Source organism: Aeromicrobium wangtongii (assembly GCF_024584515.1).
Classification (GTDB): Bacteria; Actinomycetota; Actinomycetes; order Propionibacteriales; family Nocardioidaceae; genus Aeromicrobium; species Aeromicrobium wangtongii.
The window spans coordinates 112,314-169,784 of sequence record NZ_CP102173.1; the positions used below are offsets into that span (position 1 = coordinate 112,314).

A 57,471-nucleotide genomic window follows, 5' to 3' on the forward strand; every position below is an offset into this window, starting at 1 on the left:
GTGTGCCGACTCCGGTTCTTCACACGGGAGTAGGCCCGGGAAACATTAGGGTTTACAACTACGAGATAGTCGTCGCCGCTGCGCTCGCGGTCGGCTGGAAGCGGTCGCCGCGCCTAGCTGAACCTGCCTTCTGGCCGTTTCTCGTCGTTCTGGCCTTTCTCGCGATCACGGTTTGGGATAGATCCCCGCTCGTAACCGCGGGCGTTCTTCATTTCGCCTTTGCTTGCCTTGCGTACACCGTGGGACGACGCATGGCGCGGAAAGAGCTGCGAACGGATGAAACCCGACTTCTCCTCAGGGGTATAGCGGCGATCCTCGTGTTCGAATTGTTGGCGGGCGGGCTGGCGCTATACGGATTTCAGCTTCCTCTGGTTGGCGAGTCCGATAATCAAGCAGTAGTAGGAAGGCTCGCAGGCACGACCTCCCATCCAAACACCCTCGGGAAGTACGTAGCGCTGATAAGTGTTCTCGCGTTACCCCTTACCAGGTCGCTCGACAGAGAGACCCGACGGATTGCGTGGTGTGTCCTGGTCATGGCGTTGGTAGTGGCGGCTTTAACTGGCGGCCGGGCGGTGCTGGTGGGACTAGGCCTCGCGCTCGTTCTATGGACGCTTCTATACCGAAGCGCCGGCGCTCCAGAGATGCCCCGTCTGGTCAAGTTGGTACTACTCGGAGCCATGGTGGCGCCGTTTGCCGCCGCCACCCTTGGCCGGTTTGGTGAAGACCCAGAGGGCGGCTCGAGACCGCTCCTGCTCGAGGTGTTCTGGGAAAACATAGGAGCGTTTCTCGTATGGGGAGCCGGGCCAAACACTTACGTCGAGACTCTGAGCAATTTCAGCGTGATCACGGCCGTGCGGCAACTCCCGGTCCATAACGCGGTGCTGCTGTCGCTGGCCGAGTTCGGTGTAGTCTGCTGGGCTCTATTCTGGATGCCGATCCTCGCCGTCTACCTGCGCGCGGTGATGAGGGTTACCACGGGCCGTGGAGACGGCTCCGGTCACGCCTTGGCCCTCGCGGCGAGCTTTCCCATGATACTGCTGCTCACTCTTACGGGATGGGGAATGGTCGCTGGCCCGGGACTTACAATGTGGCTGCTAATTCTCGGGTTTATGAGCGAGAAGGGTCGAGTGGGTGATGCGCATCTGGACGCGCCAGGGCTGCCCCTCGCCGAGCGCTCGCAACGCGATAGTGACCTCCAGTTTGACGAATCCGAACGACCTACCTAGGAGCCCCATTGTTGAGAGAGAAGGGTGTGCGGCGGCTTTACTTCCGTGCGCTTACAGAACTTCAATCCCCAGCCTATTCTGCCTACTTGCGTTTACGGGGGTTCGAAATCGGTCCCGATTGCAGGTTTCAAGGCCTGCCGTACGTCTTGGGATCTGAAGGCGGACTGATTAGCTTGGGCTCGCGTGTCTCAGTGGTGTCGACCGCTGCGGGAGCACCCCTTTCAGTTCCTTGCCGGAGCGCGTTCAGGCTTATGGCGCCTGGGGCGCGGATCGTCGTCGGTGAGGACTCGGGAGTCACCGGAACGGTGATTAGTAGCCGTATGGCCGTGGAGATCGGTGCGCGCGTTCTCGTCGGATCGGGCTGCATGATTTCCGACAGTGACTGGCACCCGCTTGATAGGATCCCTCGACGATACGCCCCGGCCCCTAGCCCGGTGGAATCCGACACAATCAGGATTGCTGACGACGTCTTCCTTGGCGCCAGGAGCATTATCCTGAAAGGCGTGACGATCGGCGAGGGTACGGTTGTTGGCAGCGGGAGCGTCGTCACGAGATCATTGCCGCCGCACGTGGTCGCCGCCGGCTCTCCGGCGCGGGTCGTGCGGGAACTACGAGTCTGATATGCACATCGCTGTAGTTGGGCCAGTCAACGTCGCGAGTTTGGCACCGCTGCTGAGCGGCGAGGACCGTCGACTGGCTCTGGCACAGCCCTCGGACAACGGCTCCGCTCCCGGCCGCATCGTAACTGCCCTACATGAGCGGGGCCACGAGGTCTCCGTGGTGACCCATCGTCGAGGCCTCGAGCCACTCGTACTGAATGGCGACCGTTTGTCGGTGCATCGTGTAGCGTCCCGCTCTAACAGGGCTGCTCAAATCGGTTCGCGTTGGGCAAGTGAACGCTCCGCAATGGCCGAGAAAATCGTCCAACTGTCCCCGGACGTGACGCATTCACAATGGACTTATGAGGCCGCACTGGCTTGCTTGGATTCCGGGCTGCCTCACGTCGCGACTGTGCGTGACGCACCATTGACGGTGATCCGTTTCGATCCGCGTCCCACGCGTGTCGTTCGCGCAAGCATGGCTTACGAGTTTCGGTTGCGGTCCAGGAACTCGCTACTGACTGCCCCCTCGCCCTATATGGCTCGGATGTGGCGGAGGCAGATGCTTGATGCTCGGCAGGTAGCGGTTGTGCCGAACCCTGTCCCGAATATTCTCCATGGACCATTCGAACGGAAGTCTGACTTTCCGTTGCTAGTCGAGGTTGCTGACGAGGGGCGTCGGAAGAACGTGAGAGGCCTTCTCGCGGCCTTTGTGTTGGTACGTGCGCAACTACCGACTGCGCAGCTGGTACTCATTGGTGACGGGTTGGACATTTCCGGCGAGACCCAACGCTGGGCGGCTGCGCAGGGACTCGCTAGTGGGGTGCAGTTTCTGGGTAAGGTCCCAAGCGATGAAGTGCACCAGTGGCTGGCGCGGGCATGGCTGCATGTCCACGCAGCTTTCGAAGAGTCGTTCGGAAACACCTTGGTGGAGGCGTTCGCTTGCGGCACCGCGGTGCTGGGCGGCCATCGGAGCGCTGCGGTGCCATGGGTCCTCGCCGACGGGGAGGCGGGAGTGCTCGCAAACGTCGCGAGCCCACAGGATCTTGCCTCTGCGATCGTCCGTGTAGTTCAAGATAGAGAGCTCCTACGCCGGTTAGGAATGGCGGGGCGACTGCGGGCAGAAAACGAGTTCAGCCCTAGTTCCGTCGCTGCTAAGTACGAGAGCGTCTACAGGTCTGCGTTGGAACAGAAACGCAGTTGAGGCTTGGGTTTGGCGCAGATCAATGCACCTCTAACCAGCACAGATAAGGCATCCAGCCATGGACCCGTCCTGTGCGTAGCAGGTGCGAAACTTAGTAGGCACCGCTCGTCTTCAGGACGGCACTCAGTGTTCGCCAGAGAATCACGACGTCGGCTGTTAGCGACCAGTTCTCCACGTAATAAGTGTCGAGTCTGATCGAGTCTTCCCAAGACAGGTCCGATCTGCCCGAAACCTGCCAGAGTCCCGTCATGCCGGGTCGAACAGCAAGTCGCCGCAGGGCTCGATCATCGTAAAGCTCGACCTCAGCCGCCACCTGAGGCCGGGGGCCGACGACGCTCATGTCGCCGCGAAGCACATTAAGCAGCTGGGGTAGCTCATCGATTGAATACCGGCGCAGAAAGGCACCCACCTTCGTGATGCGCGGGTCGTTCTTCACTTTGAACAGTGGGGTATCCGACGTGCCTTGGGCCGCAATTAGTTTCGCAAGTTCGTCGTCTGCGCCGACGCGCATCGAGCGGAACTTGAGCATGTCGAAAGGCTCGCCGTGAAGGCCGATCCGCCGCTGACGGTAGAAGATGGGCCCCTCGCTGGTGAATTTGACCGCCGCAGCCGCCGCAAGAAGGAGGGGCGAGAATGCCAAGACTGCGAAGAACGCAAAGGTGCGGTCAAACGCCGCTTTCGGCCACTCGCCGGCTTCGGCATATTGCGGTTCTTCGAGGTGGATGAGCGGCATGCCTTCAACGGCTCGAACGTGGATTCGGGAGCCGGAGAAGTCCATCACGTTGGGTGACACCATGAGATCGATGTCCACGCCTTCGAGTTGCCAGGTGAGGTCCCGCAAGCCGTGATGTCCCAGGTGATGGGTGTCGCTGACGATAACTGTGTCCGCTTCAGCAATCTGGAGCGCATCGAACAGGTTGCGGTCATTGCCCAGCACCGGAATGAACTGGTTTGGGACGTCGAGCCACTCATTGTGGTTGGTCTCGGCGTCAGGCACCCACACACCCGTGACACGTAAACCCGAGGCGCGGTGACGGTTGAACCACAGCGCCATCTCCTGACCGGAGCGTGTGCCGCCGACGACGAGGACGTTTGAAAGATGTTGCCCTTGGCGCCGGTGGTGGCGTATCCACATTCGCCATCCCTTGCGGCCGATAAGAAGACCAGCCAGGCCGAGAGGAAACGCAATCGCGAGATAGCCGCGCGACATGTCCCACTTGAACATCAACGAAAGAATCGCGACCCACCCGAACATCAGGAAGGTGGCGCGCGCTACGCGGCGGTATTCATCGGGACCGTGGCCGATGATCCGTATGTCGCGAGTCTGCAGGAAATGCAATGTCGCCCACCAGGAGGCGACGATGACAACTCCGAGAGCACTGTAAGACAAATCAAAGGGGCCTTTGGCGAGCGCGTCCGTATCGATGCCGAAGTGCCAAATCTGTGCAAACCCCGTTGTCGCGGCGAGCACCAAGAGATCGGTGATCAGCAGCCCACGGCGATACCGGGCCTGATTGGCCCGACGGCCGATCGTGTGGGCTTCGTTGGCGGGTCGAACGCCGACGTCTGGCTCCTGGATCTGATCCACCGTGCTGGTCTCCTTCGGTGGTCGATCGCGGTCCGTAAAGTAAGAAATGACGGCACCCCCCGGGCCTAGCCAGATCAACCGGCCCTTGCAATCTTATGTCCGGCAGCGGTCGGCGCGGTCGTTATTTTTCGGTTTGTGAGACAGGGGGACAGGTTCAGTTCACAATGCATTTGTGTGCTGCGCGTTGTATTACCGTGAATTGCGGCACTAGTTACCACCCCCGCCGCCAAACCGTGACTTAGGTCACAATTCGCCGCTGAAAACGTTTGATTGCGTTGGTCGCGCGACCTTAAGGCGCTGGTACGTGGTTGAGCGGCCTCGAAGCGTGTTGAACGAGCCCGCGACGGCGACTCGGTGTGCCGTTCTGCTGATTGCCGGGAGGCGGTCTCGACCCACGCAATAGGCTGGGGCCGTGACCACCAAGATCGCTGTTGTCGGGCTCGGGTACGTCGGGCTGTCCATTGCCGTGCTGCTGTCGCAGCACAACGACGTCGTCGGGCTCGAGATCGATGCTGAGAAGCTTCGCCTGCTCGAAGCCGGCCAGAGTCCCATCCAGGATGTCGAGATCGAGAAGTTCTTGGCCCGTGGAGACCTGCGGCTGAGCTTCACCGACGACCCGGCGACCGCGTACGCCGACGCCGAGTACGTTGTCATCGCGACGCCGACGGACTACGACGCGGAGACCAACTACTTCAACACCCGCACGGTCGAGAGCGTCATCGGCGACGTCGCGAAGATGGCGCCGGATGCGACCATGGTCATCAAGTCGACCATCCCGGTCGGGTACGTCCTGGACGTGCGCAAGCGGCTCGGCACTGAGAACGTCATCTTCTCGCCGGAGTTCCTGCGCGAGGGCAAGGCGCTCTACGACAACCTGCACCCGTCCCGCATTGTCGTGGGCGAGCAGAGCGACCGTGCGCAGCGCTTCGCCGACCTGCTCATGGAGGGTGCGGTCACCAAGGACTGCCCGGTGCTGCTGACCGAGCCCACCGAGGCCGAGGCAATCAAGCTGTTCGCCAACACCTACCTGGCCATGCGCGTGGCGTACTTCAACGAGCTCGACTCCTTCGCCATCAGCCACGGCCTGTCGACCCGCCAGATCATCGACGGGGTCGGCCTCGACCCGCGTATCGGCACCCACTACAACAACCCGTCCTTCGGCTACGGCGGCTACTGCCTGCCCAAGGACACCAAGCAGCTGTTGGCCAACTACCAAGACGTCCCGCAGGTGCTGATCAGCGCGATCGTGGACGCCAACCGCACCCGCAAGGACTTCATCGCCGAGGACATCCTCCGACGTGGCCCGAAGGTCGTTGGCATCCACCGGCTGATCATGAAGTCAGGCTCGGACAACTTCCGCGCCAGCAGCGTCCAGGGCATCATGAAGCGGCTCAAGGCCAAGGGCGTCGAGGTCGTCCTCTACGAGCCTGAGCTGGACGAGGACGAGTTCTTCCACTCCAAGGTCATCCGCGACCTCGACGAGTTCAAGAAGATGTCCGACGTGATCGTCGCCAACCGCCTGGTCGACGAGCTCGAGGACGTGCGCGACCGCGTCTACACGCGCGACCTGTTCGGCTCCGACTAGGGCTCAACTGTGCTGGGGTCGGTGCGGGCACGCTGACCCGTACTTCATCCTGCACCGCAGCCGCCGGCGGACGCGTCTAAGCGAGCGCGTGATCGGCATGGTTCGCACGGGTGGGTTGGGCGCTGGGCTCATCGGGCTGGGCCAGGTCGGCGGGAGGCTTCGCCGCGAGGGAGCGGCGGTGTGAGCGCTCGTCGATGATGAACATGACGATGACGCTGGTTCCGCTCAATCCCCAGATCGCGGCGACCACTAAGAGGAGTTTGGTCATGCCGCCGACGTTAGGTCAGCTTTGGTGCCCCGTAGGTAAATTGCGTGTTGCAACTGTCCCGATAACGGCCTGAAATTGCAGGGACGTTCGTCCGGGCCGCAGGTCCGGGACGCGGCAGTTCAAGCGAGCGCGTGAGGCCCGCGCGCCGGGTGCCCGGCGTGCGGTTGCGGCGGGACGGAGCGGCGGTGCGCTCGCTCGTCGATGGCGAACATGACGATGACGATGGCGCCGCTGACTCCCCAGAGCGCGGCGAGCATGAACAGGAGCTCCCTCATGTCGCTGACGTTAAACGTCGGCGATGACACTCACGTGAACTCACTGTTGCGCTCGCGGCAACGACGAGCGGGTCAGCGAGACATCCGCCTGGTCGCTGAGCTCAGCGGTGCGCGGGGCGGTGAGGGCAGGCCGTGCCGTACTTCAGCTTGCAGCGGATGCGACGCTGAATCTGCTTAAGCGTGTGCATGCGCGCGCTGCCGTGAGGGCGACGCGCGCGGGGCGCGGGCGCCGGCCATGGCGGGTACCGCGACGGGAGCCGGCTTGGGTGCGGGGGACTGGCGGCGGTGGGCACGCTCGTCGAGCGTGAACATGACGGTGACAGCGGCGCCACTGACGCCCCAGACGGCCGCTACGGCCCACAAGATCTCATTCATCGCGTATATGATTTTAGGTTCAACAACATGCCCGGCGGAATGGTCCGGCCGGGCTAGATTCCGTGGGCTGACGGACTAGTCAGGTGGGTCAGCGGTTCTTGACCGCTGTCAGCCGTCCGGGCCCGCGGCCCTCCGAGTCCTTGCTGGGGGTGGCCTGCTCGGGGCTCGGCTTCATGTTGAACGCTGCCCTGATCTCGGCCTGTGCGTCCTCGAGCTCCTTGATGAGGCGCGCCTTGTCTCCCTCGAATGACATGGTCGAAGCATAGTTCGAAACAGGGCCTCCGGGCCATCGGACCGGGCGGGTCGTCGCCAGTGGCCGGGATTTCACCTGTCATTACAGTGCGCGGCGAGGCCAGGGAGGGCAGGATGCGGGGATGCGCGTCCACCACCTGAGCTGCGGAACCTTCGCGCCACCGCTGATGCCCCCGGTCGTCTGCCACGTCCTGCTGTGCGAGGCCGGTGACGGGCTCGTGCTGGTCGACACCGGACTGGGGCTGCACGACTACGCCGAGCCGAAGCGGCGGATGGGCCCGACCCGTCACCTGCTCAGGCCTGTCTCGGACGGCTCGTCGACCGCGCTGCGACAGATCGAGGCGCTCGGACACACGGCCGCGGACGTCACGCACATCGTGCTGACCCACCTGGACTTCGACCACATCGGCGGGCTGTCGGACTTTCCGCACGCGACGGTCCACACCACCGCCGACGAGCACGCGGCGGCGATCACGTCGCCGGACTTCTTGGACAAGCGCCGCTACCGTCCGGCGCAGTGGTCGCACGGCCCGCAGTGGCAGCTGCACGGTGGACGCGGTGACGTGTGGCGCGAAGGGCTCACCGCGCACGAGGTGCTGCCCGGCATCACCCTCGTCCCGATGCCGGGGCATTCGCGGGGGCACGCGGCGGTGGCGGTCGTTTCGACAGGCTCAACGGGCGGTTCGGCAACGGGCGGTTCGGCAACGGGTGAGCTGTTGGTGCATGCGGGGGACGCGGTGTTCGACGCGGCGTCGTATGCGGACGCCTCCCCATCCGGCCGGCCGCTGGCGAAGATCGGGCCGCTGCGGGCCTTCGAGCAGATCGTCGGTCGCGACCGAGCCGCCATCCGGCGAAATCACGCCACCTTGCGGGCGCTCAACGACACCGATGGCGTCACGGTGCTGCCGGCGCACGACCAGCGCATCCTCGATGACCTGATGGGACAGGTGGCCGGCGGCTGATCGAGCGGCGGGAGCGGGGTTGTCGGTCAGCGTGGGTCGGGGTCCCTTTCGACAGGCTCAAGGGGCGGCCTTTCGACAGGCTCAAGGGGCCTGGGTGTGAGGTGAGGCACGGAAGGTCGAGGAATAAGGGCAGAAATAATATGGTTGCAGCAAGCAATCGCTGTGTGCTCGCTGAACTTTCGAAAGTCTTCTCTGTGCCCTCCTCCACACGTCGCACCCACTACTGGGTGACGTTCGCAGTCCTCGCTGTCTCGGTCGCGTCCTACACGCTGATGCAGTCCCTCACCGTGCCGGTGCTGTCCGAGATCGAGATCGTCTTCGACACCGACCAGAACACCGCCACCTGGGTGCTGACCGCCTACCTGCTGTCGGCCTCGATCTTCACCCCCATCATGGGTCGCCTCGGCGACACCTTCGGCAAGCAGCGGATGCTCGTCATCTCGCTCGCCGCCTTGTCGGCCGGGTCGCTGGTCGCCGCGCTCGCGCCGAGCATCGGCGTGCTGATCCTGGCCCGCATCGTGCAGGGCATGGGCGGCGGCGTGCTGCCGCTGGCCTTCGGCATCATCCGTGACGAGTTCCCCCGCCACAAGATCGGTGGCGCCGTCAGCGTCATCTCCTCGCTGCTGGCCGTCGGCTTCGGCACCGGCATCGTGCTCGCCGGCCCGCTCACGTCCAGCCTCGGCTTCCGCTGGCTGTTCTGGCTGCCGTTCATCGTGACCGCCATCGCGGCGGTCGTCGCGGTGCTGGTCGTGCCCGAGTCGCCCGTCCGCACCCCCGGACGCATCTCGATCCTGCCCGCCCTCCTGCTGTCGGGCTGGCTCGTCGCCCTCCTGGTCGGCCTGAGCGAGGCGCCCAAGTGGGGCTGGGGCTCGCCGCGGATCATCGGCCTGCTGGTGCTGGCCGCCATCATCCTGGCCGTCTGGATCCGCGTCGAGACGCGCGTCGCCACCCCGCTGATCGACATGAAGATGATGCGCCTGCCCGGCGTCTGGACCACCAACCTGGTCGCCCTGCTCGTGGGCGTCGGCATGTACGCGTCGTTCGGCTTCCTGCCCCAGTTCAACCAGACGCCCAGCTCGAGCGGATACGGCTTCGGCTCCTCGATCACCGAGTCCGGCCTGATGCTGCTGCCGGGCGCGGTCGTGACCTTCCTGGTCGGCCTCATCGCGGCGCCCGTCGCCAGCCGAATCGGCGCCAAGACCGTCGTCGTGTTCGGCTCGGCACTCGGCGGTGTCGGCATGTTCCTGCTGGCGGCATTCCACGACGAGAAGTGGCAGGTCATTGGCTCGAACATCGTCACCAGCGCCGGCATCGGTCTGGCCTTCGCCTGCCTCGCCGGCCTCATCGTCGCAGCCGTCACCCCGGAGCAGACCGGTGTGGCCAGCGGCATGAACGCCAACATCCGCACGATCGGCGGATCGATCGGCACCGCGGTCATGGGCAGCATCGTCACCGCGCACTTCCTGCCCGACGGGTTCCCGAAGGAGATCGGCTACACCGCCGGCTTCGCGGTGCTGGGCGGCGCGCTGCTCGCGGCGGCCGTCGCAGGTCTTGCCATCCCGACCGTCTCGCCCGAGGAGCTCGAGGAGCGTCTCGAGATGGACCCGGCGGACGGTCCGGTCGTCCGCGACGACGAGCTGTCGGCCGCCCGCACGTGACGCCCGCAGCCCAGGACGCCGATACGTCCCACCGCGCCCACCCCCGCATCACGATCGTGGTGCTGGCGGTGGGCGTCGGTGCGTTCGGGCTGCTGCAGTCGCTGATCGTCCCGGTGCTGTCGCAGGTGCGCGACCGCTTCGACACCGACCAGGCGACCGTCACCTGGGTGCTGACCGCGTACCTGCTGTCGGCGGCCGTCGCCACGCCCCTGCTGGGCCGCATCGGCGACGCCGTCGGCAAGCAGCGGATGCTCGTGGTGACGCTGTCGCTGCTGGCGATCGGCTCGGCGATGGCCGCGCTGGCCCCCAGCATCGAGTGGATGATCGTGGCCCGGGTCGTGCAGGGCCTCGGGGGTGGCGTGCTGCCGCTGGCATTCGGCGTCATCCGCGACGAGGTGTCGCAGGAGCGGTCCGGGACCGCGGTCGGGCTGCTGGCCTCGCTGGTCTCGGCCGCCTTCGGCATCGGGATCGTCCTGGCCGGGCCGATCGTGGAGATCCTCGGCTACACCTGGCTCTTCTGGCTGCCCGCGATCGCCACGGCCCTGGCCGCACTGGCCACGGTGCTGTTCATCCCGGAGTCGCCCGTCCGGACGCCCGGACGCATCAGCGTCCTGCCCGCGGTGCTGCTGTCGGGCTGGCTGGTGGCGCTGCTGCTCGCGATCAGCGAGGGCAATGACCGCGGCTGGACGTCGCCGACGATCCTGGGCCTGTTCGCCGCCGCGGTCGTGCTGGCGGCGACGTGGATCTGGTCGGAGCGGCACGCGGCCGTCCCCGTGATCGACCTGGACCTGATGCGGGTGCGCGGGGTGTGGACCGCCAACGCCGTCGCGTTCGTCGCCGGCTTCGGCACCTTCGCATCGCTGGCCTTTCTGCCCCAGCTGCTGCAGACGCCGGTGGAGTCGGGCTATGGCTTCGGCGACACGATCTCCCAGTCGGGCTGGGTACTGCTGCCGTCGTCGGCGACGGCCTTCGTGATGGGCTTCGTCGCCCCGCGCCTGGTGCGCCGGCTGACCGCCCGGGTCGTCATCTGCGCCGGGGCCATCTCCAACGTCCTGGCCTTCGGTGGCATCGCGCTGTTCCACGACCACACCTGGCAGCTGTGCCTGCTGATGGCGCTGCAGGGGCTCGGCATCGGCTGCGTCGTGTCGAGCGTCGCCGGGGTCGTGCTCAGCTCGGTGCCGCGGCACCAGACCGGGGTGGCGAGCGGCATGAACGCCAACATCCGGCTGATCGGCGGCTCGATCGGCTCGGCCGTGGTCGGCGGCATCATCACGGCGCGTACCGGGGCGGGTGGGTACCCGCTCGAGGTCGGCTATCGCGACGGGTTCCTGGTGCTGTCGGTCGCTGCCGTCCTCGCCGCCGGGGCCGCGTTGCTGATTCCGCGGGTGCCGGGCTGGGCTGCGGCCCGTGCCGCCGACGAGCCGGCTGTGGACCCGCTGCGGGCCTGAAGCGCGCTCGGTTTTCGCTGCAAAGACAGGACTTTGGTCCCATTCTATTCGAACATGTGTTCGAATAGAATGGCGGCATGGACCCAGCCCCCACCATTGACGCGATGCGGACCGCCGCGCGGTCGTTGCGGGTCGGGGATGCGCGCGAGCGTGCGGTGGCGATCCAGAAGGCGCAGGACGCGCTGGACGCCGCGAAGGCGGTCGCGCTGGCCGAGCTGGAGGCGTCCAGGGACTTCGAGATCGATGGAGCGTCGACGCTGAACGCCTGGGTGCGCACGCAGTTGCGGATGAACGCCGGTCAGGCGACCGCGTTGGTGCGCAGCGTTGGCGCGCTGCGCGACTTGTCGCTGGTGGCTGAGGCGGCCGTGACCGGGCAGATCAGCGCGGCGCATGTTCGGGTCTTCGTGTACGGGCTGGCTCACGTCGGGCTCGACCTGATGCGTCAGCACGAAGAACTTTTCGTCCAGGTTGCCCGTGAGCATGAGCCGGGTGAGCTGTTCGAGGCCGTGAAACATCTCAAGGACCGCACGCATCCGGACGATCTGGATGATGCGTGGGAGAAGGGCATGGACAAGCAGGACTTCCAGGTCAACGCACTCCCCGATGGCTGGCACGTGACCGGGTTCTTGAACACCGTGACCGGGGCGAAGTTGAAGAAGGTCCTGGATTCCATCTCCGCGCCGCATGATGCTGAGGACACCCGTTCTGGGTCCGAGCGCCGGGTGCAAGGGTTGGACGATCTGCTCTCGAGCATCCTCGGCAGCGGGCAGCTGCCGTCCGACAAGGGTTTGAAGCCGCACGTGTCGGTGTTCGCTGACGCCGAGACCGTTGCCGCGGCGGCTGAGCGGGTGCGTCAGCAGACCGAGGAGCCGTATCTGCGGCCCGACCCGATGCCCGCAACGGAGCCCGCCACCTTGGCCGGTCACGGGGCGATCGGGCCGAACCTGCTGATGTACTTCATGTGCACCAGCGAGGTCACCGCCTTTCTGATGAAGACCGACGGCGGCGAACGACAGGCCCAGGTTCTCAACGCCGGCACCGCGAAGTACCAGCCCAATCTGAAGCAGCGGCGGTCCGTCATCGCCCGCCAGGGCGGGGTGTGCGCCACCCCCGGATGCAACCACACCCACCTGGAGATCCATCACGTCGTGTGGTGGTCGCTCGGCGGTCGCACCGACGTCGACCAGCTCATCGGGTTGTGCGTCAGGTGCCACCACCTGCTGCATCGCGGCAGGTTGCACATCGAGGGCAACGCCGTCGACGGATTCACCTTCACCAACCGAGCCGGGCGGCCCATCCGCCGCCGACGACGAACCGGCTACCGCCAAGCCGCCTGACCCCACCGTCCGGCGGCCCACCGGCACGTCCGGGACCTAGGAGCCGAGCTCCTCGACCAGCTCGATGAACCGGCGGGCAGGCTGGGCGCGGTCGGGCCCGCCGAGGTAGTAGTCGGCGTACTGGCCGCGGACGGCGGCGAGCGGATCCTTGCCGAGCGCGGCGTCCAGGGCGGCATCCAGGTGGGTCAGGTCGCGGTCGATGACGTACGCGGCGCGGGCGGTCGGGTGGGCGGCCCGGAAGGCGTCCGGATCGGTGAACTGTGCGGCGTACATGACCAGCGGCTTGGTGCTGGCCATGAAGTCCACGACGATGCCGGAGATGTCCGAGACCATGGCGTCAACGTCGTTGAACGCCTCGATGAGCGGCCGCTCCATCGCCTCGACGCCCCACCAGTGAGGGCGCTTGGTGCGCTCGTAGTCGGCCAACAGCATCTCGTTGACGCGGGCGATCATCGCCTCGGCCTCCGCGTGGTTCTGGCCCGCGAAGTGGCGGCGGAAGTGCACGGTGCAGCCGCGGTCGAGCAGGGCCTGCACGATCTGGTCGGCGACCGCGAGCGACGAGACGTTGAGTGAGTCGTCGGCGTGCCGCCACGTGGGGGCATACAGGACGGTCGGCTGCTGTGGCATCCGCTTGGCTCCGGTGCGGATGCCCTCGGTCTGCGGACGTCCGATGACGCGGATCTTCTCGGCCGGTACGTCGAGTCCCGCCGCGGAGAAGCGATCGATCGCGGCCTGGCCGGCCACTGCGACGATGTCGTACCGCAGCACCCGCTCGGAGGCGCTGAGCGGCTTGTCGCTGTCGCCGTGGCCGAGGAACACGTGGGTGGCGGGCGAACCGTTGATGAACTCGACATTCGACTCGGCGCCGTGGGAGTAGAACGCGCCCGTCACGCTCGCGGGGATGGCGCCCTGCACGATCGGCGTGCCGGGATACATCGCAGCGAGCTGGTCGAACAGTGCTGGCGTCCGGGCCACGATGACCCACGGGATGCCCGTGCGCTCGATCCACGGTGACCACATGCCGATGTGGATGCCGACCTTGCCGGCGTACGGCATCGCGATCCGCGGCTCGAAGGCGTCTGCAGCGGCGCGGACCTCGTCGCATCCACTCGCGTACCGCCGAAAGATCGCCGTGATCATGCCCAGCACCGCCAGACCGAGGAAGGCCGCCGCGACTGCGAACGCGGGCGCGAACAGCATGCAGCCGACCGTCAGGACGGTCGCGACGGCGGCGGCGATGGCCCACACCCGGAAGCGGAACGGGGGCGTCTGTCGAACCCACACCGGCTGGCCAGGAATGTTCGCGACCAGCGGCGGGCGCGCGACGGCGCCGGAGCGGGCGAGGGGGGCCGTGGCCAGGCCGAGGACCAGGACGACGGCCGACACGATGAGCACGCAGCGACACTATCCGCTCGCCCGAATGTCCGGCGCGACGCTCATGGGTGCCGCGGGAACACCCCGGCGACGAAAGTGGTTGAATGTTGTATGACTAATGTCGGCTTCTTGTCCTTCGGTCACTACCAGCCCGTTCCGGGGTCGCAGACCCGCACGGCCAGTGACGTCCTGCTGCAGTCGATCGACCTGGCCGTGGCGGTCGAGGAGCTGGGCCTGGACGGTGCCTACTTCCGGGTGCACCACTTCGCCCGGCAGCTGGCGTCCCCGTTCCCGCTGCTCGCAGCGGTCGGCGCGCGCACGAGCCGCATCGAGATCGGCACCGGCGTCATCGACATGCGGTACGAGAACCCGTTGTACATGGCCGAGGACGCCGCCGCGGCCGATCTGATCAGTGGCGGCAGGCTGCAGCTCGGCATCAGCCGGGGATCACCGGAGACGGCGGTCCGCGGCTACGAGTCGTTCGGGCACGTGCCGCCGGAGGGGATGTCGGACGCCGACATGGCCCGTGCGCACACCGAGCTGTTCCGCGCGGCGATCGCCGGGGCCGGTGTCGTGGACTCCGATCCACGGATGACCGGGCGTTCCGTCCGACTGCCCGTGATGCCGCAGGCACCCGGTCTGTCCGACCGCATCTGGTGGGGCTCCGGCACCCGCGCGACGGCCGAGTGGACCGCGCAGCAGGGCATGAACCTGATGAGCTCGACGCTGCTGACCGAGGACACCGGTGTGCCCTTCGACGAGCTGCAGCTCGAGCAGATCCAGCTGTTCCGCGCCGCGTGGGCGGAGGCCGGCTGGGAGCGGACGCCGAAAGTCTCGGTCAGCCGCAGCGTCATCCCCGTCCTGGACGCGCAGGATCGCGCCTGGTTCGGTGATCGTTCCGGCGACGACCAGGTCGGGCACCTGGACGGCGGCTTGGCCCGGTTCGGCAAGTCGTACGTCGGCGAGCCCGACGTGCTGGCCGCCGAGCTCGCCGAGGACGTCGCCGTCCAGGCGGCCGACTCGGTACTGCTGACCGTGCCCAACCAGCTCGGCGTCGAGTACAACGTCCGCCTGCTGTCGGCGCTGGCCGAGCACGTCCTGCCGGCTATCGGCTGGAAGCCCCGCAGCTAGGGATCAGAGCCGGCGAACCTTGTAGCCGCTGGTCCAGATCCGCTCCTTCTTCACGGGCTGGCCCGGACGGCTCGCGTGCCAGATCTTGTTCTTGCCCGCGTAGATCCCGACGTGGTAGCCGCGGCCACCGCGGGTGAACACGATCAGGTCGCCGCGGTGCTTCCTGGACTTCTTGACCGCCTTGCCCGCGCGGCCCTGGGCGTCCGCGACCCGGGGGAGCTTCTTCTTCAGGGCCTTCTTGTAGACGTACTGGGTGTAGCCGGAGCAGTCGAAGCCCCGGGTCGAGGTTCCGCCCCACCGGTAGGGGGTGCCCTTGAGCGAGGCGGCCTTCTTGATGACCTTGTCCTTCTTGGCCGTGCTCAAGGCGGACGCGGAAGTGGACGTGGTGCCGATGACCAGTGCAGACATCAGGACAGCGGCAAGCAGGGCGAAGATCGCCCTCTGGATGGTGCGCATGATTTTCCTCGGCGCCTACGAGATGGAGTCTGTCGGACCTGAGGTGGTGGCCCCGAGCGCATTGCGCGAGAAGTGACTGTCCCGTTCCGCTCCTGCTGATCGATGTGACGCATCCGGGAGCGGACTCGGCTCGGGTGCGTTGGGCTTCCATGACACGAAGCCGCGGCAATCCTAGGCAGGCAATCGACTCTTCGGTAACGAGATGTCGGACCTGTCCGGGGAGACAGATTGACGGGAATCGCAGGGCGCAACCGGCTGGTGACGCGGCTTCGCAGCACTGGTCCGGCACATCCGGCCCGGAATACCAGCAATTCCGCCGTACCTGCGGGACGCAGTGGATGCCACGATCCCCATGCCCCCGCGCAGAGAGCGACATCACAGGCAATGTCCGACAAAATGACGGCGTGACCCCACCCTCACCCTTGACCACCGAGCAGATCCTGGCCTCGGACCGCAGGCAGCCCGATCCGGCCTCGTTCGGTGGTGGTCTGTCGTCCGATGCCGAGCACGCCGCGCTGCGGGCGTCCGTGCGGCAGCTGACGACGCTGCTCGGGGAGGCGTTGACCCGCCACGAGGGACCCGAGCTGCTGGAGCTGGTCGAGCAGGTGCGGCGGCTGGCGCGGCAGCCCGACGACGAGGACCTGCGGCGGGTGCTCGCCGCCGTCGACCCGGCCACGGCGGTCGTGCTGGCGCGCGCGTTCACGGCGTACTTCCAGCTGGTCAACACCACCGAGCAGCTGCACCGCTGGCAGGAGCTCACCGCCGGCACCGAGGGGCCACTGGCCGCGACGGTCGGACGCATCGGCACAGCGCTGGAGTCCGGAGACCTGAGCCGCGAGCTGCTGGACGAGGTCCTGGAGCGGCTGGAGTACCGGCCCGTGTTCACGGCGCACCCCACGGAGGCCAGCCGCCGCAGCGTCCTGCGCCTGCTGCGCAAGATCGCCGAGACGGTCCGGGCAGCGGAGGACCCGCGGCGTCCCGCCTCGCAGGTGCCTGCGGACGAGCGCCGCCTCGCCGAGCTGGTCGACCTGCTGTGGCAGACCGATGAGCTGCGGGTGGTCCGGCCGGAGCCGGCCGATGAGGCGCGCACCGCGGTCTACTACCTGCGCTCGATCGCAGGGGAGGTCGTCCCCGAGCTGCTGGCCGAGCTCGACCGGCAGCTGGCGCGCATCGACGTGACGCTGCCGGCCACGGCGCGGCCGCTGCGGTTCGGCACGTGGGCCGGCGGTGACCGCGACGGCAATCCCAACGTGACGCCCGCCGTGACCCTGGACGTCCTGCACCTGCAGCACACCTCGGGCCTGGCCGAGCTGATCGAGATGGTCGACGAGGTGCTCACCGAGATGACCGCCTCCACGCGCATCGTGACGGCGACCGACGAGCTGCGAGAGAGCATCGCCGCCGACGCGGAGGCGCTGCCGATCACGTGGGAGTCGGTGCGCCGGCTCAACGCCGAGGAGCCGTACCGGCTCAAGCTCAGCTTCGTCCGCGTGCGGCTTCTGCGCACCCGCGACCGGCTGGTCCACGGCACGCCGCACGAGCCGGGCCGCGACTACCGGGGCTTCGACGAGCTGGTGCGCGACCTGACCCTGGTGCGCGACTCGATGCTGGCCGCCGGTGATGATCTGACCGGCGACGGCGCGATCCTGCGACTCATCCGCACCGCCGTGACCTTCGGTGCCGGGCTGGCCACGATGGACGTCCGCGAGCACAGCGCGAAGCATCATGCCGCCCTGGCCGAGCTGTACGGCCGGATCGGTGAGATCGACTACGCCTCGCTCGAACGTCCCGAGCGCATCGCGGTGCTGGCCCAGGAGATGGCGTCGAGCCGTCCACTGACCGGCGTCGGCGCGGCTGGGATGGGCGAGGCCGCCACGGCGTCGCTGGGCCTGCTGGAGGTCATCCGGGAGGCGCTGGACGCCTACGGGCCGGAGGTCATCGAGACCTACATCGTGTCGATGACCCACGACGTCGACGACCTGTTCGCGGTCGTGGTGCTGGCGCGCGAGGTGGGGCTGGTGGACGTGGTGGCCGACGAGACGGTCGCGCGCATCGGCTTCGCGCCGCTGTTCGAGACCGTCGCCGAGCTGGAGTCCGCCGGCCCGTTGCTCGACGCGCTGCTGAGCGATCCGTCGTACCGGCGCATCGTCGCGGCGCGCGGCGACGTGCAGGAGATCATGCTGGGCTACTCCGACTCGTCCAAAGACGCCGGCATCGCGGCGTCCCAGTGGCAGGTGCACCGCGCCCAGCGCCAGCTGCGGGACGTCGCCCGTGCGCACGGGGTCGTGCTGCGGCTGTTCCACGGTCGCGGCGGGTCGACCGGGCGCGGCGGCGGGCCGACCGCCGAGGCGATCATGTCCCAGCCGTACGGCAGCCTCGACGGGCCCATCAAGATCACCGAGCAGGGCGAGGTCATCTCCGACAAGTACTCGCTGCCGGGGCTCGGCCGCCAGAACCTCGAGGGTGCGCTGGCCGCGGTGCTCGAGGCCTCCGTGCTGCACCGCACCTCATTGCTGGGCCCCGACGTGCTCGACGGCTGGAACGCCACGATGGACCTGGTCGCCGAGCAGGGCAAGCAGGCCTACCGCTCGCTGGTCGGGGACGAACAGCTGGTGCCGTTCTTCGTCGCCGCGACACCGGTCGACGAGCTGGGCAAGATGAACATCGGCTCGCGGCCGGCGAAGCGTCCCGGCGGCGCGGGCGGGCTGGACGACCTGCGGGCCATCCCGTGGGTGTTCGGCTGGACGCAGTCGCGGATGGTGCTGCCGGGCTGGTTCGGCGTCGGCTCGGGCCTGAAGGCGGCCTTCGACGACGGTCGCGGCGAGACGCTGCAGGAGATGTACGGGTCGTGGGCGTTCTTCCGCACCTTCGTGTCCAACGTCCAGATGACGCTGACCAAGACCGATCTGGACATCGCCGCGGCGTACGTCCAGGAGCTGGTGCCGGACGCGTCCAAGGGCGTCTTCGACGTCATCCGGCGGGAGCACGAGCTCACCTTGGAGCAGGTGCTGCGCGTGACCGGCGAGCCGTCGTTGCTGGAGTCGGCGCCAGTTCTGCGCCGGACGCTCGAGCTGCGCGACTCCTACCTCGCCCCGCTGCACGCGCTGCAGGTGTCGCTCCTGCGCTCGGTGCGCGCGACGCCGGACGGGCAGGACGTCGACCAGGATCTGCAACGCGCCCTGCTGCTGACGATCAACGGCATCTCCGCCGGGCTGCGCAACACCGGATAGCGGTGACGAGAGAATCTGGTCCTGTCTGAACCGTTGCTGACGGAACCAGATTCTCTCGTCACCCCAGGCGGGCTAGAGGCCCAGGCGGGCCTTCAGGCCATCGAGCTCGGTCCACAGGACGGTCGGCAGGGTGTCGCCGAACTGCTCGAACCATGCGGTGATCTGCTCGACTTCGGAGGTCCACTCCTCGGGGTTGACCGCCAGGGCCTTGCGCAGCTGCTCCTCGGTGACGTCCAGGCCGTCGGTGTCGATCGAGGACGTCGGCGGGACGAGGCCGATCGGCGTCTCCTGTGCCTCGACCTTGCCCTCGACCCGGTCGATGACGTACTTCAGGATGCGGCTGTTCTCGCCGAAGCCGGGCCACAGGAAGCCGCCGTCCTCGTCGCGACGGAACCAGTTGACGTAGAAGATCTTCGGGAACTTCGACTCGTCGTTGTTCTTGGCCATGTTGATCCAGTGACCGAAGTAGTCACCCGCGTCGTAGCCGATGAACGGCAGCATCGCCATGGGATCGCGGCGCACGACGCCGACGGCGCCGGTTGCAGCGGCCGTGGTCTCCGACGACAGCGTCGCACCCATGAACGTGCCGTGGGTCCAGTCGCGGGCCTCGGTCACCAGGGGGATCGTCGTCTTGCGGCGGCCGCCGAACAGGATCGCATCGAGCGGGACGCCGTTGGGGTCGTCGTACTCGTCGGCCAGGATCGGGCACTGCTTGATCGGCGTGCAGAAGCGGCTGTTGGCGTGGCTGGAGAGCTGATCGCTCTCGGGCGTCCAGTCATTGCCCTTCCAGTCCGTCAGGTGGGCCGGCGGCTCGTCCGTCATGCCCTCCCACCAGACGTCGCCGTCATCGGTCAGCGCGACGTTGGTGAACACCGAGTTGCCCTGGGCGATGGTCTTCATCGCATTGGCGTTGGTGTCCCAACCGGTGCCCGGCGCGACGCCGAACAGGCCGAACTCGGGGTTGACGGCGTACAGGCGACCGTCCGCACCGACCCGGATCCAGGCGATGTCGTCGCCGATCGTCTCGACCTTCCAGCCCGGGATGGTCGGCTCGACCATCGCGAGGTTGGTCTTGCCGCACGCGCTCGGGAAGCCCGCGGCCACGTACTTGACGACGCCCTCGGGGTTCGTCAGCTTGAGGATCAGCATGTGCTCGGCCATCCAGCCCTCGTCGCGGCCCATGACCGAGGCGATGCGCAGCGCGTAGCACTTCTTGCCCAGCAGGGCGTTTCCGCCGTAGCTGGAGCCGTACGACCAGATCGTGCGCTCCTCGGGGAACTGCACGATGTACTTGGTGTCGTTGCACGGCCACGGGACGTCGGCCTGGCCGTCGGTCAGGGGAGCGCCGAAGGAGTGCAGCGCCGGGACGAAGTCGGCCTCGGTCTGCTCGATCTTGTCCAGCACCTCACGGCCGATGCGGGCCATGACGGTCATCGACGCGACGACGTAGGCCGAGTCGGTGATCTCGACGCCGAACATCGGGTGCTCGGACTCCAGGTGTCCCATCACGAAGGGGATGACGTACATCGTGCGGCCCTGCATGCAGCCGTCGTACAGATCGGTCATGATCTGCTTCATCGCGTCCGGAGCCATCCAGTTGTTGGTGGGACCGGCGTCCTTCTCGTCGACCGAGCAGATGAAGGTGCGGTCCTCGACGCGGGCGACGTCGTTGGGGTCGGAGGCGCAGTAGAAGGAGTTCGGCTTCAGCTCGTCGTTGAGGCGCTTGAAGGTGCCCGTCTCGACGAGCTTGTCGGTGATGCGGACCCACTCCTCAGGCGTCCCTTCGCACCAGTAGATGTCGGACGGCTTGGTGAGGGCGGCGACCTCGTCCACCCAGGCACTCAGCCGGGGGTGTGACGTTTGGTAGGTCGAGATGGTCGTGGTGTCTGCTGACATGTGAACTTTTCCTTCTCCATCGCGGGCCAAGCGCATTGGCCCGCACTCCCTCGACAGTCAGGTCTCGGGTAGCTGATGTGTGAAATCGCCACCGACGGGCGATGGCGATCCTCATCGACTTTACGGGGGCTGACCGGCCAGGGGATACGGCCCGACAGGTGCAGTTGGTCACACGAAACCCGGGTTTCCCGGGAATGCAGGAGAACCCGATTTCACCTCGAGGGAGGGGGCGCGCTAGTATCAACGAGGCCCTTCGGGGTGTGCGCCCGTAGCTCAACGGATAGAGCATCTGACTACGGATCAGAAGGTTAGGGGTTCGAATCCCTTCGGGCGCGCAAGACATGAAGCCCCCGTCGTTCGCGACGGGGGCTTCGTCGTGTCACCGGGAGCCGGGCCCGGGCGTTCCGGCCTGCGAACCAGGGTGATCTGCGTGTTGACCGCCCTCGCGACGGAGACCTGAGGCCCGCAGACGTGACGAACCCCGCCGCTCCGGTGGGAGTGGCGGGGTTCGGGGCGCGCGTGCGCTCGGGCGTCAGCTCGAGGCGTGGTTGCCGGTCGTGGCGATGTCGTGGTCGTTGCGGTGCTCGATGTCGCCCTCGGGCTCCTTGGCCAGCAGGAACGAGCCGACGGCCCAGACGAGGGCGCCGATGAGGCCGACGTAGACGCCCATCTCGGTGTCGAAGCCGGCCTTGCGCTCAGCGCCGCCCGGAACCTCGAACAGGTACGACAGGGCCAGTCCGGTGGCCGCGATGCCCGCTGCCATGGACGACAGCGACAGGCCGCGGTGCTGGCGGCGGGTGGCTCGCTTCGCGGCGTACAGCAGGGCGGCGGCGAAACCGATGCCCAGGTAGGCCGTGAAGGGGATGACCGTGTCGGTCTCGTAGCCGCTGAAGCTCTTGTCGTCCGTGGTGACCCAGGCCAGGAAGGTCGCGATCAGGAAGATCACGGCGCCGGCGCTGGCGACGTAGGCGCCCATCGGGTTGGCGCGGTGCGGCTCGTAGACCGTGCGGTCGTTGCTGGGAGTGTTGGTGTAGTTGCTCATGTCCGCCCGTTACCCGGCGCTCGCGCGTTCGAGACAGATTCATCAGGGGAATCTCAGGTTTGCGGTCTTGACGCGCGATCACACGAGTGCTGGTCGGTCAGGGATGGGATTGAGGGCGCCCCGCGTGGGAACTGCGACATCATGACTGAACCGCAGACGATCACGATCGACCACGTGCGTGCCCTCCTGGATGCCGGTCCGGGCGCGACCATCGGCCTCATCGGGGGCCGGGTCGAGGTCATCGCGGCCGACCGCCGCGACGCCGACGACTACCGGGGTGCCCTGGAGGTCATCACGCGCGACGACCTCCAGGACCGCATCGGGGAGGACCCGGACGACTCCGTGCTCGCCGAGCAGGCCGACCACCTGTCGATGGCGGCCCGGACGCTCGGCGGCTGACGCGCCGCCGGTCAGGAGCAGGGGGACAGGGCCGCGGCCAGCGCGTCGAGACCGAGGCCCGCGGGCACCGGACGGGGGTCGTCGAGCACGATCCAGACGCCGTCGACCAGCTCGTAGCGGCCCGCGCGGTCGCCCGTCACCCAGGCGGTGAGCCCCGCCAGCAGCCGATCGACGTCCTCCTCGGTGGTGCCGACGCCGATGCTGGCGCGCACCGCGCCCTCGCCCCAGCCGAGCCGGTCGAGCAGGGGATGGGCGCAGAACCGTCCGTCGCGCACCGAGACGCCGTGCTCGGCGGCCAGGAACGCGGCCAGCAGCGCCGGGTCGGTGCCGGCGAGGCGGAACGTGACCACGCCGATGGGCGCCGCGGAGTCTGACCAGACCCGCGCGACGTCGATGCCCGGCAGCGCGGCGACCCCCTCGGCGAGTCGGCGGTGCAGGCGGTTCTCGTGCTCGCGCCAGGCGTCCTCGGGCAGTGCCGACAGCTCGGCGGCAGCCGTCGCCAGGGCGGTCGCGCCGATCAGGTTGGGGGTGCCGGCCTCGTGGCGGGCCGGGGCGGTCGTCCACTCGACGGAGCCGGTCGTGACCTGGCGGACGGCGCCACCGCCGGCCAGGTGCGGCTCGCTGACGTCGAGCCAGTCGCGGCGGCCGACCAGCGCCCCGGAGCCGAAGGGCGCGTAGAGCTTGTGGCCGGAGAAGGCGACGTAGTCGACGCCCGAGGCCTCCAGCGACAGCCGGCGATGGGCCAGCAGTTGCGCCCCGTCGACGAACACCCGGCAGCCGTACCGGTGCGCCAGCTCGACGATCGCGGGCAGCGGCAACGACTCGCCGGTCACGTTGGACGCGCCGGTGATCGCCAGCAGGGCGATGGGGCGCGCGGACAGCACACCCTCGAGGGCGGCGAGCGTCCCACCGACGGTGGGCCGGGCCTGGACGATCTCGTGCCCGCCGGGGCTGCGGTCCCACGGCAGGAGATTGGCGTGGTGCTCGACGTCCAGGGTCAGGACGCGTCCGGGTACGGCGGAGGCGAGCAGGTTGACCGCATCGGTCGTGTTGCGCACGAAGATCGTGACGTCGTCGCTACGGGCGCCGACGAACTGCCCGACATCGCGGCGCGCCCGCTCGTACAGGGCGGTCGAGACCTGCGAGGAGTAGCCGGAGCCGCGGTGGACGCTGGCGTACCAGGGCAGGGCGGCGGTGACCTGCTCGGCGACCGCGGTCAGCGAGGGGGCGCTGGCGGCGCCGTCGAAGTTGGCGTGCCGCACGAGGCGGCCGTCCAGGAGGGGGATCTCGAGCTCGGCGCCGACAAGGGGGAGGAGGGGCACGGGACATCCTTCGTTCGCATTTGCCCGGGCCGATCGGCCAGGACCTGGTCGTCACCCGGAGCACCCCACCGCGAAAAGGAGGGTTGCCGACCAGCAAGCCGGGGCTGTGCGTCAGGGACGCGCTGGTACTCGTGACCGTGGCTCCAAATGTGCCAGCGTGAGCGCTCGCGGCGACTCCAAATCTCGCGATGTGGACGAACGTCCGAATGGTGAGACAGCGCCCGCGGGCGCTGACATCCCGTCATGATCCTCCTGACGGTTCGCCCGCAGTGCAGGCGATCCGGGCCGAATCCGCCGACTGCCGCCGGCACCCGACATCTGGAGGACGTCCTCGTGGACACCTGGAACCTGACCGCCCTGGCTGTGACGCTGGGCCTCTTCGCGGGGCTCTACGTCCTGGGGCGCAATCGTCTGAACTTCAGCGTGCTGACATTCGTGGCACTCTTCGTGGGCGCCGGCGTCGGCCTGGTGTTCCGCGATCACGTCGACTACATCCAGCCGCTGGGCCGGGTGTACATCAACCTGCTGCTGACGATCGTCGCCCCGCTGGTCATCGTGTCGATCCTGTCGAGCATCACCTCGCTCGGCTCGACCGAGAAGCTGCGCACGATCGGCACCTCCTCGGTCGTGTGGCTGATGGGCCTCAACGCGCTGGCGATCCTGCTCACCCTCGGGTTGTCGCTGTGGATCGGCGTCGGCAAGAACGCCGATCTCGCGACGCAGGGGGTCGACACCCGGGCGCTCGACGAGATCAAGAAGCCGTTCGCCGAGGTGTTCATCGGGTTCTTCCCGACCAACATCGTCCAGGACATCTCCGAGAACAACATCATCCCGATCATCGTGTTCACGCTGCTGATCGCGGTCGCGTGCTCGCTGGTCGCGGACCGTTCGCCCGAGAAGGTCGCACCGCTGATCAGCCTGATCGAGGCCGCGCGGGAGATCATCTACAAGGCCGTCGGCTTCGTGATCGCCCTGACGCCGTACGCGGTGCTGGTGCTCACCGCTGTCGCCGCGTCGACGGCCTCGGCCGGCAAGGAGCAGCTGAGCGCCCTGCTCGGACTGCTCGTCGTGGCCTACATCGCCTGCTTCGTGCACGCCTTCGTCGTCAACGCCGTGGTCCTGCGGGTCGCCGCGGACGTCAACCCGGTCGCGTTCTTCCGCAAGATCGCCCCGGCCCAGCTCACCGCGTTCACGACGCAGAGCAGCGCCGGCACGCTGCCGGTGACGACGAGCGTCCTGACCTCGCGGGTCGGTGTGCCGGCCGATGTCGCCGGGTTCACGGCGCCGCTCGGCACCACGATCGGCATGCCCGGCTGCGCCGGTGTCTGGCCCATCATCCTGGCGGTGTTCGCCGTCAACGGACTGGGCATCGACTACAGCCTGGCCGACTACGCCGTGCTGGCGCTGCTGAGCCTGCTGGTCTCGATCGGCACGGCAGGCGTGCCCGGCACCGCGACCATCACCGCCACGACGGTGCTCGCGGCAGCGGGACTGCCGCTCGAGGTCGTCGTCCTCACCCTGCCGATCAGCGCGATCGTCGACATGGCCCGCACCATGAACAACGTCACGGCTGCGGCCGTGGCCGCCACGGTCGTCGCCCGCCGGGCCGGCCGCCTCGACGACGTGATGTTCGCGAGCAGCCACGACGAGCCGCTCGGCCGCCGGCGCCAGCTGCCGCCCGGCGTCGAGACCGCGGACGGCGTCCCCGTCGGCGTCTGCGGCATCGACGACCGTCCCACCTCTTCCACGATCACACGATGACCACCTCGTCCGACCAAGGAGCACCTCACGTGTCCACGATCTCCCCCCGATTCCGCCGCGCTCGGCGCCTGCTCGCCGCTGCCCTGCTGAGCTCCGGCCTGATCCTGAGCGCCCAGGCCATCTACGTGCAGGCCAGCGCCGCCAGCGTCGAGTGGGTCGACGGCGGTGACGACTCGCCGTGCCTGCAGGACGACAAGGGCGCCGCGCTGACGTCGCTCCCGGTCGACAAGTTCTGCACGCCGATCGGCGGCTGCTACCAGGACGACGACGGCAAGTGGGTCCTGCCCAGCCGCAAGACGGGCATCTGGCAGGGCAACCCGAACGACGTCAAGTACGCCGACGAGATCGCGGCCGCTCCGACGACCCCGCAGCCGACGACCCCGAAGCCCGTGACGCCCAAGCCCGTCGCGGCCAAGCCGACGCCGAAGGCCACGACGCCCGGTGCCAAGAGCGCGACCCCCACGGCCGCCGCGCCGGGCCTGGCCGATCCGGCCACCGAGACCGCAGCCCCGGCGGCCCCGACCGCTCCGGCCGCGCCGACCGTGACGGTGAAGGGCTCGGACGTCACGGTCTCGTGGCTAGCCGGCCCGAACGCGGCGCTGGAGAGCGTCAGCGGGTACGTCGTGCAGCTGACGAACGCCGCGCCGGTCCAGGTCGACGCGCAGACGCTGAAGCACACGTTCACCGATCTCGAGGACGGCAGCTACCGGGCCGCCGTGCAGGCAGTCAACGCTGCCGGTCCGTCCCTGACGTCGGCTCCGTCGGAGGTCGCCACAATCGGGACGCCGATCGCCGAGACCGTCGGGACCGTCGCGGTCGACGGTGAGCTGGAGCCCGGTGGGACGGTGACCGTGACCGGTACCGGCTTCGCGGCGAACGTCCCCGAGCTGGCGCTCGAGCTGCACTCCGACCCGGTCGCCCTCGGCACCGTGGCCACCGACACGTCTGGCGCCTTCACGACCACCGTCACGATCCCGGCGACGGTCGAGCCGGGCGACCACTCGGTCGTCGTGCTGTACGAGGGCACGCAGATCACCAGCTCACCGGTCGCGGTCGCGGCACCGGCAGCGGCCGCCGCTGAGACGACGCCGGGCGAGACCGTCCCGCCGGTCGTCGGACTGGTGATCCTGCTGGCGCTGGGCGCCCTCGGGCTGGCGTCGCTGGCCTGGCACGTCGCCACCGGCCGCCGTCGCCGCGAGCGCAACCGGCTGCCCGTGGCAGCGGACGCAACCGCTGTCGATCGTCCCGTGGTGGGCGACGACCTCATCGTCGAGCGCCCGTTGGCGCAGAGCACGGCGGGGGTGAGCTGACCACGAGCACCAGCTGTAGACGGCTGGGCCGCCGAGATCTCGACACCCTGGGCAGCCCAGCCTGACGATCCATGACATGCACGAACCGATCTGCCCAGTGTGGCAGAGGAAGTGACATCCCCATGCCCAACATCACTCTGCGACGCGGACTCGCCACCGCAGCAGCAGCCGCTGTCGCCGCGTCCTCGCTGCTCGGGCTCGGCAGTGCTGCCCAGGCCGCCGCGCCCGCCCCCACCCTCGGCGCCACCGTCGACTACTTCGACGACGCCTACACCGCGCTCGGCGCCAACAGCGTCTTCGAGACCGTGACGATCGAGCGCTTCGAGTACATCTTGAAGAACGTCACCGGCAATGTCGCCTTCTTCATCGGCGACCCCGGCACCGTGTCGAGCCAGGCCACGATCGGCCACATCCAGAAGGTCGCCAAGGACCGCGGCATCGATCGCATCTACAACTTCACGCCCAAGCTGGACGGCGGCTCGCTGGACGTCTGGGACGTTGACGGCGCCGGGCTCAACGCCACGGGTCGCGCCTACTTCGCGGCGAGGGGCGACCAGCTGATCAACGATTACCTGAACAAGGACGTCCAGACCAGGTTCGCCAAGAACGAGTCCAGCGACCCCTACCTGTTCGTCTACAACAAGGACCGCACGGTCGACGGGCAGGAGGATCGCATCGTGGCCGCGCTCTCCGGCGCGAAGACGGTCGCCGACCTCGACACCGACGCCGAGGCGACCGCCTACGAGAACCAGGTCAAGGACGTCCTCGGGGCGGTTCCGGCCGACGACCTGGTCACGACGACGAACTTCGAGTTCCAGCGTGCCGAGGTCAACCGTCGCCACAGCACGACCCCGTCCTACAGTGACGCCACGCGGTACGGCGCCGACATCCTGGACGTCGCCGACGCGACCGACGGCTTCCGCGTGCAGACGCTGACCTATCCCGAGCTGGTGCACCTGCTGCAGCAGCCCGGTGACATCCCGATCCTGTTCGGCGGCACGTGGTGCCACAACACCCGGGCGATCATCAAGTTCGTCAACGCCGACGCCCAGAAGTACGGCGTGAAGACGGTCTACAACTTCGACTTCTCCCTGTTCTCCACGAGCAACGGCGGATCGAACTACGACCACATCCGCGATAACCCCGTGCTGGTGGAGGAAGATGGCGTGCAGAAGGCCACCCGGCCGTCGCACCTGTACGGCGACCTGATCAACACCTACCTGCCCAATGCCGTCACGCAGTACCGCACCGCCGCGGACGTCGCCGAGCTCGGCGGCAGCGTGAACGCGGTGTCGTACTACCCCGGTGGTGACACGTCCAAGGAGCCCAAGCAGGCCCGCAAGATCCAGGTTGGCCACTTCCTGACCTACAACAAGGACCACAAGGACGCCGAGGGCACCCCCGCCCCCGTCGTGGACCAGGCGATCCGCCAGAACGACGACGGCGGCCACACCGAGCACATGACCGAGTGGTGGTTCACCGCCGGCCGTGACCTGCCGGCCGGGGACGGGACGCTGCGCGGAGCGGCCAACCCGGCGTCCGAGGCGGGCAGCAACCAGCTGCAGAACCAGCGCGCCTTTGCCAAGGAGGCGATCGACGAGATCGACACGGTGTTCAAGGGGTTCGCGGACCAGGGGTTCTCGACCACGACCTCCGTCACGGAGGTGCCCGCCCGGGAGGGTGCCACCGACCCCGCGATCGACATCTCCGTGGCCGCGCCCGGCCACGCCCCATTCATCTCGCTGAACACGGCGGGCGCGAACGCCGCACCATCGTCGGCGGCCGGCAAGCCGCGTGGAACGGTCGCGGTGCTCGACGGCTCGACGAAGATCGCCCAGGCGCGGCTCAAGCGCGACGGCACGGTCCGGATCACGCTGCCGGCCCAGACCGCCCGCAGCAAGTCGTACACCGTCAGGTACCTGGGTCGTGGCAACGTGCTGAGCTCGTCGCAGGTCACGTTCTTGCTCAGGGAGCCGTCCGCTACGACCCTGGGCGAGCTGCGCAGCCGTGTCTTCGGCGTGGACGGAACCGTGACGGCGACAGTGACGACCGCGAAGGGCGCGACGGGCACGGCCACCCTGACCGGTCTGCCCGGTGGAGACGTCACGGGCACGGTCAAGGACGGCACCGGGACGTTCAGCGTCCCGGCGTCGACCCCGGCCGGCGTCCACTCCGTCACGGCGACCTACCTCGGGGACGGCGCCTTCGGCCCCTCCACGTCGCAGTCCGGCACGCTGACCATCACCAAGGCGCCCACGTCGCTGGTCACCAGCGTCACCGGCGCCCCCTACGGGACGTTCGCCTCGGTCGGCATCCGGGTGGCCGGTCCTGCAGGGCAGCCGACGACGGGACAGGTGACCGTCACGGTGGGTGGCACGACGCAGACGGTCCCGGTGGACGGCGCGGGACGCGCGACGGTCTCGGTGCCGCGGACGCTGGCGCCCAAGACGTATGCGGTCACGGCGGTGTACTCCGGTACCAGCAACCTGATCGCCTCGAGCGCATTCACCCGGGTGACGGTCACCAAGGGAGCGACCAAGGCCCCGGCGTTCGCCGCCAAGGGCAGCGTCAAGGCCAAGAAGAAGGGCAAGGCCTCGATCAACGTCTCGACGCCTGCCGGACTGGCCAAGGCGACCGGCAAGGTCAAGATCCAGCTCAAGAAGGGCAGCACGACCAAGAAGGTCACCGTGACGCTCAAGAACGGTCGTGCCACGGTCTCGCTGCCCAAGCTGGCCAAGGGCGCGTGGAAGGTCAAGGCCACCTACCTGGGCGACGCCAACTACGCGCCGACCAGGACCGTCAGCATCGCCAAGAAGCTGAAGGTCAAGGCCTGACGCCACCCGGCACCGCAACGACGAAGCCCCGGACCGAGATCGGTCCGGGGCTTCGTCATGGCCTGGGGTGGATCAGGCGTCGGCCTCCAGGGCGGCCTTCACGCGGCGGTGGGCCTCCCAGATCTCCTCGGGCAGGCTGTGGAACGCCTTGAGGTGCGCCTCGCGGAACTCCATCTCCTGCTGCCAGCGGGCGTTGTCGATCGTCAGGATGGTGTCGAGGTCCTCGGGCGTGATCTCCACGCCGTCGAGGTTCAGCTCATCCTTGGTCGGGATGATGCCGACCGGCGTCTGACGGCCCGTGACCTCGCCGGCCTTGAGCTGCATGAGCCACAGCAGCGGGCGCAGGTTGTCGCGGTAGCCGGGCCACAGGAAGTGACCGTCCTCGCCGCGCTGGAACCAGTTGACGTGCGCGAACATCGGCACCTCGGTGGCCTGGCCGATGATCTTGAGCCACTGCGCGGCGTAGTCGCCCTCGGGGTAGGACATGAACGGACGCATCGACATCGGGTCGTAGCGCAGCTGGCCGTCGACGCCCTCGGCCGCGAAGGTCGCCTCGGCGCCCAGCGTCATGCCGTCGTAGACACCCTCGGCCAGATCGGTGATCGCGCGGATCAGCGGCTCACGGTCGCGGGTGCGTCCACCGAAGATGATTGCGTCGATCGGCACGCCCTGGGGGCTGTTGTAGTCGGCTGCCACGTTCGGGACGTTGTCCAGGGTCGTGGTGAAGCGGCTGTTGGGGTGCGCCCACGGCGAGGTGTCGCCCTCGGCGCGCTCGGAGATGAGCTCGCCCTTCCAGTCCTCCCAGCCCGTGACGTCCTCGGGCGGGTTGGGCGTCTTGCCCTCCCACCAGACCTCCTGCGTGGTCGGGTTGTAGGCGATGTTGGTGAAGATCGCGCCGGAGCCGGGCTCGATCGAGTGCAGCGCGCCGGGGTTGGTCGCCTCGTTGGTGTCCTTGGCGACGCCGAACACACCGAACTCGGGGTTCATGCCGTAGAGCTTGCCGTCGTTCTCGTCGACCCACAGCCACGCGATGTCATCGCCGTAGAAGTCGACGTAGTACCGGTCGCCCAGGGCGTCGGGGGCCAGCGTCATGGCCAGGTTGGTCTTGCCCGACGCGCTCGGGAAGCCGCCACAGATGTGGTACTTCTTGCCGGTCTCCTTGTCCGTGATGCCCAGCAGCATGAACTGCTCGGACAGGAACTTGCCGGACGCCCAGCCGTCGTACGCGGCCTGGCGCAGGCCGTGCGCGATCTTGCCCAGCAGCGCGTTTCCGCCGTAGGACGAGCCGAAGTGCAGGATCGTCCGCTCGTCGGCGACCGTCACGAAGTAGCGGGCGTCGTCGGGGGTGCCGTGGCCCAGGTTCTCCAGGTCGCCGGTCACGTGGACGGCGCGCACGAAGCTGTTGGGATCGGCCAGGTCGTTGATGTAGTCGATGCCGACGCGGGCCATGCGGATCATGTGCATGACCACGGTGCGCGAGTCGGTCAGCTCGACGCCGGCGGCGAAGGCCTCGAGCGGCGAGCCGGGAGGAGCCATCAGGTAGGGGACGACGTACATCGTCTTGCCCGCAGAGGCGCCACGCATCTTGCTCTCCAGCAGCGGCTTCATCTCCGAGGACGGACGCCAGTTGTTGTAGGCGCCGGCGTCGTCGGGGTTGCTCGTGGCGACGATCGTCCGCTCCTCGGAGCGAGCGGTGTCCTTGTGATAGCTGCGCGAGTAGTACAGCCCCTCGCCGGCGGGGAGCAGCTCTCCAGCTGCCAGGGCCTCCTCGGCCAGACGCGCATCGTCGGACGCGCTGACGACCTCGATGCGGTCGGCGCCCGTCAGGTCGGCCCAGTAGCGCACGTACTCGCGCACGTGCGGATTGGTCAGTCCGGCCTGGTCCAGTGCTGCCTCAACGTCTGCCATCGCCTGCATGCCTCTCATCCGGTGAACGCGCTCACGTACGGCGCATTTCACCGAAGGGTACGCGGACTCGTGGGTCGCGTCGCGCCGCACCGTTTGTGCGTGGCGAACAACAAATGCGATATGAGGTCAGCCCGCGGTGATCCTGCTCTGGGCGTAGGTCCGCAGCGTGTCGGCGAACTCCTGGTCGTGCTCGAGCAGCGACGAGATCGCCTCCTCGCCGAGCCGCAGGGCCCGGATCGGGGTCGCCGCGACCACCGACGCATTGCGCAGGCTGCGGTTGACCAGGGCGATCTCGCCGAAGACGTCACCCGCGCCCAGGTGCGCAATCACCTGTCCTGCCTTGCGAATCTCGACCGTTCCGGCCAGGACGATGTACGCGGAGTCGGCCGGAGTCGTCTCCATGATGATCGACCAGCCCTCGGGGATGTTGACCGCGGTGCCGGCCGTCGCGAGCTGCCGGACGAGCTCCTCGTCGAACGAGGTGTGCTCGGTCAGGGCCTCCACGACCTCGGGATCTGCCTTCTGCCTGCGTGCCATGACGACGTCCTTTCGGTGGGAGTGTGAGTCGCCGGCGCCCTCGGCGGGTGGGAATTCTCACACCGATGGCGACCTGTTGTCACTATATTGTCCGAGGCGTCCGATGTGCGCCCGGGACGAGCCGGACAAGGGGCGGAGACAGTGGTGACAGCGCGCCGGTTCGGCAGTGAGTGGCTGGTCGGGCCGCCCGACCAGCCGAGTGGCCGCCTGCGGATCCGCGTGCAGGTGGTGCTCACGACACTGCTGGTCTCGACCAATGTCATCGGAGCCGCGATCGTCTTCGGCATCACCTTCCTGGTCACCCCCGGGGGAGGGCCCAATGCGGCCTACCTGGGTGCGCTGGCGATCGCGGTCCCCGTCTACGTGGGCGTCGCGGTGCTGATCGGCACGGGCACCATCACCGTCAGCGCGCTGCGGGCCCTGCGCTGGTCGATCGAGGACCAGGAGCCGACGGCCCGGGAGCGCCGCACGACGCTGCGCCTGCCGTGGCGGCTGACCCTGGTCCAGACCGTGCTGTGGCTGGGCGGCCTGGTGATCTTCACGGCCATCGCCGCGGTCAAGCAGCCCGAGGCGGTGCTCGGCGCGGTGTTCGCCGTGGGCATCGCCGGTCTGGTGGTCAGCGCGATCGCCTACCTGTTCACCGAGTTCGTCCTGCGGCCCGTCGCTGCGCGGGCGCTGCAGGGCCGCGCCGACGAGGGCGAGATGGGCGCCGGGGTCGAGCGCCGGATGCTGCTGTTCTGGGGTCTCGGGACCGCTGCCCCGGTGCTGGGTCTGGTCGTGGCGGCGCTCGCGGCGATCACCCGCGACGACACCAGCATCCGGCGCCTCGCCTTCATCGTGCTGGGGCTCGCGGCGGTCGTGCTGCTGTTCGGCCTGCTGGTCACGGTGCTCAACGCCCGGTCGGTCGTGGCGCCCATCGACGCCGTGCAGCAGGCCATGGCGCGGGTCGCAGACGGCGACCTGGACGTCGAGGTCCGGGTCGACGACGGCACGGAGCTGGGGTTGCTGCAGTCGGGGTTCAACGAGATGGCGCAGGGACTGCGGGAGCGGGAGCAGATCCGCGAGCTGTTCGGACGCCACGTGGGCCGCGCCGTCGCGCAGGCCGCGACCGACGGCGAGGTGGAGCTGGGCGGCGAGACGCGGGTCGTGTCGGTGCTGATGGTCGACCTGATCGGCTCGACGACCTATGCCGCGACCCGGTCACCGGCCGAGGTCGTCGCGGTGCTGAACCGGTTCTTCTCGGTCATCGTCGAGGAGGTCGACGCCCACGCCGGGCTGGTCAACAAGTTCATGGGCGATGCGGTGCTGGCGATCTTCGGCGCGCCGGTGCACCTGGACGACCATGCGGGTGCGGCGCTGGCCAGCGCACGCCGGATCGCCGCGCGGCTCGACCAGGAGGTGCCGGAGATCGGCGCCGGCATCGGGGTGTCGACCGGGCAGGCGGTCGCGGGCAACGTCGGGCACCGCTCGCGCTTCGAGTACACCGTGATCGGCGATGCGGTCAACGCCGCGGCGCGGCTCACCGAGCTGGCCAAGGACGTCGACGGACACGTGCTCGTGGCGTCCGCGAGCGTCACCGCGTCCGGGCCCGACGAGCAGGCGTTCTGGCAGCCGCACGGCTCGCCGGTGCTGCGCGGTCGTGAGGAGCCGACCCCGGTGTGTGTCCTGGCCTGACCCCGACATCTCGGGGTCAGGCACGGGGGTCAGGCACGGGCCGCCATGCGGACGGCGACGATCGTCAGGTCGTCGTCCAGGGTGCCGGGCACCGCCGTCAGGAGGTTGTCGATCCAGGCGTCGAGGGTGTCGGAGTGGTCCGAGCTCGACGCCGCCTCGCTCAGCCGCCGGATCGACGTGTCGATCTGCACGCCGCGACGCTCCACGACCCCGTCGGTGTAGACCAGCAGGATGTCGCCCTCGTCCAGCGTCAACGAGTCGGTGCGCGCCGAACCGGCCCCCACGCCGAGCAGCGGACGTCCCGCCATCGGCATCGGCTCGCACCCGTCGCCCTGCAGCAGCAGCGGGGACGGGTGCCCGGCGTTCGCCAGCTCGACGTGCCCCGTCGCGGGGTCGACCACCAGCACGACGACCGTCGCGGTCTGTCCGGGCAGCAACGACTCCATCAGGACGTCGAGGCGGTCGACGCAGGCCGCGGGGGAGTGGCCGTCGATCATGTAGGCCCGCAGGGCGGTACGGACCTGCGCCATCGCGGTCGCGGCCGAGACGCCGTGCCCCGACACGTCCCCCACGCTGACCGTGATGCGCCCGTCGGCGAGCGGGAAGGCGTCCCACCAGTCGCCACCGAGCTGGCTGCCCTGGGCCGGCCGGTAGCGGGCATGGATGTCCAGCCCGTCGACCTGCGGTGCCTCGTCGAGCACGAGCGTGCGCTGCAACGACTCCGCGAGCGCCGCGTGCTCATGGCTGCGCCGCACCAGCTCGCTGGCCAGGTGCGCCCGCAGCGACTCCACGGCGCCCAGCTGCCAGGGCTCCCACGGCGCGCTGTGGCCGCGCACCGTCTCCTGCCACTTCGCGAACGACTTGCGGGGGCTGAGCCGCACCGTGGGGTCCTCGGCCAGGGCCAGGGCCTTGTTGTACGGGTCGCCGCCCCAGTCGACGCTGCGCTCGAGCTCGGGACGCAGCCACATCATCCACCGGTCCGGCCCGTTGCCGATGTACATCGCACCGGCCGCCACGTCGGAGAACGCGGCGAGCTCTGGGTCGAGTGCCTGCAGGTGGCTGCTGGCCACAGGGCGCCCACTCACCTCCCCGCCCTCGCCGAGGCGGGCGGCGATGGTGTGCAGCACGTGCTCGGGCGGCACGTCCCCCAAGGTCGACATGCTGCCCTCCACCCACAGGGCCACGCCCGTCGCGTCGACGAGCCCCAGCAGGCGGGAGTCCTGCAGCAGCGTGTCGTAGACCGGTCGCTGGTCGCTGGCCAGGTCGGCGGTGATGCGGGCCAGGTTGACGCTGGCGAGCAGCTCGTCGGTGCGGGTGTCGGCGCGCGCACGGTCGTGGACGAGCTGGGAAGCGGTCTGCCCCAGGAACTCCGCGGCGGAGCGGGCGTCGTAGCTGACCCGCAAGGGGCCCGAGTAGTGGTGGCAGGCCACGAGCCCCCACAGCTGGCCGTCCTTGACCATCGAGACCGACATCGACGCGGAGACGCCCATGTTGGACAGGTACTCGATGTGGATCGGCGAGACGCTGCGCAGCACCGAGTGGGACAGGTCCAGCGGGGCGCCGGTGGCGGGGTCGAGCACCGGATCGATCGCGACCGGGTCGTAGCCGATGTCGGCGATCAGGCGCGTCCAGTTGACGGTGTAGAGCCGGCGCGCCTGGGCCGGGATGTCGGTCGACGGGTAGTGCAGCCCGAGGAAGGGGTTGAGGTGCTCGCGGCGCTGCTCGGCGATCACCTCGCCGTTCCAGTTCTCGTCGAACCGGTAGACCATGACCCGGTCGAAACCGGTCAGGCGACGGATCTCCGAGGCCAGCTGGTCGCACAGCTCGGGCACCGTGGAGGACTGCGTCAGACGCGTCACGGCGGCTCGCGCCGAACGGTACGAGACGTGCTGGGAGGGCACCGGGTCCGAGACGGGCTCCAGCTCGACCACGACGCGGGTCCCGGAGCGGTGGACGATCAGGTCGACGTCCTGCCCGGCGAGAGTGCCCTGGCCGGGTGGGAGCGTCGTGCGCAGCGGAGCGCTGACATCGCCCTCGGCGAGCGCGCGCGGCACGAGCCGGGCGGGCTCGGGGCCGAGGACGTCCTGCAGGCGCATCCCGGACAGGTCGCGGGCCGGGATGCCCAGCAGGTCGGCGCAGTTGCGGGAGGCCATGACGACCCGCTCGTCCTGGTCCAGCGCCAACAGCAGGCCGTGGGGCTGGATCGCGCCGGGGACGTGGATGGGCTCCTGGTCACAGGTCGTGAGATCGGGCGCCGTGTACGCGGGGGTGTGGTCGGAGGTCAAGACGCATCTCTCTGCAGAGCTTCGCCGTCTGTGGGCGCAACCGGCGCACCAATCGTACCGCCGTCCGGGGCGGCCTCGAACGAGACGAACAGGCGCTTCCGGGCTGGGTTTATTGTTCAGACATGCTCGCAACGGAACGTCTGAACGCCACGGTGACCGGCCCCGCCGGCGCACCCGTGCTGGTGTTCGCTCACGGATTCGGCTGTGACCAGAACATGTGGCGGCTCGTCGCGCCGGCCTTCGAGTCAGATTTCCGCGTCGTCCTGTACGACCACGTGGGGGCGGGCGGCAGCGATGTGGCCTCGTACGATCCGCAGACCTACTCCCGCCTCTCGGGCTACGCCGCTGACGTCATCGACCTCGTCGAAGAGCTCGACGCCGGTCCGGTGACCTTCGTGGGCCACTCGGTCGCGACCATGATCGGCGTGCTCGCCGAGATCGAACGCCCTGACCTGTTCGATCGCCTGGTGCTGGTCGGCCCGTCGGCCCGCTACATCGATGAGGGCGACTACATCGGCGGCTTCAGCGCATCCGACATCGACGAGCTGCTCGAGTCGATGGACAGCAACTACCTCGGCTGGTCGCACAGCATGGCACCGGCCTTCATGGGCAACGCCGACGATCCCGATCTGGTGGCCGAGCTCGAGGAGAGCTTCTGCCGCGCCGATCCGACCATCGCGCGGCAGTTCGCCGAGGTCACGTTCCGTTCCGACAACCGCGCCGACCTGCCGATGGTGTCCACCCCGGCGCTGGTGCTGCAGTGCCGCTACGACGTGATCGCGCCGATGGCCGCCGGCGAGTACGTCCGCGACCACCTCCCGCAGGCGAGCTACGTCGTCCTCGACGCCGTGGGGCACTGCCCGCAGCTGAGCGCTCCCGGCCCGACCATCGACGCCATCGGCGGGTTCCTGCGCTCATGACCGCCAACGGAGGAGCCGCGGACACCGGGACGGCCCTGGACGGTCTGCCCTGCGGATATGTCGAGACCGACCCGAACGGTCTGATCACCGCGGCGAACCCGCACTTCTGCCGGCTCGTCGCCCGCACGGCCGAGGAGCTGCTCGGCCGGGTCACGGTCCAGTCGCTGCTGGCACCGGGGGACCGGATCTACTTCGACACCCACTACCGCCCGGCACTGCAGATGCACGGCGAGATCCGCGAGATCGCCTTCGAGCTGGTCCGCCCGGACGATGACCGGGTGCCGGTGCTGGTCAGCTCTGCCACGGCCGCCGACAACCCCCAGCTGACCCGCACCGTCGTGTTCGAGGCCAGGGACAGGCGCCTCTACGAGAAGGAGCTCCTGCGGGCCCGTCGGGCGGCCGAGCGCGCCGAGGCACAGGCGCGATCGCTGGCGCAGACGCTGCAGCAGACGTTCATCCCCCCGTCGATGCCGGACGTCCCCGGTCTCGAGCTCGCCGGCGCCTACCGTCCGGCCGGTGACGGCAGCCAGGTGGGCGGCGACTTCTACGACGTCTTCCAGATCGGCACGGGCGAGTGGATCGTCGTGGTGGGCGATGTCTGCGGCAAGGGCGTCGAGGCCGCCGTCATCACCTCGTTCGTCCGTCACACGCTGCGTGCCCTCGCGGTGCAGTGGGACGATCCCTCGCAGATCCTGCAGGCGCTCAACACGGCACTGCTGACCCACGAGAGCGACCGGTTCTGCACGGCGGTCGTGATCCGGCTGCTGCGCGACGACGACCGCTGGCTGGTCAGCATCAGCTCGGGCGGGCACCCCCTGCCGTTGCTGGTCGGGGCGGACGGCACGGTCGCGGAGGTTGGCGCGCCCGGTTCGCTGATCGGGGTGCTGGCGATGCCGCAGCTGGCCGACGAGCGGATCACGCTGGCTCCCGGGGACAGCCTGGTGATCTTCACCGACGGAGTGACCGAGGCGCGTGGTGACGCGGGCCCGTTCGGCGTCGGCGGGATGCTCGAGCTGGTGGCCGGCGGGGTGTCCTCGGCGGCCGCGACCACCGCCAAGGTGCTCGACACGGTGCTGGACTTCCAGGCCGGGACGGCACGCGACGACATCGCGGTCGTCGCGATGATCGCTCGGGAGAAGGCGCGCGAGGGTGATGATGCGGCGACCGGGCGCGTCCACCTGGACATCGAGGAGAAGAACCGGGCGCTGCGGGCACTCGAGGGCCTCGCTGCCCTGGACGACTGAACCGCGACGACCCCTCAGAAGGGGACGGGCTCGATCTCCTCGGGCCGCAGCTCGGGACGTAGGCGGATCAGCTCGTGCGGCTCCGCCCAGCCACGGACGGGGGACGACCCATCCGAGGCGACCTCGACGACCGTGGTGGGTTCGACCAGCGACGTGAGCAGGGAGTCGTCCGACCACCCCGGGATGTCCGCGAGGGACCGATCGGCCCACGGGTGGTCCCCGGTGGCGGCGGTCAGGAGGCGTCCGATCCGGCGGCTCTGGGGAAGGGTGATGTCGGTCGTGCCGCCCACGAGCCGCAGATTGCCCTCGTGGTCCGGCACCCCGAGCAACAGGCGGGTCGGGCCGCGCAGCGTCCCCATGACGGCGCCCACGACGCACTCGACGGAGTCGCGGATCGCAACCCGTTCCCAGCCGCGCTCGCCCGGTAGGTACCCGGTCGCCAGCCCCTTGGCGATCACTCCGTCGATGCCGACGTGCGCCTCGGAGTAGTTGACCAGCCAGGTGCGGGCCTCCTCCGCGTCCCGGGTCTGCGGGACGACGTGCAGGGGCGCCGGCGTGTCGTCCAGCAGGATCGTCAACGCCTGACGGCGCACGCGGAACGGGCTCTTGCGCAGGTCCATCCCGGCGCCGGCCAGGACGTCGAAGGCCACGAAGGAGGCCGGCCGCAGGGCCTCGGCCGACAGGTCGGCTCCGTGCTCGAGGCGGCGGTGCAGCTCGGTGAAGTCCGATGTGTCATCGCCCCAGACCACGAGCTCGCCGTCGAGCACGACCCCGGCCGGGACGTTCTCGCTCACGGCAGCGACGATCTCCGGGAAGGAGGCGGTGATGTCACGTCCGTACCGGGACTGGATGCGGCACCAGCCAGCCATCACGAAGATCAGGGCGCGGTAGCCGTCGAACTTCGGCTCGTACGCGGACCCGCCCGGCAGCCCGTCCTCATCGGGCAGAGCGGGCACTGATCGTGCCAGCATCGGCTGCTGGGGGAAGGTCAACAACGAGTTCTCCACCTCCTGGGCCGCATCGCGGACGGGGGGATCCGGCTCGCTGTTCCACCGATCGCCCCTGCGTGATGCGGCAGCGGCGCTCGGTCGTCGGTTCGGCAGGTTCATGGCTACGTGTACCCCCTTCGTGCTGAGGGTGTACCCCTGTCACGGCCGAGCAAGCATCGCGATCCACCATCAACCGCGAGTGGTTCAGTGTGCGCAGGAGATGCAGACCGTCGCGCGCGGGAAGGCCTCGAGCCGGGGACGACCGATCTCGCCGGAGCACGTCTCGCACACGCCGTACTGTCCGGCGGACAGGCGACCGATCACGTGCTGCGTCTGCTCGAGGATCGCCGCCAGGTTCTGCGCCTGCACGGCGTCCTGCAACAGCTCGGCGCGCTGGGATGCCACATCGAGGTCATCGTGCAGCACGTCCACACCGCCGACCGAGGACGTGGCGCTGAGGTCCCGGCCGACCGCGGCCATCTCGGCCTGCAGTCGCACGACCGCACCCTCGAGGCCCGCGCGGATGTCGGCCAGCTCCTGGGCGGTCCAGCCTGACGGTCCGGTTCGTTCCAGCTCTGCGGTCATGAGAAGTACCTCGGCTCGGGCGGTGAAGGGATGAGTTGCTCCCTTACCCCGCCCGAGCCGTGGCAATCAACGCTCAGGAACTTCTTGGTTGCGGTCTAGTGGGCCGCGTCCGGCGCCGCGGTCGCGCCCGGCTCGGGAGCGACCGTGGGGGGAGCGGTGGCAGCCGGCGGTGCCGGCGGCGTGGCCGGCGGCGTGGGCGCCACGTACGGGGCCGGTGAGGAACCCCGGCGCTGCATGATCGCGAACGCTGCGGCGCCGGCTCCGGTCAGGACGCCGATCGCGGCGACCTTGCGCAGGCGGGTGCGACGCTTCGGCTTGACCTGCTCGGGCAGACGCTCCTGCACGTTCTCGGGCAGGCGCTCGAAAAGATCGTCGCGCAGGTCGAGCAGCTGGTCCTTGTCGGGAAGGGCGGCGACGATTTGGTCGCGGACGGCCGGCGCGCGGTCGGCGACCTGCTTGCGCAGCTCGACGGTCTGCTCCGCGATCTGGTCGCGGACGGCCGGCGCGTGCTCGATGACCTGCTTGCGCAGCTCGTCGGTCTGGCTTGCCAGATCGCCGATCTGCTCCGTGATCTGGTCGCGCAATGTCGTGCTCTTCTTGGAAGACCTCAGCATGTGCGTGCTCCTCTTTTCATCGTGGGTCATGGTCAGGTGAGCTTCATCCGGTGGATGAGCCACTGGTTCTTGTCGGTGTGGATCAGGGCGTACTTGCGGCGGCCACCGAGTCCGCCGGCCTTCGTGCCGGTCAGTGTGGCAATGATCTCCCGAGCCTTCCACTTCTCCAGCTCGTAGGTACCAGAGTCCCAGATGGTGACCTCGCCTCCGCCGTACTCCCCCGCGGGGATGGTTCCCTCGAAGGTGGCATACGCCAAGGGGTGGTCCTCGGTCTGGACCGCGAGGTGGTTGGCATTCGTCGAGGTGGGCACGCCCTTGGGCAGTGCCCACGACACCAGCACGCCGTCGTGCTCGAGGCGGAAGTCCCAGTGCAGGCTGCTGGCGTGGTGCTCCTGGATGACGAAGGTGTTGCCGGCCGGGTCCGAGGACGGTGTCCCGTCGGGCTCCGGCGTCTTGGCGGCGTCCCGTTTTGCCCGGTAGGTCTCCAGCCGGTCGGCGCCGGGGGCGGGTCGGGCCAGGGCGGCCATCGGGTCCTTGCGCCGCTTCATGCGCGCCACGACCTCGTCGATCGTCAGGTGGCGCAGATCGGGATCGTTCAGCTCGCGCCACGTCCGGGGGACGGCCACGTGCGGCTCGATCGTCCCGCGCAGCGAGTACGGCGCGATGGTGGTCTTGTTGCCGTTGTTCTGGCTCCAGTCAACCAGCACCTTGCCGGTGCGTGAGCTCTTCTTCATCGAGCTGACGACCAGCTCGGGCAGCTCGGACTCCAGGGCAAGGGCCACCTGCTTGGCGAAGGCGTTGATGTAGTCCGAGTCGTGCGTCCCGTCCAGGGCCGAGTAGAGGTGGATGCCCTTGCTGCCACTGGTGACCGGGTAGGCGTCGAGCTCCAGGTCCCGCAGCAGCGCCTTGGCGCGCTTGGCGACCTCGACGCACTCGGGCAGCCCGGCGCCGGGGCCCGGGTCGAGATCCAGCACGAGGCGGTCGGGGTTCTGGGGGGCGCCTTGAGCGTCGACGCGCCACTGCGGCACGTGCAGCTCCAGTGCTCCGACCTGCCCGGCCCACGCCAGATCGGCGGGGCCCTCGAACACCGGGTACCGGTTCACGTGGCTGCGGTGGGTGATCTCCACGCGGCGGATCCAGGACGGTGCCGACTCCGGCAGGTTCTTCTCGAAGAAGACGTCCCCGGGCGACGCGGCGGTGCCGACGCCCTCGACCCAGCGCTTGCGGGTCACGATGCGTCCGGCGATGTGCGGCAGCAGGTGGGGCGCGATCTGCTGGTAGTACGCGATGACATCGGCCTTGGTGGTGCCGGTGGACGGATAGAGAACCTTGTCAGGATGCGTCAAGCGCAGGCGGTGCCCCGAGACCGACACCGTGTCGGTGGTCCTGGCCATCGACGTCCTCTCGCTGGGGCGGTCTCGCGGGCATCTGGTTGGCCGACGGGGTACCCGCTGGCGGTGTGACGAAACCCTCGGTCGGCCCAAAATGGTCCGACATAGTTCCAAAGAACTAGTCGGGATAGTCCTTTGTCACCCGTTCGGCCTTGCATTACGCGCGCGACGATGCCAAGGTTGGCTCCACGGTTGAGCAGCAGCCGAACACGGATCCAGACCACAGGTGGTCATCGTGAACATCACGTCCGAAGGTCCCAGCACCATCCACGACGACGACACGTCATCGCTGATCGAGGCAGCTTCGCAGGCCGGCCCGGTCGAGCGCGCAGCACTCGAGGAAGAAGTCGTCCGTCGCCATCTCGGTCTCGCCCGCCACCTCGCCGGTCGGTACGCCGGCCGTGGCGTCGATCGTGAGGATCTCGTCCAGGTGGCGAACTTCGCCCTGGTCAAGTCCATCCGCGGCTTCCACCACGATCGCGGCGAGTTCGTCCCGTTCGCGACGGTGACGATCCTCGGTGAGATCAAGAAGTACTTCCGCGACCACTGCTGGGGCGTGCGCCCGCCGCGTCGCATCCAGCAGCTCCAGGCCGACATCACCGCAGCCTCCGAACGTCTGCTCCAGGCTGATGGTCACATGCCGGGCGTCCCCGAGATCGCCGCCGAGCTCGGCGTGGACGCCGCCGATGTCAGTGAGGCGATGGCCGCGCGGGGATGTTTCTCCCCGACCTCGCTGGACCAGCCGGTCCGTGACGGGGGCCAGCCGCTCGGCGAGACGATGCGGTTCGACGAGACGACCTATGACTTCATCGACGACTGGGTCACGGTCGGGCCCCTGTGCGAGGGCCTCGGTGACGACGAGCGCGAGCTGTTGCGCCTGCGGTTCGTCGAGGACAAGACACAGCAGGAGATCGCCGACCTGGTCGGCGTCAGCCAGATGCAGGTGTCGCGTCGCCTCTCCAAGCTGCTGGAGCAGCTGCGCGAGAAGGCCACCGTCACCGAGGGCGTGCGCCGCGTCGCCTGAGTTCTGAGCTCGATCACAGGAGGCCCCGGGCGATTCGCCCGGGGCCTCGTGCGTTGGTAGCATGAGGGCCGGTTCAGCAGCAGCCGTTGGTTTTGCTGACCCGGAAAGGGCGCCTCGTTGACATCCGCCCTCCCTGAGCCGCGACGCCCCGAGCAGGGCTCAGGCCAGACCCTTCGCCCGTGGGTGCAGCGTCCGCTCGACGAATCCGGGCGCCGTGCGGCCGGCCAGATCGGCGACCTCGTCGGCGATGGCGACGGCCAGCTCCCGGGGAGCCAGATCCGGGCCGATGTCGCCCAGGCGCAGCTCGAGCGGCGGGTGCCAGATCAGCGTGACCGTGTGGTGCTCCCCGGCCTGGCGGCACAACTTCTCCCGGCGTGCGGTCGAGACGTCGTCACGCGACCTCTCGCACACGGCCACGACGTGAGCCGGCGGCGTCCCGCCCGCGGCCAAGGCCTCGAAGGCGCGTTCGCCGATCGGGGTCCCGAGTCGCACGACGGCATGTTGGACCGAGTTGATCCACCCCATCGGCGTCGTGACGGCGTGCGTGCTGAGGCCGCGGTACGACAGCTCGTCGCTCACTGCTCCGCCCAGTGCATCCAGATCGCCGAACAGGGTCACGGTCGGGCCGGACATGTCCATGTCCAGATCGGTGTCGTTGCTCAAGGCGTCATCCCTTCGGCGAAGGCAGCACTGGCCCACCATGCCCGGCTCAGCGGGGCCTTATGCTTACGCCGAGCTTTCTTCGGCGAGCCCGTACCCCACCGCTGGGGTGTCAAACGTGCAGGTCTGATGGCCCCGCGCGTATGGCGGGGCCGTCGGTGGTCGACAACAGCTTTGGACCTTGAGGGAGAGTTTCCGTGGCAAATCTGACGTTCTTCGCCGAGATGGCGCTTGACCTGCACGACGAGCCCACCGCCGAGCGGACGATCGAGCGGATCGCCGAGTACGCGAAGCTCGCCACGAGCTGTGACGACGCGGGGATCATGCTGGTGCACGCCCGCAGCCAGATCGAGACGGCTGCGGCGACCGCGCAACGCGTCGGCGAGTCCCACAACTTGCAGATCGTCCATGACGAGGGCCCCTGCCTCGACGCGATCGACGGCGAGAGGCACTACATGTCCCCCGACGTCCGTATGGACGAGCGGTGGCCGAAGTGGGGTCCGGCGGTGGCCGACCTGGGCCTGCGCAGTGTCCTCAGCCTGCGCCTGGAGACCAAGTCGCGGCAGTACGGCTCCCTGAACCTGTACGCGGAGCGGGTCAACGCCTTCGACGACGATGATCTCGCCGTGGCGTCGATCTTCGTCCGGCATGCCGCCGTGGCACTCGCGAATGCGCACAACGAAGAGGGACTGCAGGTCGCGATCGACGCCCGCAAGCTCATCGGGCAGGCCCAGGGCGTGTTGATGGAGCGCTTCGACATCGACGCCGACCGCGCCTTCGAGTTCCTGCGCCGGCAGTCACAGACGCACAACGTCAAGCTGCGTTTCGTCGCGGAGTGGGTCGTGGAACACCGCGGCTCGCCGGATGCGATCTTCTCTGCCCCGCCGGCCAGGCCGGTCGCCTAACCCGCCTTCTTGGCGGGCGTCTTCTTCGCAGGCGCCTTCTTGGCCGTGGTCTTCTTCGCGGTGGTCTTCTTCGCGGTGGTCTTCTTGGCGGGCGTCTTCTTGGCCGTGGTCTTCTTCGTCGCCGCGGTCTTGGCGGGGGCGGTCTTGTCGGAGCCGGACTTCTTGCGGTCGATGCTGCGCTTGAGCGCCTCCATCAGATCGACCACGTCTGCGTCGTCGTCCTTCTCCTGCTCGCCGAACGTGGCGGTGGTGTCGAGCGCATCGCCCTGCTCGAGCTTCGCCTCGACGAGGGTCCGGAGCTGCTCCTGGTAGTCGTCGCTGAACTCGGCGCTGTCGAAGTCCCCGGCCAGGGACTCGACCAGCTGCGCGGCCATGTCGCGTTCCTTCTGGCTGATCGACGGGACGTCCTTGAGCACGTCGAAGGCGGGCTCGCGGACCTCGTCGTCCCACAGCAGGGTCTGCAGCAGCAGGACGTTTCCGCGCACCCGCAGAGCCGCGAGCCGGGTCTTCTGGCGCAGCGCGAACCGGACGATCGCGGTGCGGTCCGAGTCCTCCAGCGCGCGCCGCAGCAGGGTGTACTGCTTCAACGTCTTGGCATCGGGCTCGAGGTAGTAGCTGCGATCGAGCCGCAGCAGGTCGACCTGGTCGGACGGGACGAACTCGACGACCTCGATCTCGTGATTGCGCTCGGCGGGCAGGGAGGCGAGGTCCTGCTCGGTCAGCACGACGGTCTGGTCGCCGTTGTCGTATGCCTTGTCGATGCTGCTGTAGTCGACGACCTCGCCACAGATCTCGCACCGCCGCTGGTATCGGATGCGCCCACCGTCCTTGTCGTGGACCTGGTGCAGGCGGACGTCGTGGCTCTCGGTGGCGCTGTAGACCTTGACGGGAACGCTCACCAGTCCAAAGCTGATGGCGCCCTTCCAGATGGATCGCATGGGGTCCATTGGACCGTCACCGCGCGGTCAGCGCAACGGGAGGCGAGGAAGATGACATGGCCGGCAGTAGCCCCTTGAGCCAACCCACCGCCCCTTGAGCCAACCCACCGCCCCTTGAGCCTGTCGAAAGGGGGCTCAGCCGCGAAGGAACCGCCGGCGTCGCGAAGGAGCCTCGGGCCTGGGAATCTCGACGAATCCCGGATCGTACGGCTCCAGACCTGCCTCGATGCGCGGACGCAGGGCCGCCGCGGCCGCGGCCGGGTCGTCGAACGGGATGCCCGCGAGCGCATTGGGGGAGTACCGCCACCACTGCAGGTCGAGCAGCTCGTCGCGCAGCTCGTCGGGCAGCCGCTTCTTGATGACCTTCGCGGGCAGGCCCCCGCAGATCGTGTACGGCGGCAGGTCGCGGGTGACGACCGCATTGGCCGCCACGATGCACCCGTCACCGATCCGCACCCCGCGCAGCACGACCACCCCGGCGCCCAGCCACACGTCGTTGCCGATCCAGGCGCGGTCGGGTCCGACGCTGCGGAACGACTGACGTCCGCCCGCCTCGGGATCGATGACCTGCGACTCGGCGGCTGCCGGGTGCCATCCCCAGGTGGCCTTCTTGTACTGGAACGCCGAGACGCCCATCCAGGTCAGGGGATGGCCGGTGGCACCGACGGTCGAGTTGTTGCCGATCTCGCAGTACCGGCCGATGTCGGCCGCCTGCACCTCGACGTGCTGGCCGAACTCGGTGAAGCAGCCCACCCGGGTGTCGGACCGCAGCAGCAGCCGCCCCAGGACGCGGACCGGAGGCTCGACCAGGAGACGTGAGGACCCGACACGGTGGACGTGCTGCGCCCCACGGATGTGCTCGACCACGCGTCCTCCTCCTCGGTGCCGCGACCTCAGGCTACTGGCAGGATGTCCGCGTGACCGAGCCTGCCCTCCGTCTCGTGCTGCGCGCGAAGAGCCGCTGGTCACGAGAGCCCTACCAGCTGCTGGAGATGCGCCCCGATGGTTCCGACGGCGCTGTCCTCGCGACCGTCCGGACCGCCCGGATGCTCGATCGAACTGGTCTGGTGTTCTACGCCGACGAGGGCACGGCCCAGCCGCTGTTCGCCTACAGCGGCGCCATCATCAGGGAGAAGTTCGAGATCGTCGACAGCTTCGGCATGGTGCTGGGGTCGTTCCACAAGGTGTGGAAGTCGTCGGTCCTGCGGTCCACCTGGCAGCTCGCCACCGTCGACGGGATGACGGCGGTCGGGCGTGAGCGCAACAAGATGGCGGCCCTCATGCGGCGGTTCGACGAACGCATCCCGTTCGTGGGGGTCCACTTCGACTTCACGACCGATGACGGGCAGCTGGTGCTCTCCAGCACGCGGCGACGCACGATCATCCCCGAGTACGAGATCACCGTGCCGACCCGAGCGGACGGCAGGCGGCTCGACTGGCGCGTCGCGGCGGCGGTGGGGGTCGCCCTGGAGGCGGAGCAGGACCGCTGACGGGGGCCGTGATGCGGGTTACGCTCGGCGGGAGCTGATCGACGCGAAGGAGCGGCCCATGTCCAGTCCGATCTACCAGGTGACCGATCCGTCGACCGGCGAGGTCGTCGAGACCTTCGACCCCGCCACCGACGCCGAGATCGAGGCGGCGCTGGCGGCGTCGGCGTCCGCGTACGCAGCGTGGAAGGACGTCCCGATCGCCGAGCGTGCCGCCCTGGTCCGACGCGTTGCCGCGCTGTTCGCCGAGCGCGCCGACGAGCTGGCGGCGATCGCGCAGACCGAGATGGGCAAGCCGGCGGCCGAGGGGGTCGAGGAGGCGGAGTTCTGCCAGTCGATCTTCGACTACTTCGCCGACGAGGGTCCGACGCTCGCCGCCGACCAGCCGATCAAGACGTTCTCCGGCGGCAAGGCCGTCGTGCAGAAGCTGCCGATCGGCCCCCTGCTGGGCATCATGCCGTGGAACTTCCCGTTCTACCAGATCGCCCGATTCGCGGCCCCGAACCTCATGCTGGGCAACACGATCATCCTCAAGCACGCCGAGTCGGTGCCCCGGTCCGCGCTCGCGGTCGAGCAGATCATGAAGGACGCCGGTGTGCCTGCGGGCGCCTATGTCAACGTGTTCGCGAACCACGACCAGATCGCCACGATGATCGCCGACCGCCGGGTGGCCGGCGTCTCGCTGACCGGCTCGGAACGGGCCGGCGCCGTCGTTGCCTCGCTGGCCGGCCAGAACCTGAAGAAGTGCGTGCTCGAGCTCGGTGGATCGGACCCGATGATCGTCCTGGACAGCGACGACCTGGACTCCGTCGCCGGTGACGCCTGGGACTTCCGCATGTACAACACCGGCCAGGCCTGCAACTCCAACAAGCGCATGATCGTGATGGACGACCTGTTCGACGACTTCGTGGGCAAGCTGACCCAGAAGGCCCTCTCGCTGGACTCGTTCGCGCCGCTGTCGTCGCGCAAGGCCGCCGAGACGCTCGCCGAGCAGGTGCAGGACGCGGTCGACAAGGGAGCCACGCTGCACGCCGGCGGGCAGCTCAGCGACGGGCCCGACGCCCACTACGCCCCGGCGGTGCTGACGGGGGTCACCAAGGACATGCGCGCCTACGCAGAAGAGCTGTTCGGCCCGGTCGCGGTCGTCTACAAGGTCGGCTCGGACGAGGAGGCGCTCGCGCTCGCGAACGACACGACGTACGGCCTGGGTGGATCGGTGTTCAGCGCCGACCCGTCGCGTGCGGAGAAGATCGCGCAGCGCCTCGAGGTCGGCATGGCCAACGTCAACTCGACCGCCGGCGAGGGTGCCGAGATCCCGTTCGGTGGCGTCAAGCGCTCCGGCTTCGGGCGCGAGCTCGGCCCGCTCGGCATGGACGAGTTCGTCAACAAGCGGATGTTCTACGTCGCCGACTGACCCCTCGCCCCTTGAGATTGTCGACGCATCGCCCCTTGAGCTTGTCGAAAGGGGCTTCCCTTTCGACAAGCTCAAGGGGCGTTTGGGTCAAGGGGCGGGGGGTCAGTCGGGCCAGGCGACGCTGAGGTACTGCGTCTCCTGGAACTCCTCCAGACCGGCGCGGGCGCCCTCGCGGCCGATGCCGCTCTGCTTCATGCCGCCGAACGGCGCCGCCGGGTCCGACACGATGCCACGGTTGAGGCCGATCATCCCGGCCTCGATCGACTCGCCCAGCCGGATGCCGCGCTGCAGCTCACCGGCGTACACATACGCGGCCAGGCCCATCTCGGTGTCGTTGGCCAGCGCGATGACCTCGTCGTCGCTGGTCCACGTCACGATCGGTGCGACCGGGCCGAAGATCTCCTCCCGGACGATCTCGGCGTCCGCGGGGACGTCGACCAGCACCGTCGGCGGGAAGTAGAACCCCTTGCTCTCGGGTGCCGGCGACTGGTGCGCGATGCGCGCGCCGGCCGACAGGGCACCCTCCAGCAGGGCGTGGATGTCGTCGACGGCCTTGGCGTTGATCATGGGACCGATGTCGGAGCCCTCGTTCGCGGGGCCGACGGTCAGGGCCTCGACCTTCGCGCCGAACTTGGCGGTGAACTCCTCGGCGACGTCGGCGTGCACGTACAGCCGGTTGGCCGCGGTGCAGGCCTGCCCGCCGCCGCGGAACTTGGCGATCATCGCGCCCTCGACCGCGGCATCGATGTCGGCGTCCTCGGTGACGATGAAGGGGGCGTTGCCGCCCAGCTCCATCGAGGAGTTCACGACCCGTTCGGCGGCCTGCTTCAGCAGCACCCGTCCGATCGGCGTCGATCCCGTGAACGAGATCTTGCGGACGCGCGGGTCCTCCAGCCACGTGCCGACGATCTTGCCCGCCGACTTGGACGGCACGATGTTGACGACGCCCTCGGGCACCCCGGCCTCGACCATGAGCTTGGCGATCGCGAAGGTCGTCAGCGGCGTCTCCGACGCCGGCTTGATCACGACGGTGCACCCGGCGGCGAGCGCCGGGGCGATCTTGCGGGTGGCCATCGCGGCGGGGAAGTTCCACGGCGTGACCAGGGCGGCGACACCGACCGGGTGGTGCGTCACCACGGTGCGGGATCCACCGGCGGGGGCCGTGCCGTAGTCGCCGCCCATGCGGACGGTCTCCTCGGCGAACCAGCGGAAGAACTCCGCGGAGTACGTCACCTCGCCCGTGGCGTCGGTCAGCGACTTGCCGTTCTCGGCAGCGATCAGCGCGCCGATCTCGTCCTTGTCGCGGATCATCAGCTCGTAGGTCCGGCGCAGGATCTCGGCGCGCTCGCGCGGAGCGACCTTGCGCCACGAGACGAGCGCCGCCGCGGCCGCATCGACCGCCGCAGTGGCGTCCGCCGGTCCACCGTTGGACACCGGGCGGATCGTCTCGCCCGTGGCCGGGTCCACGACATCGAACTCGCCGTCGGCGCCGGGCAGCCACTGGTTGTTGATGAACACGTCTGCGGTCATGGTCATGCCTCCTGGAAAGCGGTGGTCAGGATGTCGAGCGCCTCGGTGAGCAGCTCGTCGCTGATGGCCAGCGGCGGCAGGAACCGGAGCACATTGCCGTACGTCCCACACGTCAACACAATCACGCCGGCCTGATGGGCGCTCGCCGCCACCACCCGGGCGAGGTCGGCGTCGGGCTCGGTGGTGCCGGGCCTCACCAGCTCGACGGCGATCATCGCTCCGCGTCCGCGGACGTCGCCGATGCGATCGTCCTCGAGCTGGAGGCGGTGGAGCCGCTCGAGCATCAGCTGCCCGATGTCGCGGGCGCGGGCGACCAGGCCCTCGGACTCGATCGTCTCGATCGTGGCCAGCGCCGCGGCGCACGCGAGCGGGTTGCCGCCGTACGTGCCGCCGAGACCGCTGACGTGGGAGGCGTCCATGATGTCGGCGCGGCCGGTGACCGCCGACAACGGCAGCCCGCCGGCGATGCCCTTGGCGGTCACGATCAGGTCGGGGACGACGCCCTCGTGGTCGCAGGCGAACAGATCGCCGGTACGGGCGAAGCCCGTCTGCACCTCGTCGGCGACGAACACGACCCCGTTCGCGCTGCACCACGTCGACAGGGCGGGCAGGAAGCCGTCCGCCGGGACGATGAACCCGCCCTCGCCCTGGATCGGCTCGATCACCACGGCAGCCAGGTTGCCGGCGCCGACCTGCTTCTCGATGACGTCGATCGCGCGGCGCGCCGCCGCCGGGCCGTCGACCTGCTTGGCATCGCGGAACGGATAGGACAGCGGGACGCGGTAGACCTCCGGGGCGAACGGCCCGAAGCCACTCTTGTACGGCATCGACTTGGCGGTCATGGCCATCGTCAGGTTGGTGCGCCCGTGGTACGCGTGGTCGAACACGACGACTGCCTGCCGCTTGGTGTGGGCGCGGGCGATCTTGATCGCGTTCTCCACGGCCTCGGCGCCGGAGTTGAACAGGGCCGACTTCTTCTCGTGGTCGCCGGGCGTCAGCCGGTTGAGCGCCTCGGCGACGGCGACGTAGCCCTCGTACGGCGTGACCATGAAACAGGTGTGGGTGAAGGCCTCGGCCTGCTGCTGGACGGCCTCGACGACCCGCGGTGCGCTGTTGCCGACCGTCGTGACCGCGATGCCCGAGCCGAGGTCGATCAACGTGTTGCCGTCGACGTCCTTGACGACACCCCCACCGGCCTCGACGGCGAACACCGGCATCGTGACGCCGATGCCTGCGGCGACCGCCGCGTGCTTGCGCGCCATCAGCTCGGTGGACCGGGGCCCGGGGATGGGGGTGACCAGGTGGCGGCGCTGCTCGAGATCGGACATGCGGTCATTCTCGTCTCCGGGAACTATGCCGTCCAATACTCAGAACTTATCTGAACTATGCTCTCAAGGCATGGAACTGCGCACCCTGGGCTACTTCGTCGCCGTGGCCGACGCCGGCTCCGTCAGCGCGGCCGCAGCGGTCGTCCATGTCACGCAGCCGGCCATCTCACGGCAGCTGCGCCAGCTGGAGACCGAGCTGGGTCTGGAACTGTTCACCCGTGGCCCCGGGCGCCTGAGCCTGACGGCCGCCGGTCAGCAGTTCCTGCCGCACGCCCGCGACGTGCTGCACCGGGCCGACGAGGCACGGGCCGCCGCCCGGACCTACGCGGCGGGACGCCTCGAGCGCCTGACGATCGCAGCACCGACCACGACCCTGACGGATGTGATCGCGCCGTTCCTGGCGACGCTCACCGACGACGACCCCATGCCGACGGTGTTCGAGTCCGATCCGCGCGAGGCGTACCCCGCGCTGCGTCACGGGGCGGACCTGGCGATCGTCACGGAGGCCCCGCGGTCGACCCTCGCGGCCCGGGCGCTCGCCTCGCTGCCCGTGTGGGCGTACGTGCGCGACGACCACCCGTGGCACGGGCGCGATGCCGTGGCACTGCACGAGCTCGTCGACGAGACCGTCCTGGCCCTCACGCCGTCGTTCCGGCCACGGCAGATCCTCGACACCGCACTCGCCCGCCTCGGCGTGCCGCTCGACCGGGTCGTCGACTGCAGCAATCCGCAGGTGGCCCAGGCGCTGGCTGCCGCCGGACGTGGCGTGGCCGTCGTGACCGACGATGCGCGGTTCGGCCTCTGGCCGGTGCAGATCGTGGGGCGCGACGGACCGCTGCGCATCGATCTGTTCGCGGCCTGGGAGCCGGAGCACCACGCGGCGGAGACCTTGGCGGCCCTGGCCGCGCGCCTCGGCGAGTTCTGCGTCGAGCGATATGGACCCGACGTGGCGCCGGCCGGGCATGTCGGTCAGATGGGTCGAGAGTACTGAAACCGCAGTGAATTTTGCGTGAAACCGGGGTCGACAGGCTGCGGTGGCGAGCCTACGTTCGGGACAAGGGAGGACGAAGGGGACGGCTTCCATCGTCACTCGAGAAAGGCCTGTCATGAATCGTTCTTCCAAGACGCTGCTCGCCGCGTCCTGTGCCACCTTGCTCGCCGGTGGTCTCATCGGCGCGAGCCCAGCCGCTGCGGGCGGCCGGCACCACCATCACCCCGCGCCGCAGACGCCGGCCGCGCGCACGATCGCCGAGGGGTTGTTCACCCCGCTGAGCCTGGCGATCGACCAACGCGGACGCGCACTGGTGGCGCAGAACTTCGCCGGCGAGCTGCTGCGCATCACCCCGGACGGACAGCGCAGCACGATCGCCACGGCACCGACGCCGGGTGACGAGCTCGGGGCGGTCTCGACGCGGGGCAGGACCACCTATTACGCGACGACCAGCGGGATGGGCTCGCCCGCACCGACGGCCAAGCTGTACGCCCAGCGTGCAGGCGGTGCCGGCCGGCAGATCGCCGACCTGCGGGCCTTCGAGGCCACCCGCAACCCCGACCGGGGCACGACCTACGGCTTCCGTGACCTGCCGCAGTCGTGCTCCGCGCAGTTCCCGGCCGACAACCCGGCGTCGTACACGGGTCTGGTCGACAGCCATCCGTACGCCACGTCCGTGGCCCGCGACAAGGTCTACGTCGCCGATGCCGCCGCCAACGCGATCCTGTCGGTGCGCACGGGCAAGCGGCGCATGGCCACCCCGAAGGTCGTGGCGGTGCTGCCGGCGATCCCCAGCATCGCCACCGCCGAGGTGGTGGCCGATCAGGGCCTGCCGCCCTGCGCGACCGGTCACACGTACTGGTTCGAGCCCGTCCCGACCGATGTCGAGCAGGGACGCGACGGCTGGCTGTACGTGACGTCCCTGCCGGGCGGGCCGGAGGACGCCTCGCTGGGCGCTCGCGGTGCGGTGTTCAAGGTCAACCCGCACTCCGGTGCGGTGCGCCGGGTCGCCGGCGGATTCGTCGGTGCGGTGAACCTGGCGCTCGGCCCCGACGGCACGATCGCCGTCGCCGAGCTCTTCGGCGGGGACGACGGATCCGGGCAGGTCACGTTGGTCAAGCCGGGCTCGAACCGGCGGACGGTGCTGCCGCTGCCCGCGCCCGGGGCCGTCGAGTGGGTCTCGTCGCGCTGGAGCAGCAAGCTGTACGTCACGACGGACGCCTTCGGGCCGGCCGGCCCCGCGCCCACCGGCAAGCTGCAGGTGCTGGACATGGCAGGTTCACGGCACCGGCACTAGCGGTCCGCGGACGCCCTCGGGACCCCCGTGGCCCCGGGGGCGTCCGTGCGGGGTGACGTCCTCGCCGCGTCGCGAACGCACGACGATAGGTTTCGTGCGTGGTGCACGAACGAAGGACCGAACCCATGACCGACCAGACCCCGACCCCTTCGGCGGTCCTGACGCTGTCCTGTCCCGATCGGCCGGGCATCGTGCGGGCCGTCGCGGACTTCTTCTACGTCCAGGACTGCGACATCGTCGAGAGCCACCAGTTCGGTGACGCCGACACCGCGCAGTTCCACATGCGGGTGCTGCTGCGGACGGGGGAGTCGACGCCGGGGCTGGCGACGCTGCGCGCCCAGTTCGACGAGGTGGCCCGGGCCTTCGCGATGACGTACGAGCTGCACGACACGGCCGAGCGGCCGCGGTTGCTGATCATGGTCTCGAAGTTCGACCACTGCCTGTACGACCTGCTGTACCGCTGGAAGTCTGGTCAGCTCAAGGCCGACATCGTGGGCGTCGTGTCCAACCACCGCGACCTGGAGCCGCTGGCCCAGTGGCACGACATCCCGTTCCACCACGTGCCGGTCACGCCGCAGACCAAGCCCGAGGCGGAGGCGCAGGTGCTCCGGCTCGTCGAGGAGCTCGGCGTCGACCTGGTGGTGCTGGCGCGGTACATGCAGATCCTGTCCGAGGACATGTGCCAGGCCCTGGACGGTCGAGCGATCAACATCCACCACTCGTTCCTGCCGAGCTTCAAGGGCGCCAACCCGTACCGTCAGGCGCACCAGCGCGGGGTCAAGCTCATCGGGGCGACGGCGCACTACGTGACGTCCGACCTGGACGAGGGCCCGATCATCGAGCAGGCCGTCCACCGGGTCGATCACCAGGCCGCGGTCGAGGACCTCGTGGCGCTGGGGCGTGACCTGGAGTCCCAGACGTTGGCGCGCGCCGTCATGTGGCACGTGCAGCGACGCGTCATCCTGAACGGCGCGCGCACCATCGTCTTCAACTGAGCCGTGACCTTGGGCCCGCGGCTCGGCGGGAGAGGTGTCAGGCGACCGGGACGGCCTCGGGCTTGCGCTCGAGCAGGCCGTCGCGGACTGCCTTGCGCTCGAACCAGATCGACGCGAACGGCGGGATCGCGGCGAGCAGCGCGATGATCGTGGTCTTGAAGTTCCAGCGGAACACGAAGTGGCAGACGACGGTCATGATCAGGTACAGCAGGAAGAAGCCCGCGCCGTGGATCATTCCGGCGACGGGTACGCCGCCTTCCTCGAGGCCGAACGGCTCGGACTCCAGGATCCACTTGCAGAACATCGCGGAGAGCAGAAGCACCCACGAGACGGCCTCACCGAAGGCAACGACACGGAACAATTTGCGGACGATCGAGGAATTCACGCCCCTCAGGCTACCCGTGTAACCCCAATGAAACGCCGACCGGTGACAATGGTCATATGGCCTTCCTGTTGCGCGTCGAGCTTCCCGACGTGCCCGGATCATTGGGCGCGCTCGCGACCGCACTCGGTGGGGCAGGCGCCGACATCGAGGCGATCGAGATCGTCGAGCGTCGCGCGGACGGCAGGGTCGTCGACGACGTCCTGCTGGAGCTCCCGCCCCAGGTCATGCCCGATGCGCTGGTCACGGCGTGCCACCAGCTCGAGGGCGTCAACGTCGCCTGGATCTCGCGCTACAACGCCGGCGCGAACCTGAGCATGGACCTCGAGGCCATCGAGCGGTTCACCGAGGACCCGACGAAGGCGCTCTCGCGGCTGGTCGAGGTCATCCCGGAGACCTTCCGCACCGACTGGGCCATGGCGCTGCACCGGGTCGACGGCCTGACCCAGGCCATCGCGTCGTCGTCGACCGCGCCGAAGCTCGTCGCCGAGGCGGACGACTGGCTGGGGCTGCGCAAGGCCAAGGTCCTGCGGGAGGTGCCGGAGTGGGACTCGACCGTCCTGGCCGCGTCCCCGGCCCGCGGCCGTGACGGCAAGGGCATGGTCGTGGTGGTCGGACGCCACGGCGGCCCGGCGTTCCTGCCCTCCGAGGTAGCCCGCCTGGGCCACATGGTGTCGCTGGCGGCGAGCGTCCAGAGCGTCCGCGGCTGAATTCGGCCTGCTGCTACTCCACGGCCTTGGTCTCGGGGACGTGCGAGTGGTGGAACCGGCCGAGCGCCTCGACCTCGCGCTCCATGCTCGGCACCGACCTGGCGGCCATCCGCTTGAGCACGGGCCAGGCGGCGGGGGAGTTGATGATCGACTTGGTCCAGTTCGACACCATGACGTTCTTGGGCACGTAGACCCGCGCCTTGCGGCGGGCGAACCCGCGCAGGATCAGGTCGACGCACTCCTCGACGCTGGTCGTGCCGTTCGCGGGCCACGGCAGGTGCTGGCGCACGGTGCGGAACGTGGGCAGGTCCTTCTCGGCGTTGCGGACGATGTCGGTGTCGATCCACGACGGGTGGCACACGCCGACGCCGATGCCCACGTGGGCGACCTCCTGCTTGTACGCCAGGGCGAGCGTCTCGGCCCCGGCCTTGCTGGCGTTGTACGAGGCGAGGCCCGCCAACGGGGTGAACGAGGCCATCGAGGCCACGACGAGGGCGTAGCCACGGGTCGCGGCCAGGTGCGGGGTCGCGTACTTCAGGGTGCGGAAGACGCCGTTGACGTTGATGTCGACGACCCGCTCGAAGGCTTCGTCATCGATCTGGCGGACCGTGCCGTAGGACGCGATGCCGGCATTGGCCAGCACGTGGTCGAGGCGACCGAAGTGCGCGGCGGCGGCGTCGACCGCGGCGGCGACGGCTGCCCCGTCGCGGACGTCGGCCTCCCACCACGCGGCCGCGTCGCCCAGCTCGTCCGACAGCTCTGCGAGGAGATCGGGCTCGAGGCCGACGAGGGCGACCTTGCCGCCACGCTCGACGTATCCCCTGGCCACGCCTGCGCCGATGCCGCGTGCCGCGCCCGTGATCAGCGCGACCTTGCCCGTGAATGTCTGTCCCATGCCAGTCAACATACCGTCGGTATCTGGAATGCGCCACCGGCGATGTCACATAAGTGTGTCCGAGGGACCGGGGAACCGGAATTACGGCACGAATGTCCAAATATCATATAGGGTCCGGGAACCGGCGCCCGGCAGGTAGCGCCTCGAGCGAAGGATCGCCCATGCCCCGTGTTCCATCCGCATTCGCAGCCCTGGTCGTCGGCAGCAGCGCAGCTCTCGTCCTCGCAACGGTGGTGGCGGCCCAGGCGGCCGCGCCGACCGACCCGGCCACCCCGGCCAGCTTCAGCCGGATCGACGTGGACACCAAGCTGACCGGTGCTGCCTTCAGCGTGTCCGGCGACGTCTTCGGCACGGGCAAGCAGGACCTGGTGGTGACGGCCTTCGGCGCCTTCACCGGCAGCGGCCAGACGTCCACGCCTCCTGCCGCGGGCACGGTGCAGATCTATCGACCCGGCGCCACGCTCAAGCGGTGGACCAAGGTGCCGGTCGTGACAGAGGCCGACGGCATCACGTTCCCGAACCAGCCCACCCTGGCCGACGTCAACGGCGACGGCGCGACCGACGTGATCGTCCCGGGCGGCTACTTCTTCGACACCTACTCGCCGGCCCCGCAGGTGCCGCCGAAGAACCGTGGCTCGATCACGTGGTGGGAGAACAAGGGCGAGGGCAAGGCCTTCGTGCGCCACGACGTGGTCACGGCCAGCCCGTTCTCGTACCACGCGGTCCAGCTCGCCGACCTGGACGGCGACGGGATCAAGGACATGGTCACGACGGGCGAGCAGGGCAAGTCGCCGCAGAGCCCTGCCGACGACATCGTCGAGCTGCAGTACCTCAAGGGCCGGCTCGACGGCGCGACCGATGCTCGGACCTTCGATGCTCCCGTGGCGCTGGGCGCGAACGGCGGCAGCCTGCCGGTCGTGTCCGACGTCGATCGTGACGGCAAGCCGGACATCGTCTCCGCGCAGTACTTCGGCGCCGGGCAGCCGTCCTACCTGTGGTTCAAGCAGTCGGGGACGCCCACCGGCGGTGCGCTGACGGCTGACAACTTCACGATGCACGCGATCTCCTCGGAGCAGGGGCCCGGCTTCCAGATCAAGCTCGTCCCGAATCTGCGCGGCGACGGCATCGATCGGTGGGTCGGCACCAACCATCTGTCGTACCCCTTGACGGCGCCCGAGGGTGGGGTCTTCGAGCTCACTCCGACGGCGGCGATCACCGAGCCGTGGACGTCGACGA

The 57,471-nt window shown here is 68.8% G+C and carries 49 protein-coding genes, 1 tRNA gene and 1 riboswitch (2 of these 51 running past the window's edge); of the genes, 27 read left to right on the forward strand and 23 right to left on the reverse strand.

The window, feature by feature from the left end; all coding sequences use genetic code 11:
- From NQV15_RS00590 to NQV15_RS18160, 3 genes are all read left to right on the forward strand, one after another.
- Positions 1–1,226, forward strand: partial view of an O-antigen ligase family protein gene (locus tag NQV15_RS00590; protein WP_232402792.1) — the 3' portion only. The gene continues 61 nt to the left of window position 1, outside the view; the window shows 1,226 of its 1,287 coding nt (coding positions 62–1,287); the start codon falls outside the window, past its left edge; its stop codon occupies positions 1,224–1,226.
- A 365-nt stretch (positions 1,227–1,591) separates the two neighbouring features.
- Positions 1,592–1,846, forward strand: a complete 255-nt coding sequence (locus NQV15_RS00595; protein ID WP_304523592.1) for a DapH/DapD/GlmU-related protein — start codon at positions 1,592–1,594, stop codon at positions 1,844–1,846.
- 1 nt (position 1,847) lies between these two features.
- On the forward strand, positions 1,848–3,029 hold the full coding sequence (locus tag NQV15_RS18160; protein ID WP_369413863.1) for a glycosyltransferase family 4 protein: 1,182 nt from the start codon (positions 1,848–1,850) through the stop codon (positions 3,027–3,029).
- Positions 3,030–3,120: 91 nt separating this feature from the next.
- On the opposite strand, the gene NQV15_RS00600 is transcribed toward NQV15_RS18160, so the two are convergent.
- The gene (locus NQV15_RS00600) at positions 3,121–4,617 is read right to left on the reverse strand and encodes a sugar transferase (RefSeq protein WP_232402794.1); all 1,497 of its coding nucleotides are present in this window, start codon (positions 4,615–4,617) and stop codon (positions 3,121–3,123) included.
- Between the two features lie 412 nt (positions 4,618–5,029).
- Between NQV15_RS00600 and NQV15_RS00605 the strand changes: the two genes are divergently transcribed.
- The gene (locus NQV15_RS00605; RefSeq protein ID WP_257125074.1) at positions 5,030–6,202 is read left to right on the forward strand and encodes a nucleotide sugar dehydrogenase; all 1,173 of its coding nucleotides are present in this window, start codon (positions 5,030–5,032) and stop codon (positions 6,200–6,202) included.
- A gap of 76 nt (positions 6,203–6,278) precedes the next feature.
- On the opposite strand, the gene NQV15_RS00610 is transcribed toward NQV15_RS00605, so the two are convergent.
- The 3 genes from NQV15_RS00610 to NQV15_RS00620 all read right to left on the reverse strand — a co-directional run bounded on the left by NQV15_RS00610 (position 6,279) and on the right by NQV15_RS00620 (position 7,373).
- Positions 6,279–6,470, reverse strand: coding sequence for a hypothetical protein (locus NQV15_RS00610; RefSeq protein WP_232402796.1), 192 nt, complete (start codon positions 6,468–6,470; stop codon positions 6,279–6,281).
- Positions 6,471–6,589: 119 nt separating this feature from the next.
- On the reverse strand, positions 6,590–6,745 hold the full coding sequence (locus tag NQV15_RS00615; protein WP_232402797.1) for a hypothetical protein: 156 nt from the start codon (positions 6,743–6,745) through the stop codon (positions 6,590–6,592).
- A gap of 463 nt (positions 6,746–7,208) precedes the next feature.
- On the reverse strand, positions 7,209–7,373 hold the full coding sequence (locus tag NQV15_RS00620) for a hypothetical protein (protein WP_232402799.1): 165 nt from the start codon (positions 7,371–7,373) through the stop codon (positions 7,209–7,211).
- A gap of 121 nt (positions 7,374–7,494) precedes the next feature.
- Between NQV15_RS00620 and NQV15_RS00625 the strand changes: the two genes are divergently transcribed.
- The 4 genes from NQV15_RS00625 to NQV15_RS00640 all read left to right on the forward strand — a co-directional run bounded on the left by NQV15_RS00625 (position 7,495) and on the right by NQV15_RS00640 (position 12,777).
- On the forward strand, positions 7,495–8,334 hold the full coding sequence (locus NQV15_RS00625) for an MBL fold metallo-hydrolase (protein ID WP_232402801.1): 840 nt from the start codon (positions 7,495–7,497) through the stop codon (positions 8,332–8,334).
- 227 nt (positions 8,335–8,561) lie between these two features.
- Positions 8,562–9,992, forward strand: coding sequence for an MFS transporter (locus NQV15_RS00630; RefSeq protein WP_232402802.1), 1,431 nt, complete (start codon positions 8,562–8,564; stop codon positions 9,990–9,992).
- A complete protein-coding gene (locus NQV15_RS00635; protein ID WP_232402804.1) occupies positions 9,989–11,440 on the forward strand; it encodes an MFS transporter in 1,452 nt (483 codons plus the stop codon). Before NQV15_RS00630 ends, NQV15_RS00635 begins: the two co-directional genes overlap by 4 nt.
- 77 nt (positions 11,441–11,517) lie before the next feature.
- Positions 11,518–12,777: an HNH endonuclease gene (locus NQV15_RS00640; protein WP_232402806.1), complete on the forward strand. Its 1,260-nt coding sequence runs from the start codon at positions 11,518–11,520 to the stop codon at positions 12,775–12,777.
- Between the two features lie 36 nt (positions 12,778–12,813).
- Here the strand turns inward: NQV15_RS00640 and NQV15_RS00645 are convergent, their stop codons facing one another.
- Complete coding sequence (locus NQV15_RS00645) at positions 12,814–14,172, reverse strand: CDP-glycerol glycerophosphotransferase family protein (RefSeq protein WP_232402807.1); 1,359 nt, start codon at positions 14,170–14,172, stop codon at positions 12,814–12,816.
- A 90-nt stretch (positions 14,173–14,262) separates the two neighbouring features.
- On the opposite strand from NQV15_RS00645, the gene NQV15_RS00650 reads away from it, so the two are divergent.
- Complete coding sequence (locus NQV15_RS00650; RefSeq protein ID WP_232402809.1) at positions 14,263–15,282, forward strand: LLM class flavin-dependent oxidoreductase; 1,020 nt, start codon at positions 14,263–14,265, stop codon at positions 15,280–15,282.
- 3 nt (positions 15,283–15,285) lie between these two features.
- On the opposite strand, the gene NQV15_RS00655 is transcribed toward NQV15_RS00650, so the two are convergent.
- On the reverse strand, positions 15,286–15,738 hold the full coding sequence (locus NQV15_RS00655) for a C40 family peptidase (protein WP_304523590.1): 453 nt from the start codon (positions 15,736–15,738) through the stop codon (positions 15,286–15,288).
- A 404-nt stretch (positions 15,739–16,142) separates the two neighbouring features.
- On the opposite strand from NQV15_RS00655, the gene ppc reads away from it, so the two are divergent.
- Positions 16,143–18,968: a phosphoenolpyruvate carboxylase gene (gene ppc, locus NQV15_RS00660; RefSeq protein ID WP_232402811.1), complete on the forward strand. Its 2,826-nt coding sequence runs from the start codon at positions 16,143–16,145 to the stop codon at positions 18,966–18,968.
- A gap of 72 nt (positions 18,969–19,040) precedes the next feature.
- Here ppc and NQV15_RS00665 read toward each other — a convergent pair whose 3' ends face one another.
- Positions 19,041–20,864, reverse strand: coding sequence for a phosphoenolpyruvate carboxykinase (GTP) (locus NQV15_RS00665; protein WP_232402813.1), 1,824 nt, complete (start codon positions 20,862–20,864; stop codon positions 19,041–19,043).
- A gap of 262 nt (positions 20,865–21,126) precedes the next feature.
- On the opposite strand from NQV15_RS00665, the gene NQV15_RS00670 reads away from it, so the two are divergent.
- Positions 21,127–21,199 (forward strand) — tRNA-Arg (locus NQV15_RS00670).
- A 197-nt stretch (positions 21,200–21,396) separates the two neighbouring features.
- On the opposite strand, the gene NQV15_RS00675 is transcribed toward NQV15_RS00670, so the two are convergent.
- Positions 21,397–21,906 (reverse strand): hypothetical protein, encoded by a 510-nt coding sequence (locus tag NQV15_RS00675; protein ID WP_232402815.1) that lies wholly within the window; start codon positions 21,904–21,906, stop codon positions 21,397–21,399.
- Between the two features lie 141 nt (positions 21,907–22,047).
- Here NQV15_RS00675 and NQV15_RS00680 point away from each other — a divergent pair, with 141 nt between their 5' ends.
- Positions 22,048–22,305, forward strand: coding sequence for a hypothetical protein (locus NQV15_RS00680; protein WP_232402817.1), 258 nt, complete (start codon positions 22,048–22,050; stop codon positions 22,303–22,305).
- 11 nt (positions 22,306–22,316) lie between these two features.
- Here NQV15_RS00680 and NQV15_RS00685 read toward each other — a convergent pair whose 3' ends face one another.
- Positions 22,317–23,627, reverse strand: coding sequence for an aminotransferase class V-fold PLP-dependent enzyme (locus NQV15_RS00685; RefSeq protein WP_232402819.1), 1,311 nt, complete (start codon positions 23,625–23,627; stop codon positions 22,317–22,319).
- A gap of 11 nt (positions 23,628–23,638) precedes the next feature.
- Positions 23,639–23,764, reverse strand: a riboswitch (SAM riboswitch).
- A gap of 196 nt (positions 23,765–23,960) precedes the next feature.
- Here NQV15_RS00685 and NQV15_RS00690 point away from each other — a divergent pair.
- The 3 genes from NQV15_RS00690 (at position 23,961) to NQV15_RS00700 (ending at position 29,532) form a co-directional block, all read left to right on the forward strand.
- Positions 23,961–25,388, forward strand: coding sequence for a dicarboxylate/amino acid:cation symporter (locus NQV15_RS00690; RefSeq protein WP_232402821.1), 1,428 nt, complete (start codon positions 23,961–23,963; stop codon positions 25,386–25,388).
- Positions 25,385–26,698: a fibronectin type III domain-containing protein gene (locus NQV15_RS00695; RefSeq protein WP_232402823.1), complete on the forward strand. Its 1,314-nt coding sequence runs from the start codon at positions 25,385–25,387 to the stop codon at positions 26,696–26,698. Before NQV15_RS00690 ends, NQV15_RS00695 begins: the two co-directional genes overlap by 4 nt.
- 122 nt (positions 26,699–26,820) lie before the next feature.
- Complete coding sequence (locus tag NQV15_RS00700) at positions 26,821–29,532, forward strand: Ig-like domain-containing protein (protein WP_232402825.1); 2,712 nt, start codon at positions 26,821–26,823, stop codon at positions 29,530–29,532.
- Positions 29,533–29,604: 72 nt separating this feature from the next.
- On the opposite strand, the gene NQV15_RS00705 is transcribed toward NQV15_RS00700, so the two are convergent.
- Together NQV15_RS00705 and NQV15_RS00710 are read right to left on the reverse strand one after the other, a co-directional pair.
- Complete coding sequence (locus NQV15_RS00705; protein WP_232402827.1) at positions 29,605–31,440, reverse strand: phosphoenolpyruvate carboxykinase (GTP); 1,836 nt, start codon at positions 31,438–31,440, stop codon at positions 29,605–29,607.
- Between the two features lie 126 nt (positions 31,441–31,566).
- A complete protein-coding gene (locus NQV15_RS00710) occupies positions 31,567–31,977 on the reverse strand; it encodes a cyclic nucleotide-binding domain-containing protein (RefSeq protein WP_232402829.1) in 411 nt (136 codons plus the stop codon).
- Between the two features lie 144 nt (positions 31,978–32,121).
- Between NQV15_RS00710 and NQV15_RS00715 the strand changes: the two genes are divergently transcribed.
- Positions 32,122–33,651: an adenylate/guanylate cyclase domain-containing protein gene (locus tag NQV15_RS00715; protein WP_232402830.1), complete on the forward strand. Its 1,530-nt coding sequence runs from the start codon at positions 32,122–32,124 to the stop codon at positions 33,649–33,651.
- A 29-nt stretch (positions 33,652–33,680) separates the two neighbouring features.
- On the opposite strand, the gene NQV15_RS00720 is transcribed toward NQV15_RS00715, so the two are convergent.
- Positions 33,681–35,936, reverse strand: coding sequence for a SpoIIE family protein phosphatase (locus NQV15_RS00720; protein WP_232402842.1), 2,256 nt, complete (start codon positions 35,934–35,936; stop codon positions 33,681–33,683).
- 122 nt (positions 35,937–36,058) lie between these two features.
- Here NQV15_RS00720 and NQV15_RS00725 point away from each other — a divergent pair, with 122 nt between their 5' ends.
- Together NQV15_RS00725 and NQV15_RS00730 are read left to right on the forward strand one after the other, a co-directional pair.
- Positions 36,059–36,856 (forward strand): alpha/beta fold hydrolase, encoded by a 798-nt coding sequence (locus NQV15_RS00725; protein ID WP_232402844.1) that lies wholly within the window; start codon positions 36,059–36,061, stop codon positions 36,854–36,856.
- Positions 36,853–38,100 (forward strand): PP2C family protein-serine/threonine phosphatase, encoded by a 1,248-nt coding sequence (locus NQV15_RS00730; protein ID WP_232402855.1) that lies wholly within the window; start codon positions 36,853–36,855, stop codon positions 38,098–38,100. Before NQV15_RS00725 ends, NQV15_RS00730 begins: the two co-directional genes overlap by 4 nt.
- A gap of 14 nt (positions 38,101–38,114) precedes the next feature.
- Here NQV15_RS00730 and NQV15_RS00735 read toward each other — a convergent pair whose 3' ends face one another.
- From NQV15_RS00735 to ligD, 4 genes are all read right to left on the reverse strand, one after another.
- Positions 38,115–39,209 (reverse strand): ATP-dependent DNA ligase, encoded by a 1,095-nt coding sequence (locus tag NQV15_RS00735; protein ID WP_232402857.1) that lies wholly within the window; start codon positions 39,207–39,209, stop codon positions 38,115–38,117.
- 84 nt (positions 39,210–39,293) lie between these two features.
- Positions 39,294–39,674 (reverse strand): TraR/DksA family transcriptional regulator, encoded by a 381-nt coding sequence (locus tag NQV15_RS00740; protein ID WP_232402868.1) that lies wholly within the window; start codon positions 39,672–39,674, stop codon positions 39,294–39,296.
- A 95-nt stretch (positions 39,675–39,769) separates the two neighbouring features.
- Positions 39,770–40,288, reverse strand: coding sequence for a hypothetical protein (locus tag NQV15_RS00745; RefSeq protein WP_232402878.1), 519 nt, complete (start codon positions 40,286–40,288; stop codon positions 39,770–39,772).
- Positions 40,289–40,320: 32 nt separating this feature from the next.
- Positions 40,321–41,682, reverse strand: coding sequence for a non-homologous end-joining DNA ligase (gene ligD / locus NQV15_RS00750; protein ID WP_232402880.1), 1,362 nt, complete (start codon positions 41,680–41,682; stop codon positions 40,321–40,323).
- 232 nt (positions 41,683–41,914) lie between these two features.
- Here ligD and NQV15_RS00755 point away from each other — a divergent pair, with 232 nt between their 5' ends.
- Entirely contained in the window at positions 41,915–42,703 is a 789-nt protein-coding gene (locus tag NQV15_RS00755) for a sigma-70 family RNA polymerase sigma factor (protein ID WP_232402882.1), read from the forward strand.
- 159 nt (positions 42,704–42,862) lie between these two features.
- Here NQV15_RS00755 and NQV15_RS00760 read toward each other — a convergent pair whose 3' ends face one another.
- Entirely contained in the window at positions 42,863–43,366 is a 504-nt protein-coding gene (locus NQV15_RS00760; protein WP_232402884.1) for a hypothetical protein, read from the reverse strand.
- A gap of 194 nt (positions 43,367–43,560) precedes the next feature.
- On the opposite strand from NQV15_RS00760, the gene NQV15_RS00765 reads away from it, so the two are divergent.
- Entirely contained in the window at positions 43,561–44,268 is a 708-nt protein-coding gene (locus NQV15_RS00765) for a GAF and ANTAR domain-containing protein (RefSeq protein ID WP_232402886.1), read from the forward strand.
- On the opposite strand, the gene ku is transcribed toward NQV15_RS00765, so the two are convergent.
- Positions 44,265–45,206: a non-homologous end joining protein Ku gene (gene ku / locus NQV15_RS00770; protein WP_232402897.1), complete on the reverse strand. Its 942-nt coding sequence runs from the start codon at positions 45,204–45,206 to the stop codon at positions 44,265–44,267. The two genes, NQV15_RS00765 and ku, sit on opposite strands and share 4 nt — an antisense overlap.
- A gap of 135 nt (positions 45,207–45,341) precedes the next feature.
- Entirely contained in the window at positions 45,342–46,073 is a 732-nt protein-coding gene (locus NQV15_RS00775; RefSeq protein ID WP_232402899.1) for a CatB-related O-acetyltransferase, read from the reverse strand.
- A gap of 50 nt (positions 46,074–46,123) precedes the next feature.
- On the opposite strand from NQV15_RS00775, the gene NQV15_RS00780 reads away from it, so the two are divergent.
- Positions 46,124–46,696, forward strand: a complete 573-nt coding sequence (locus NQV15_RS00780; RefSeq protein ID WP_232402901.1) for a hypothetical protein — start codon at positions 46,124–46,126, stop codon at positions 46,694–46,696.
- A gap of 58 nt (positions 46,697–46,754) precedes the next feature.
- Positions 46,755–48,107, forward strand: coding sequence for an NAD-dependent succinate-semialdehyde dehydrogenase (locus tag NQV15_RS00785; protein WP_232402903.1), 1,353 nt, complete (start codon positions 46,755–46,757; stop codon positions 48,105–48,107).
- Between the two features lie 102 nt (positions 48,108–48,209).
- Here NQV15_RS00785 and NQV15_RS00790 read toward each other — a convergent pair whose 3' ends face one another.
- Both NQV15_RS00790 and gabT read right to left on the reverse strand, forming a co-directional pair.
- Positions 48,210–49,637, reverse strand: a complete 1,428-nt coding sequence (locus tag NQV15_RS00790; RefSeq protein ID WP_232402905.1) for an NAD-dependent succinate-semialdehyde dehydrogenase — start codon at positions 49,635–49,637, stop codon at positions 48,210–48,212.
- Between the two features lie 2 nt (positions 49,638–49,639).
- A complete protein-coding gene (gene gabT, locus NQV15_RS00795) occupies positions 49,640–50,965 on the reverse strand; it encodes a 4-aminobutyrate--2-oxoglutarate transaminase (protein WP_232402907.1) in 1,326 nt (441 codons plus the stop codon).
- Positions 50,966–51,035: 70 nt separating this feature from the next.
- Between gabT and NQV15_RS00800 the strand changes: the two genes are divergently transcribed.
- The 3 genes from NQV15_RS00800 to purU all read left to right on the forward strand — a co-directional run bounded on the left by NQV15_RS00800 (position 51,036) and on the right by purU (position 54,248).
- Positions 51,036–51,956, forward strand: coding sequence for a LysR family transcriptional regulator (locus NQV15_RS00800; protein ID WP_232402908.1), 921 nt, complete (start codon positions 51,036–51,038; stop codon positions 51,954–51,956).
- 115 nt (positions 51,957–52,071) lie between these two features.
- Entirely contained in the window at positions 52,072–53,253 is a 1,182-nt protein-coding gene (locus NQV15_RS00805; RefSeq protein ID WP_232402911.1) for a ScyD/ScyE family protein, read from the forward strand.
- A gap of 125 nt (positions 53,254–53,378) precedes the next feature.
- The gene (gene purU / locus NQV15_RS00810; protein ID WP_232402913.1) at positions 53,379–54,248 is read left to right on the forward strand and encodes a formyltetrahydrofolate deformylase; all 870 of its coding nucleotides are present in this window, start codon (positions 53,379–53,381) and stop codon (positions 54,246–54,248) included.
- 37 nt (positions 54,249–54,285) lie between these two features.
- On the opposite strand, the gene NQV15_RS00815 is transcribed toward purU, so the two are convergent.
- Positions 54,286–54,633: a DUF3817 domain-containing protein gene (locus tag NQV15_RS00815; protein ID WP_232402915.1), complete on the reverse strand. Its 348-nt coding sequence runs from the start codon at positions 54,631–54,633 to the stop codon at positions 54,286–54,288.
- Positions 54,634–54,689: 56 nt separating this feature from the next.
- Between NQV15_RS00815 and NQV15_RS00820 the strand changes: the two genes are divergently transcribed.
- Positions 54,690–55,340, forward strand: a complete 651-nt coding sequence (locus tag NQV15_RS00820; protein ID WP_232402933.1) for an ACT domain-containing protein — start codon at positions 54,690–54,692, stop codon at positions 55,338–55,340.
- A 13-nt stretch (positions 55,341–55,353) separates the two neighbouring features.
- Here the strand turns inward: NQV15_RS00820 and NQV15_RS00825 are convergent, their stop codons facing one another.
- A complete protein-coding gene (locus NQV15_RS00825) occupies positions 55,354–56,235 on the reverse strand; it encodes an SDR family oxidoreductase (protein ID WP_232402935.1) in 882 nt (293 codons plus the stop codon).
- Positions 56,236–56,396: 161 nt separating this feature from the next.
- On the opposite strand from NQV15_RS00825, the gene NQV15_RS00830 reads away from it, so the two are divergent.
- A protein-coding gene (locus tag NQV15_RS00830) for an FG-GAP repeat domain-containing protein (protein ID WP_232402937.1) crosses the window boundary here: on the forward strand, positions 56,397–57,471 show its 5' portion. 929 nt of this gene lie beyond the right edge of the window; only the first 1,075 of its 2,004 coding nucleotides appear in the window; its start codon is at positions 56,397–56,399; its stop codon lies beyond the right edge, outside the window.

What these genes read in the sequence shown, in the direction of transcription:
- NQV15_RS00695 (WP_232402823.1), top strand. Translation starts at nt 25,385, where the DNA reads ATGACCACCTCGTCCGACCAAGGAGCACCTCACGTGTCCACGATCTCC.
- NQV15_RS00805 (WP_232402911.1), top strand. Translation starts at nt 52,072, where the DNA reads ATGAATCGTTCTTCCAAGACGCTGCTCGCCGCGTCCTGTGCCACCTTG.
- NQV15_RS00595 (WP_304523592.1), top strand. Translation starts at nt 1,592, where the DNA reads ATGATTTCCGACAGTGACTGGCACCCGCTTGATAGGATCCCTCGACGA.
- NQV15_RS00615 (WP_232402797.1), bottom strand. Translation starts at nt 6,745, where the DNA reads ATGAGGGAGCTCCTGTTCATGCTCGCCGCGCTCTGGGGAGTCAGCGGC.
- NQV15_RS00745 (WP_232402878.1), bottom strand. Translation starts at nt 40,288, where the DNA reads ATGCTGAGGTCTTCCAAGAAGAGCACGACATTGCGCGACCAGATCACG.
- NQV15_RS00735 (WP_232402857.1), bottom strand. Translation starts at nt 39,209, where the DNA reads ATGAACCTGCCGAACCGACGACCGAGCGCCGCTGCCGCATCACGCAGG.
- purU (WP_232402913.1), top strand. Translation starts at nt 53,379, where the DNA reads ATGACCGACCAGACCCCGACCCCTTCGGCGGTCCTGACGCTGTCCTGT.
- NQV15_RS00710 (WP_232402829.1), bottom strand. Translation starts at nt 31,977, where the DNA reads ATGGCACGCAGGCAGAAGGCAGATCCCGAGGTCGTGGAGGCCCTGACC.
- NQV15_RS00625 (WP_232402801.1), top strand. Translation starts at nt 7,495, where the DNA reads ATGCGCGTCCACCACCTGAGCTGCGGAACCTTCGCGCCACCGCTGATG.
- NQV15_RS00825 (WP_232402935.1), bottom strand. Translation starts at nt 56,235, where the DNA reads ATGGGACAGACATTCACGGGCAAGGTCGCGCTGATCACGGGCGCGGCA.
- NQV15_RS00655 (WP_304523590.1), bottom strand. Translation starts at nt 15,738, where the DNA reads ATGCGCACCATCCAGAGGGCGATCTTCGCCCTGCTTGCCGCTGTCCTG.
- NQV15_RS00700 (WP_232402825.1), top strand. Translation starts at nt 26,821, where the DNA reads ATGCCCAACATCACTCTGCGACGCGGACTCGCCACCGCAGCAGCAGCC.
- NQV15_RS00730 (WP_232402855.1), top strand. Translation starts at nt 36,853, where the DNA reads ATGACCGCCAACGGAGGAGCCGCGGACACCGGGACGGCCCTGGACGGT.
- gabT (WP_232402907.1), bottom strand. Translation starts at nt 50,965, where the DNA reads ATGTCCGATCTCGAGCAGCGCCGCCACCTGGTCACCCCCATCCCCGGG.
- NQV15_RS00725 (WP_232402844.1), top strand. Translation starts at nt 36,059, where the DNA reads ATGCTCGCAACGGAACGTCTGAACGCCACGGTGACCGGCCCCGCCGGC.
- NQV15_RS00680 (WP_232402817.1), top strand. Translation starts at nt 22,048, where the DNA reads ATGACTGAACCGCAGACGATCACGATCGACCACGTGCGTGCCCTCCTG.
- NQV15_RS00650 (WP_232402809.1), top strand. Translation starts at nt 14,263, where the DNA reads ATGACTAATGTCGGCTTCTTGTCCTTCGGTCACTACCAGCCCGTTCCG.
- NQV15_RS00800 (WP_232402908.1), top strand. Translation starts at nt 51,036, where the DNA reads ATGGAACTGCGCACCCTGGGCTACTTCGTCGCCGTGGCCGACGCCGGC.
- NQV15_RS00640 (WP_232402806.1), top strand. Translation starts at nt 11,518, where the DNA reads ATGGACCCAGCCCCCACCATTGACGCGATGCGGACCGCCGCGCGGTCG.
- ku (WP_232402897.1), bottom strand. Translation starts at nt 45,206, where the DNA reads ATGCGATCCATCTGGAAGGGCGCCATCAGCTTTGGACTGGTGAGCGTT.
- NQV15_RS00665 (WP_232402813.1), bottom strand. Translation starts at nt 20,864, where the DNA reads ATGTCAGCAGACACCACGACCATCTCGACCTACCAAACGTCACACCCC.
- NQV15_RS00620 (WP_232402799.1), bottom strand. Translation starts at nt 7,373, where the DNA reads ATGTCATTCGAGGGAGACAAGGCGCGCCTCATCAAGGAGCTCGAGGAC.
- NQV15_RS00740 (WP_232402868.1), bottom strand. Translation starts at nt 39,674, where the DNA reads ATGACCGCAGAGCTGGAACGAACCGGACCGTCAGGCTGGACCGCCCAG.
- NQV15_RS00790 (WP_232402905.1), bottom strand. Translation starts at nt 49,637, where the DNA reads ATGACCGCAGACGTGTTCATCAACAACCAGTGGCTGCCCGGCGCCGAC.
- NQV15_RS00705 (WP_232402827.1), bottom strand. Translation starts at nt 31,440, where the DNA reads ATGGCAGACGTTGAGGCAGCACTGGACCAGGCCGGACTGACCAATCCG.
- NQV15_RS00785 (WP_232402903.1), top strand. Translation starts at nt 46,755, where the DNA reads ATGTCCAGTCCGATCTACCAGGTGACCGATCCGTCGACCGGCGAGGTC.
- ligD (WP_232402880.1), bottom strand. Translation starts at nt 41,682, where the DNA reads ATGGCCAGGACCACCGACACGGTGTCGGTCTCGGGGCACCGCCTGCGC.
- NQV15_RS00675 (WP_232402815.1), bottom strand. Translation starts at nt 21,906, where the DNA reads ATGAGCAACTACACCAACACTCCCAGCAACGACCGCACGGTCTACGAG.
- NQV15_RS00610 (WP_232402796.1), bottom strand. Translation starts at nt 6,470, where the DNA reads ATGACCAAACTCCTCTTAGTGGTCGCCGCGATCTGGGGATTGAGCGGA.
- NQV15_RS18160 (WP_369413863.1), top strand. Translation starts at nt 1,848, where the DNA reads ATGCACATCGCTGTAGTTGGGCCAGTCAACGTCGCGAGTTTGGCACCG.
- NQV15_RS00820 (WP_232402933.1), top strand. Translation starts at nt 54,690, where the DNA reads ATGGCCTTCCTGTTGCGCGTCGAGCTTCCCGACGTGCCCGGATCATTG.